At 64.0% G+C, this 56,174-nt stretch carries 54 protein-coding genes and 1 pseudogene (2 of these 55 cut by a window edge); 33 read left to right on the top strand and 22 right to left on the bottom strand.

Features of this window, described 5'->3' with window-relative positions:
- Positions 1-766, top strand: the 3' portion of a protein-coding gene (locus IVB12_RS07010; RefSeq protein WP_247297076.1) for a DUF3971 domain-containing protein. Its footprint begins 3,035 nt before the window's first position; only the last 766 of its 3,801 coding nucleotides appear in the window; its start codon lies beyond the left edge, outside the window; it ends in the stop codon at positions 764-766.
- Between the two features lie 67 nt (positions 767-833).
- Here IVB12_RS07010 and IVB12_RS07005 read toward each other — a convergent pair whose 3' ends face one another.
- From IVB12_RS07005 to tyrS, 4 genes are all read right to left on the bottom strand, one after another.
- The gene (locus IVB12_RS07005; RefSeq protein ID WP_247297074.1) at positions 834-2,528 is read right to left on the bottom strand and encodes a methyl-accepting chemotaxis protein; all 1,695 of its coding nucleotides are present in this window, start codon (positions 2,526-2,528) and stop codon (positions 834-836) included.
- Between the two features lie 347 nt (positions 2,529-2,875).
- On the bottom strand, positions 2,876-3,313 hold the full coding sequence (locus IVB12_RS07000; protein WP_247297072.1) for a DoxX family protein: 438 nt from the start codon (positions 3,311-3,313) through the stop codon (positions 2,876-2,878).
- A gap of 218 nt (positions 3,314-3,531) precedes the next feature.
- The gene (locus tag IVB12_RS06995; protein ID WP_247297061.1) at positions 3,532-4,788 is read right to left on the bottom strand and encodes an MFS transporter; all 1,257 of its coding nucleotides are present in this window, start codon (positions 4,786-4,788) and stop codon (positions 3,532-3,534) included.
- Positions 4,789-4,845: 57 nt separating this feature from the next.
- Entirely contained in the window at positions 4,846-6,099 is a 1,254-nt protein-coding gene (gene tyrS, locus IVB12_RS06990) for a tyrosine--tRNA ligase (RefSeq protein ID WP_247297059.1), read from the bottom strand.
- Between the two features lie 164 nt (positions 6,100-6,263).
- Here tyrS and IVB12_RS06985 point away from each other — a divergent pair, with 164 nt between their 5' ends.
- The 3 genes from IVB12_RS06985 (at position 6,264) to IVB12_RS06975 (ending at position 8,476) form a co-directional block, all read left to right on the top strand.
- Positions 6,264-7,367 (top strand): anhydro-N-acetylmuramic acid kinase, encoded by a 1,104-nt coding sequence (locus tag IVB12_RS06985; RefSeq protein WP_247297057.1) that lies wholly within the window; start codon positions 6,264-6,266, stop codon positions 7,365-7,367.
- Positions 7,368-7,464: 97 nt separating this feature from the next.
- On the top strand, positions 7,465-8,142 hold the full coding sequence (locus IVB12_RS06980) for a glutathione S-transferase family protein (RefSeq protein ID WP_247297050.1): 678 nt from the start codon (positions 7,465-7,467) through the stop codon (positions 8,140-8,142).
- Positions 8,143-8,152: 10 nt separating this feature from the next.
- Positions 8,153-8,476: a multidrug efflux SMR transporter gene (locus tag IVB12_RS06975; protein ID WP_247297048.1), complete on the top strand. Its 324-nt coding sequence runs from the start codon at positions 8,153-8,155 to the stop codon at positions 8,474-8,476.
- 14 nt (positions 8,477-8,490) lie between these two features.
- On the opposite strand, the gene IVB12_RS06970 is transcribed toward IVB12_RS06975, so the two are convergent.
- Positions 8,491-8,781, bottom strand: a complete 291-nt coding sequence (locus tag IVB12_RS06970; RefSeq protein ID WP_247297046.1) for a DUF1330 domain-containing protein — start codon at positions 8,779-8,781, stop codon at positions 8,491-8,493.
- Positions 8,782-8,845: 64 nt separating this feature from the next.
- Entirely contained in the window at positions 8,846-9,493 is a 648-nt protein-coding gene (locus IVB12_RS06965; RefSeq protein ID WP_014495555.1) for an alpha/beta hydrolase, read from the bottom strand.
- Between the two features lie 339 nt (positions 9,494-9,832).
- Here IVB12_RS06965 and IVB12_RS06960 point away from each other — a divergent pair, with 339 nt between their 5' ends.
- The 8 genes from IVB12_RS06960 to IVB12_RS06925 all read left to right on the top strand — a co-directional run bounded on the left by IVB12_RS06960 (position 9,833) and on the right by IVB12_RS06925 (position 17,378).
- On the top strand, positions 9,833-10,969 hold the full coding sequence (locus IVB12_RS06960; RefSeq protein WP_247297044.1) for a cysteine desulfurase family protein: 1,137 nt from the start codon (positions 9,833-9,835) through the stop codon (positions 10,967-10,969).
- A 122-nt stretch (positions 10,970-11,091) separates the two neighbouring features.
- Positions 11,092-12,588, top strand: a complete 1,497-nt coding sequence (gene sufB, locus IVB12_RS06955) for a Fe-S cluster assembly protein SufB (RefSeq protein ID WP_247297042.1) — start codon at positions 11,092-11,094, stop codon at positions 12,586-12,588.
- A gap of 62 nt (positions 12,589-12,650) precedes the next feature.
- The gene (gene sufC, locus IVB12_RS06950) at positions 12,651-13,403 is read left to right on the top strand and encodes a Fe-S cluster assembly ATPase SufC (protein WP_247297040.1); all 753 of its coding nucleotides are present in this window, start codon (positions 12,651-12,653) and stop codon (positions 13,401-13,403) included.
- A gap of 11 nt (positions 13,404-13,414) precedes the next feature.
- On the top strand, positions 13,415-14,719 hold the full coding sequence (sufD, locus tag IVB12_RS06945; RefSeq protein WP_247297039.1) for a Fe-S cluster assembly protein SufD: 1,305 nt from the start codon (positions 13,415-13,417) through the stop codon (positions 14,717-14,719).
- A complete protein-coding gene (locus IVB12_RS06940) occupies positions 14,716-15,963 on the top strand; it encodes a cysteine desulfurase (RefSeq protein WP_247297030.1) in 1,248 nt (415 codons plus the stop codon). The genes sufD and IVB12_RS06940 overlap by 4 nt, the downstream gene beginning before the upstream one ends.
- Entirely contained in the window at positions 15,960-16,331 is a 372-nt protein-coding gene (locus IVB12_RS06935; protein ID WP_063683732.1) for an SUF system Fe-S cluster assembly protein, read from the top strand. Before IVB12_RS06940 ends, IVB12_RS06935 begins: the two co-directional genes overlap by 4 nt.
- 49 nt (positions 16,332-16,380) lie before the next feature.
- Complete coding sequence (locus IVB12_RS06930; protein WP_247297029.1) at positions 16,381-16,791, top strand: iron-sulfur cluster assembly accessory protein; 411 nt, start codon at positions 16,381-16,383, stop codon at positions 16,789-16,791.
- A gap of 137 nt (positions 16,792-16,928) precedes the next feature.
- Positions 16,929-17,378: a TfoX/Sxy family protein gene (locus IVB12_RS06925; protein WP_247297027.1), complete on the top strand. Its 450-nt coding sequence runs from the start codon at positions 16,929-16,931 to the stop codon at positions 17,376-17,378.
- A gap of 56 nt (positions 17,379-17,434) precedes the next feature.
- On the opposite strand, the gene IVB12_RS06920 is transcribed toward IVB12_RS06925, so the two are convergent.
- The 3 genes and pseudogenes from IVB12_RS06920 to IVB12_RS06910 form a co-directional block, all read right to left on the bottom strand.
- Positions 17,435-18,502, bottom strand: a complete 1,068-nt coding sequence (locus tag IVB12_RS06920) for a GGDEF domain-containing protein (protein WP_247297026.1) — start codon at positions 18,500-18,502, stop codon at positions 17,435-17,437.
- 167 nt (positions 18,503-18,669) lie between these two features.
- Positions 18,670-20,199 (bottom strand): DEAD/DEAH box helicase, encoded by a 1,530-nt coding sequence (locus IVB12_RS06915; RefSeq protein ID WP_247297023.1) that lies wholly within the window; start codon positions 20,197-20,199, stop codon positions 18,670-18,672.
- A gap of 297 nt (positions 20,200-20,496) precedes the next feature.
- Positions 20,497-21,503, bottom strand: a pseudogene (locus IVB12_RS06910) (helix-turn-helix domain-containing protein).
- A gap of 214 nt (positions 21,504-21,717) precedes the next feature.
- Between IVB12_RS06910 and IVB12_RS06905 the strand changes: the two are divergent.
- On the top strand, positions 21,718-23,232 hold the full coding sequence (locus IVB12_RS06905) for a caspase family protein (RefSeq protein WP_247297021.1): 1,515 nt from the start codon (positions 21,718-21,720) through the stop codon (positions 23,230-23,232).
- A 358-nt stretch (positions 23,233-23,590) separates the two neighbouring features.
- On the opposite strand, the gene IVB12_RS06900 is transcribed toward IVB12_RS06905, so the two are convergent.
- Positions 23,591-23,875: a hypothetical protein gene (locus tag IVB12_RS06900; protein WP_247297005.1), complete on the bottom strand. Its 285-nt coding sequence runs from the start codon at positions 23,873-23,875 to the stop codon at positions 23,591-23,593.
- Here IVB12_RS06900 and IVB12_RS06895 point away from each other — a divergent pair.
- Positions 23,874-25,121: an FAD-dependent oxidoreductase gene (locus tag IVB12_RS06895; protein ID WP_247296987.1), complete on the top strand. Its 1,248-nt coding sequence runs from the start codon at positions 23,874-23,876 to the stop codon at positions 25,119-25,121. The genes IVB12_RS06900 and IVB12_RS06895 overlap by 2 nt on opposite strands.
- 181 nt (positions 25,122-25,302) lie before the next feature.
- Positions 25,303-26,067: an outer membrane beta-barrel protein gene (locus IVB12_RS06890; protein WP_247296985.1), complete on the top strand. Its 765-nt coding sequence runs from the start codon at positions 25,303-25,305 to the stop codon at positions 26,065-26,067.
- 113 nt (positions 26,068-26,180) lie between these two features.
- Here IVB12_RS06890 and IVB12_RS06885 read toward each other — a convergent pair whose 3' ends face one another.
- From IVB12_RS06885 to parE, 4 genes are all read right to left on the bottom strand, one after another.
- On the bottom strand, positions 26,181-26,951 hold the full coding sequence (locus IVB12_RS06885; protein ID WP_247296975.1) for a glucose 1-dehydrogenase: 771 nt from the start codon (positions 26,949-26,951) through the stop codon (positions 26,181-26,183).
- A 32-nt stretch (positions 26,952-26,983) separates the two neighbouring features.
- Positions 26,984-27,169, bottom strand: coding sequence for a hypothetical protein (locus IVB12_RS06880; protein WP_247296973.1), 186 nt, complete (start codon positions 27,167-27,169; stop codon positions 26,984-26,986).
- A gap of 224 nt (positions 27,170-27,393) precedes the next feature.
- A complete protein-coding gene (locus tag IVB12_RS06875; protein WP_247296963.1) occupies positions 27,394-28,224 on the bottom strand; it encodes a porin family protein in 831 nt (276 codons plus the stop codon).
- Between the two features lie 446 nt (positions 28,225-28,670).
- On the bottom strand, positions 28,671-30,719 hold the full coding sequence (gene parE, locus IVB12_RS06870) for a DNA topoisomerase IV subunit B (RefSeq protein ID WP_247296959.1): 2,049 nt from the start codon (positions 30,717-30,719) through the stop codon (positions 28,671-28,673).
- Positions 30,720-30,989: 270 nt separating this feature from the next.
- Here parE and IVB12_RS06865 point away from each other — a divergent pair, with 270 nt between their 5' ends.
- The 3 genes from IVB12_RS06865 to argC all read left to right on the top strand — a co-directional run bounded on the left by IVB12_RS06865 (position 30,990) and on the right by argC (position 33,391).
- Positions 30,990-31,520: a DedA family protein gene (locus tag IVB12_RS06865; RefSeq protein WP_247277201.1), complete on the top strand. Its 531-nt coding sequence runs from the start codon at positions 30,990-30,992 to the stop codon at positions 31,518-31,520.
- Positions 31,521-31,745: 225 nt separating this feature from the next.
- Complete coding sequence (locus IVB12_RS06860) at positions 31,746-32,411, top strand: FMN-binding negative transcriptional regulator (RefSeq protein ID WP_247296957.1); 666 nt, start codon at positions 31,746-31,748, stop codon at positions 32,409-32,411.
- Complete coding sequence (gene argC / locus IVB12_RS06855) at positions 32,408-33,391, top strand: N-acetyl-gamma-glutamyl-phosphate reductase (RefSeq protein ID WP_247296955.1); 984 nt, start codon at positions 32,408-32,410, stop codon at positions 33,389-33,391. The genes IVB12_RS06860 and argC overlap by 4 nt, the downstream gene beginning before the upstream one ends.
- A 77-nt stretch (positions 33,392-33,468) precedes the next feature.
- Here argC and IVB12_RS06850 read toward each other — a convergent pair whose 3' ends face one another.
- The 3 genes from IVB12_RS06850 to phaC all read right to left on the bottom strand — a co-directional run bounded on the left by IVB12_RS06850 (position 33,469) and on the right by phaC (position 36,188).
- The gene (locus IVB12_RS06850; protein ID WP_247296943.1) at positions 33,469-33,819 is read right to left on the bottom strand and encodes a hypothetical protein; all 351 of its coding nucleotides are present in this window, start codon (positions 33,817-33,819) and stop codon (positions 33,469-33,471) included.
- A gap of 82 nt (positions 33,820-33,901) precedes the next feature.
- Positions 33,902-34,300, bottom strand: coding sequence for an MAPEG family protein (locus tag IVB12_RS06845; protein ID WP_247296942.1), 399 nt, complete (start codon positions 34,298-34,300; stop codon positions 33,902-33,904).
- Between the two features lie 64 nt (positions 34,301-34,364).
- Complete coding sequence (gene phaC / locus IVB12_RS06840; RefSeq protein ID WP_247296940.1) at positions 34,365-36,188, bottom strand: class I poly(R)-hydroxyalkanoic acid synthase; 1,824 nt, start codon at positions 36,186-36,188, stop codon at positions 34,365-34,367.
- Positions 36,189-36,443: 255 nt separating this feature from the next.
- Here phaC and IVB12_RS06835 point away from each other — a divergent pair, with 255 nt between their 5' ends.
- The 5 genes from IVB12_RS06835 (at position 36,444) to IVB12_RS06815 (ending at position 41,472) form a co-directional block, all read left to right on the top strand.
- A complete protein-coding gene (locus tag IVB12_RS06835) occupies positions 36,444-36,719 on the top strand; it encodes a hypothetical protein (RefSeq protein ID WP_247296938.1) in 276 nt (91 codons plus the stop codon).
- Between the two features lie 223 nt (positions 36,720-36,942).
- A complete protein-coding gene (locus tag IVB12_RS06830) occupies positions 36,943-38,163 on the top strand; it encodes an LL-diaminopimelate aminotransferase (RefSeq protein WP_247296936.1) in 1,221 nt (406 codons plus the stop codon).
- Positions 38,164-38,191: 28 nt separating this feature from the next.
- Positions 38,192-39,508, top strand: coding sequence for a homoserine dehydrogenase (locus IVB12_RS06825; protein ID WP_247296934.1), 1,317 nt, complete (start codon positions 38,192-38,194; stop codon positions 39,506-39,508).
- Between the two features lie 81 nt (positions 39,509-39,589).
- The gene (gene glpX / locus IVB12_RS06820) at positions 39,590-40,591 is read left to right on the top strand and encodes a class II fructose-bisphosphatase (RefSeq protein ID WP_247296931.1); all 1,002 of its coding nucleotides are present in this window, start codon (positions 39,590-39,592) and stop codon (positions 40,589-40,591) included.
- 161 nt (positions 40,592-40,752) lie between these two features.
- Positions 40,753-41,472, top strand: a complete 720-nt coding sequence (locus tag IVB12_RS06815) for a haloacid dehalogenase type II (RefSeq protein ID WP_247296929.1) — start codon at positions 40,753-40,755, stop codon at positions 41,470-41,472.
- 72 nt (positions 41,473-41,544) lie between these two features.
- On the opposite strand, the gene IVB12_RS06810 is transcribed toward IVB12_RS06815, so the two are convergent.
- Positions 41,545-42,516 carry an MBL fold metallo-hydrolase gene (locus tag IVB12_RS06810; protein ID WP_247296909.1) on the bottom strand — a complete coding sequence of 324 codons (972 nt, stop codon included), beginning with the start codon at positions 42,514-42,516 and terminating at the stop codon, positions 41,545-41,547.
- A gap of 204 nt (positions 42,517-42,720) precedes the next feature.
- On the bottom strand, positions 42,721-43,386 hold the full coding sequence (locus tag IVB12_RS06805; RefSeq protein WP_247296893.1) for a GntR family transcriptional regulator: 666 nt from the start codon (positions 43,384-43,386) through the stop codon (positions 42,721-42,723).
- Positions 43,387-43,504: 118 nt separating this feature from the next.
- On the opposite strand from IVB12_RS06805, the gene IVB12_RS06800 reads away from it, so the two are divergent.
- From IVB12_RS06800 to IVB12_RS06765, 9 genes are all read left to right on the top strand, one after another.
- The gene (locus tag IVB12_RS06800) at positions 43,505-44,299 is read left to right on the top strand and encodes an enoyl-CoA hydratase/isomerase family protein (RefSeq protein ID WP_247296891.1); all 795 of its coding nucleotides are present in this window, start codon (positions 43,505-43,507) and stop codon (positions 44,297-44,299) included.
- Between the two features lie 9 nt (positions 44,300-44,308).
- Entirely contained in the window at positions 44,309-45,568 is a 1,260-nt protein-coding gene (locus tag IVB12_RS06795) for a CoA transferase (protein WP_247296889.1), read from the top strand.
- Between the two features lie 51 nt (positions 45,569-45,619).
- A complete protein-coding gene (locus IVB12_RS06790; protein ID WP_247296887.1) occupies positions 45,620-46,612 on the top strand; it encodes a tripartite tricarboxylate transporter substrate-binding protein in 993 nt (330 codons plus the stop codon).
- A 199-nt stretch (positions 46,613-46,811) separates the two neighbouring features.
- Positions 46,812-47,294: a tripartite tricarboxylate transporter TctB family protein gene (locus IVB12_RS06785; RefSeq protein WP_247296886.1), complete on the top strand. Its 483-nt coding sequence runs from the start codon at positions 46,812-46,814 to the stop codon at positions 47,292-47,294.
- Between the two features lie 12 nt (positions 47,295-47,306).
- Positions 47,307-48,845, top strand: a complete 1,539-nt coding sequence (locus tag IVB12_RS06780) for a tripartite tricarboxylate transporter permease (protein ID WP_247296863.1) — start codon at positions 47,307-47,309, stop codon at positions 48,843-48,845.
- The gene (locus tag IVB12_RS06775) at positions 48,842-49,846 is read left to right on the top strand and encodes a 4-hydroxythreonine-4-phosphate dehydrogenase PdxA (protein WP_247296861.1); all 1,005 of its coding nucleotides are present in this window, start codon (positions 48,842-48,844) and stop codon (positions 49,844-49,846) included. Before IVB12_RS06780 ends, IVB12_RS06775 begins: the two co-directional genes overlap by 4 nt.
- Positions 49,847-49,975: 129 nt before the next feature.
- The gene (locus IVB12_RS06770) at positions 49,976-50,191 is read left to right on the top strand and encodes a hypothetical protein (RefSeq protein ID WP_247296859.1); all 216 of its coding nucleotides are present in this window, start codon (positions 49,976-49,978) and stop codon (positions 50,189-50,191) included.
- A complete protein-coding gene (locus IVB12_RS38100; protein ID WP_256467095.1) occupies positions 50,185-50,313 on the top strand; it encodes a hypothetical protein in 129 nt (42 codons plus the stop codon). Before IVB12_RS06770 ends, IVB12_RS38100 begins: the two co-directional genes overlap by 7 nt.
- A 3-nt stretch (positions 50,314-50,316) precedes the next feature.
- On the top strand, positions 50,317-51,348 hold the full coding sequence (locus tag IVB12_RS06765) for a glycosyltransferase family 4 protein (protein WP_247296858.1): 1,032 nt from the start codon (positions 50,317-50,319) through the stop codon (positions 51,346-51,348).
- A gap of 35 nt (positions 51,349-51,383) precedes the next feature.
- Here IVB12_RS06765 and IVB12_RS06760 read toward each other — a convergent pair whose 3' ends face one another.
- The 3 genes from IVB12_RS06760 to IVB12_RS06750 all read right to left on the bottom strand — a co-directional run bounded on the left by IVB12_RS06760 (position 51,384) and on the right by IVB12_RS06750 (position 54,068).
- Positions 51,384-51,800 carry a cupin domain-containing protein gene (locus IVB12_RS06760; protein WP_247296857.1) on the bottom strand — a complete coding sequence of 139 codons (417 nt, stop codon included), beginning with the start codon at positions 51,798-51,800 and terminating at the stop codon, positions 51,384-51,386.
- Positions 51,801-51,848: 48 nt separating this feature from the next.
- Positions 51,849-52,592: an SDR family oxidoreductase gene (locus IVB12_RS06755; RefSeq protein ID WP_247296856.1), complete on the bottom strand. Its 744-nt coding sequence runs from the start codon at positions 52,590-52,592 to the stop codon at positions 51,849-51,851.
- Positions 52,593-52,988: 396 nt separating this feature from the next.
- Entirely contained in the window at positions 52,989-54,068 is a 1,080-nt protein-coding gene (locus IVB12_RS06750) for a methyl-accepting chemotaxis protein (RefSeq protein WP_247296854.1), read from the bottom strand.
- Between the two features lie 274 nt (positions 54,069-54,342).
- Here IVB12_RS06750 and recJ point away from each other — a divergent pair, with 274 nt between their 5' ends.
- On the top strand, positions 54,343-56,174 hold the 5' portion of the coding sequence (recJ, locus tag IVB12_RS06745) for a single-stranded-DNA-specific exonuclease RecJ (protein ID WP_247296852.1). Its footprint extends 10 nt past the window's final position; only the first 1,832 of its 1,842 coding nucleotides appear in the window; its start codon is at positions 54,343-54,345; its stop codon lies off the right edge, out of view.

Genomic DNA, 56,174 nt, shown 5'->3' with positions numbered 1-56,174 from the left:
CGGCGCCGTCAAAGCCTTGACGTTGAGTGGCAAGATCGGCCGTGATACGCCGGTGGCGGCCGATTTGCGCGGTGGCCGCGCGCAGGGCAGCCGTGAAGTGATCTATCTCCAGACCAACGATGCCGGCGCGCTGCTGCGCTTCACCGACACCTATACCAAGGCGGTCGGCGGCCAGATGGTGGTGGCGATGGAGCCGCCGACATCCGAGCCGAACACCTCGCGCGAGGGTCTCATCAACGTGCGCGACTTCACCGTGAAGGGCGAGGCGCAGCTCGAGCGCGTTGCTGCCGGCGCGCCCAACGGCACCGGCAACGGCGTCTCCTTCAGCGCGCTCCGCGCCGAGTTCACCCGTCAGAATGGCGCGCTCACGATCCGTGACGGCGTCGTCAAGGGACCGATGATCGGCGCCACCATCGAGGGCTCGATCGACTATCCCGGCAACCAGGTGTGCATGAGCGGCACCTTCGTGCCGATGTATGGCGTCAACAACATCTTCGGCCAGATCCCGTTGTTCGGCATCTTCCTCGGCGGCGGCAACAACGAGGGGCTGATCGGCGTGACTTACGAGGTCGTCGGCACCCCGGCCGCGCCCGTGATGCGCGTCAATCCGATCTCGGCGATGGCGCCGGGCCTGTTCCGCAAGATCTTCGAGTTCAACACCGGCAAGCAGAACTCGCCATTCGAGGAATTCCAGTCGCAATCGAACGACGGGTCGACCGGATCGACGCGGCAGCTGTCGAGCGGTTGCAGCCTGGCGCGGCGATAGAAGCGGGACTCAAGAGTCCGCCACGCCCGCGCCTGTCCCGGGCATGACGCATGTGGGGGTCGGAAACTTACGCCGCGCGCACGCCAGCCAGGAACGTCCCGACCTCGCCGGAGAGCTGTTCGGCCTGCTTGGAGAGGCTCGAGGCGGCCGCGAGCACCATGCCGGCAGCGTTGCCGGTCTCGTTCGCAGCCGTGCTAACGGCGCTGATATTGGTCGTGACCTCCTGGGTCGCTTCTGCGGTCTGCGACACGCTGCGGGCGATCTCGGCGGTGGCGGCACCTTGCTCCTCGATGGCCGCGCCGATCGAGGTCGCAATGCGACTGACCTCCTCGATGGTGGCGGTGATGCCGCCGATTGCGTCCACCGCTTCTTTGGTCGCGCCCTGGATCTGGGCGATCTTGTCGCCGATCTCGCGGGTGGCTTCCGCGGTCTGGCTCGCGAGCGACTTTACCTCGGAGGCGACCACGGCAAAGCCACGACCGGCTTCGCCTGCGCGTGCAGCCTCGATAGTGGCGTTAAGCGCGAGCAAATTGGTCTGTGCCGCGATGCTGGAGATCAGCTCGGCGACGTGCTCGATCTGCTGGGCACCATCGGACAGCGCGCGCACGATCGTGTCGGTGCGGCGCGCACTGTCCACCGCGCGTCCGGTGACTTCGGCGGACTGCGCGACCTGACGGCTGATCTCGGTGATGGAAGTGGAGAGCTCTTCGGCGGCGGCCGCGACGGTCTGGACGCGCTGGCTGGCCTCGGTGGCGGCCGAGCCGACCACAGCGGCGCGGCGGTTGGTGCCTTCGGCGGTGGAGGACATCGACTTGGCGGTCGCCTCGAGTTCGCCGGAGCCCGAAGCCATCAGCCCGACCAGCTGGCCGACGGACGCATCGAAGCGGTCGGCAAGCGCGATCAAGGCATCGCGTTTCTCCTGCTCGCTACGGGCCTTGGTGGCGACCTGCTCGGCCTCCAGGTTACGTGCGGTCAGCGCGGTTTGCCGGAGCACTTCGAGCGTCTCGGCCATGCGGCCGATCTCGTCGCCGCGGCCGGTCTCTTCGACCGCCTTGTCGATAGTGCCTTCCGAAATCTGCTGCATGCGGGTCTTCTGGCGGTCCAGCGCGGCGAGCACGTCGCGGGCGATCAGCCAGGACAGCATCGCCATCAGCAGCATCAGGCCGATGCCGATGGCGGCGAGCTCCAGCGTCAGCGCGCGCACGTCGGCGTCGATGTCGTCGACGTAGAGTCCGTAGCTGATGGTCACGTTCCAGGGCGCGAATCTGCGCGCGAACACGGTCTTGCGGACCGGCTCGGTCTGGCCGGGGCGGGGATAGAGATAGGAGGTCACGCCACCCTGCGCGGTGTCGGTGCCGGCCCTGATGATGGCGTCGGCAATCAACACGCCGTTGGAATCCTTGGCGCCAGTGATCTTGCCTTCGAGCTGCTGATTGGCGCCGTTCACGACCAGAGAGGTGTCCTGATTGTAGACCACCGGGTAGCCCTGGCCGCCGTTGAAGCTCATGCGGCGGCCGCGTTGGTGGAACAAGCTCTTGGCCTCGGCTTGCGTGAGCTTGCCGGCTGTCACCTCGTCCTGGAGCGATTGCGCGTAATTATGGAGGAGCTCCACCGCCGTCCGCATCTGCTGGACACGGTCCTCCATCATGCGGCTCTTGCTCAGCACGGCCGATACCCCGATGATGGCCGTGACCGTGAGCGCCGCGAGGCAGACCATGCTGGCAAGCTTGGTGCGGATCTTCAGATGACTGAGCAGTTGCATCACGGTCTCTACGGAATGGTTGTTATTGCTTGCGTCGGTAGCATGAAGTTCTTACCAATCATGAACGGACGCGGGCAACGCGCTGCCATGCATGCGGCGTTCGCAGTCGCCATGCGCAAACGTGCCGCGCCTGCGCATGGCGCATCTAATCGCGGGAAGAATTGATGCTGGATTTTGGTTGTGGCCGAGGCTTGTCGGGACAGCGATGAGTCGATTCGTTCACCGCATCATCATGTCCGTGCTGCTCGTGGCGGCTCTCGTTCTCATCTGGAACGTGCTGGGCGCGCGTTGAGCCGGCACCGGCAAATGCGCCGGTACCCTGTCTTTCCTTCGAATCCGCGAGCGCGTCAGCGCCGGGCGTAGGCGCCGCCGGTCGAATCGCTTTCCTTGCCCATCGCCGCATCGACGCTGACCGAGCCGCCGCCGGCTGCCGAGAGGTAGAGGCAGGCGAAGCAGAACAGGATCGCGGCGGTGCCGCCGTTGAGCAGCGGCAGGAACACCGGCGTTTCGCCCTTGAACATGTGGCCCATGAAGTAGGCGAAGGCCATCTCACCCGAGAGAATGAAAGCCGAGAGGCGGGTGAACAGGCCGAGCATCAGGAGCGCACCGAGCACCAGCTCGATCGCGCCTGCCGTCCAGATCAGCGGCGGGATGTTGGCGAAGTAAGGAAGCACCGGAAACTTGAAGATCTTCGCAACGCCGTACTGGAACAGCAAGAGGCCGGTGATGAAGCGAAACAGGCTCAGGAGAACCGGTTGAAAGCGAGTGAGATAGGGAAAGTTCATTGGTTTGTGCCCTCCATCCAATGCGCGACTTGGACCGTATTCGATTCCGCCTCGCAAGCCATCAGGATCAATTCCGCGCTGACATTTTCGTCATGTCGGACAAAACACCGCAGGCTCCGCTCTCAGTCGCGCGCGATCCGCATTTTTTCTGGTGTTGGCGTCGTGCCCATCCGTAATTTTCCGGTGACGCAAACGAACTCAAGTTACCCCTGGGAAACCTACCGTCGCAAGGCAGGCACGACTAGGAACGGAATCATCCCGAGCACCACACTCGCAAGTGCGAAGGCGAGCAGCGCGTTGTAGCCGTGGGTCGCGTCATGGATCAGGCCGCCGCTCCAGGAGCCGAATGCCGAGCCGAGGCCACTGCCGATCGAGATGGTGCCATAGATGGTGCCCACCCGTTTTCCCTGGAAGATTTTCATCGCAGTTGCGGTGATCAGCGGCCCGCGCGAGCCCATCATGCTGCCGAAGCAGACGACGAAACCGGTGAGCAGGATGATGTTCGGATAATACTGCAGGAGCCAGAGCAGGAAGATGCCGAGCATCGAGATCGCGTAGCTCAGCAGCACCGACGGCCGGCGCCCGATCAGCCCGTCGAGCGCGGAGACCCCCAACATCCCGAACACCAGCACGACGCCGGAGAAGCCCCAGGCAGTCGCGGCCTGGAGTGGCGGGAAGCCGGCATCGATCAGATAAGCCACGATCTGCGCCGCGATCGCGTACATGCCGACCGCGGTGAAGAAGAAGGTCGAGAACAGCGCCCAGAAGGCGTGATGGCGCATGGCGCCAACAAGCGTCCAGCCGTTGTCAACGAAATCCGGATCGGTCTTCTTGGTGACCTGCGGCGAGCCGGCAGCGAACAGCGGCCACGGCAGCAGCATGAGCGGCACCAGCAGGCCCAGCGCAGCGAAGCCGAACAGCTGATAGGTCTCGCGCCAGCCGATGTGATCGATCAGGAGCTGCGAGGCCGGCAGCAGCGCCAGCACGCCGCCGCCCATTGCCGAATAGACCACGGCCATCGCGGTCGGCAGCCGCGGCCCGAACCAGCGGCCGAGCAGAATCGAATTCGGCACATTGCCGATGAAGGCGACCCCGATCCCGACACACAGTCCGATCGAGAGCTGGAACTGCCAGAGCGCTTTCGCATGGCCCGCAATCAGGAAGGCCGAGCCGAGCAGGAACAGTCCGAGCGCGTAGACGGCGCGGGGACCGGAATGGTCGAACAGCCGCCCGACCAGAGGCGCGGTCAGTCCGCTGACGAGCCAGGTCAGCGAATAGATCGAGACGACCTGCGCGCGATCCCAGCCAAAGCTTTCGGAGATGGGCTTGAGGAAGACGGTGAAGCTCTCGCTGAGGCCGCGGCCAAGGACAGCCAGCGCGAAACACAGCGCGAGCACGACGAGCGCGGTCCGCACGGCACCCCTCGGCGCAGCCGCTGCGCGGTCCCCGGTCTGCCTGGGCGTGTTCTGGTCCATTGCCGCTCAAGGAGCGCGCTTCGCCGCGCCCTGACAAGCAGCGAAAAGCTCATACGCCTATGCAGGCTTGATGAGGACGTGCTTCTTCTTGCCGAACGACAGCTTGATCACGCCTTCCGGCGTCAGGTTGGCCACCGAGAGTGCCATCTTCTCGTCGGTGACGGGGGCGTCGTTGATGCGCAGTCCGCCCCCTTTGATCTGGCGGCGCGCTTCGCCGTTTGAGGCAACCAAGCCCGCCCGAACGAAGGCGTTGAGCACGCCGAGACCATCGTCGAGCTCGCCACGCGGAATTTCCACCGTCGGCAGGCTTTCGGCGAGCGCACCTTCCTCAAAGGTGCGGCGCGCGGTCTCTGCCGCCTCGTTCGCGGCATCGCGGCCGTGCAGCAGCGCGGTCGCCTCGGTGGCGAGCACCTTCTTGGCCTCGTTGATCTCCGCGCCGCCGAGCGCCTCGAGCTTCTTGATCTCGCTCATCGGCAGCGTCGTGAACAGTTTCAGGAATTTGCCGACGTCGGCATCCTCGGTGTTGCGCCAGTACTGCCAGAAATCATACGGCGAGAACTGGTCGGCGTTGAGCCAGACCGCGCCTTGCGCGGTCTTGCCCATCTTGGCGCCGGACGCGGTCGTCAGCAGCGGCGTCGTCAGCGCGAACAACTGGTGCGTGCCCATGCGGCGGCCGAGATCGACGCCCATGATGATGTTGCCCCACTGGTCCGAGCCGCCCATCTGGAGGCGGCAACCGGTGCGTTTGGCGAGCTCGACGAAGTCGTAGGCCTGGCAGACCATGTAGTTGAACTCGATGAAGCTCATCTCCTGCTCGCGCTCGAGGCGCAGGCGCACGGAGTCCATGGTCAGCATGCGGTTGACCGAGAAATGCCGGCCGACGTCGCGCAGCATCTCGATCCAGTTCAGCTTGGTCAACCACTCGGCGTTGTCGAGCATGACAGCGTCGCTCTTGCCCTCGCCATAACGCAGCACCCTGGCGAACACGCCGCGGATCGAGGCCTTGTTGGCCTCGATCTCGGCGACCGTGCGCATCGCGCGCGTCTCGTCCTTGCCGGAGGGGTCGCCGACCATGGTGGTGCCGCCGCCCATCAGCGTGATCGGCTTGTTGCCGGATTGCTGCAGCCAGTGCAGCATCATCATGGTCAGATAGTTGCCGATATGCAGCGAGGGGGCGGTGCAATCGTAGCCGACATAGGCGGTCGCCTCGCCCCTGGCGGCGAGCGCGTCCAGCCCCTCGAAATCGGAGCACTGGTGGATGAACCCACGTTCCTGCAGGGTATTGAGGAAATCCGATTTGAATGCAGTCATTTGTCGGCGTGCCTGACAATTCTTGGTTTACTGTTTTGGGAGCAATTTAAGAGTCTTGCGTGGGAACTCGATTGGCACCCGCCACTTGGCGCAGTGGCATTATAAGATGTGTCCCTCTGGCACAAGATCGGCATGCCGGGGCGGGCCTTTGAGGACGCTGGTCCATGATGTTGACGGCACTCGGTCTGATGAGCGGCACCTCGCTGGACGGGGTGGATGTCGCGCTGATCGAAACCGACGGAAAGCAGGTCAAGGCGTTCGGACCGACCGGCTACCGGCCCTACGGTCCGGCCGAGCGCAACCTGCTGCGCCAAGCGCTCTCCGAGGCCGTGCACCTACGGCAACGTGATGCCCGGCCTGGGATCCTGACCGAGGCTGAGCGCGCAGTGACGCAGGCCCATGCCGAGGCGGTCGCCGCTTTCGTCGCGCAGAACCGGATGAGGCCGGAGGACATCGACATCGTCGGCTTCCACGGCCAGACCGTGCTGCACCGGCCCGAAAAGCGGCTGACGGTGCAGATCGGCGACGGGCCGGCGCTGGCCAAGGCGATTCACATCCCGGTCATGTATGATTTCCGCGCCGCCGACGTCGAGGCCGGCGGGCAGGGCGCGCCGTTCGTGCCGGTCTATCATCGGGCGCTCGCCCATTCGCTGGAGCGCGAGGGCCCGATCGCGGTGATCAATATCGGCGGCGTCTCCAACATCACCTATATCGACGGCAGCGACACGCTGATCGCCTGCGACACTGGCCCCGGCAATGCGCTGCTCGACGACTTCATGTACCGCACCATGAACCAGGCGTTCGACGCGGAGGGAAAGTTCGCCGCGCTTGGCAAGGCTGATGAGGCCTGGATCGCGCGGGCACTGGCGCTGCCGTTCTTCGCAGCGCCGCCGCCAAAGTCGCTCGACCGCAACGACTTTGCCGCGCTGAAGCTCGGCGACATGCCACCGGCCGACGGCGCCGCGACGCTGACCGCGTTCACTGCGGCGGCGATCGCCCGCATCATCCCGCTGCTGCCGCGACGGCCGCGCAGCTGGATTGTCTGCGGCGGCGGGGCCCGCAACCTCACCATGCTGCGGATGCTCCGCGAGCGGGTGGGCTCGGCCACGGTCGAGGCCGCGGAGACGCTCGGCTGGGCCGCCGACGCCATCGAGGCGCAGGCCTTCGGTTTCCTTGCCGCGCGCGGCCTCAAGGGCCTGCCGTTATCCTATCCGGCAACGACGGGCGTGCCGATGCCGATGACGGGTGGGGTGATTGCACAGCCTTGAAGATCACAGGGAGTTGACGCAGGTGCATTGATCTTGACATGTGCATGCAAGTGCATCTATCTAGATGCAGTTGCATCTAACTGTCGGGATCGCCATTATGACCGCTCCGCTCAAACTGATCAGCCATAAGCTGTGCCCCTATGTGCAGCGCGCCGTGATCGCGCTCAAGGAGAAGGGCGTGCCGTTCGAGCGGATCGATATCGATCTCGCTGACAAGCCGGACTGGTTCTTGAAATTGTCGCCGCTCGGCAAGGTGCCGGTGCTGATGGTTGCGACAGACAAGGGCGAGGTTGCGTTGTTTGAGAGCAACGTGATCTGCGAGTACATCGAAGACACGCAACGCGGTGCGAAGCTGCATCCGGCGGATGCGCTGAAACGTGCCGAGCATCGCGCTTGGATGGAGTTCGGCTCAGCGATCCTCGGCGACCTCTGGGGGCTGGAGACGACGACCGATCCGGCGACATTCGAGAGCAAGCGCCAGGCGCTCGCGGCCAAATTCGCGCGCGTGGAAGCCGCGCTTGTTGCAGGGCCGTATTTCGCGGGCGACGCGTTCAGCCTCGTGGATGCAGTGTTTGCCCCGATCTTCCGCTATTTCGACGTGTTCGATGAATTGATTGAGCTCGGAATCTTCAACGATCTGCCCAAGGTCCGCGCGTGGCGGGCCGAGCTCGCGAAGCGTCCGAGCGTGCGCTCTGCGGTCGGCGCGGATTATCCGCAATTGCTGCGGGCCTTCCTGGTGCGCCACGACGCGCATCTCTTGAAGCTCGCGGCCTGAGGCTACGCCGATGTCGCAGTCCACGGCCTGGCTCATGCTCGTGATCGCCGGCGCGCTTGATGTCGGCTGGGCGATCGCGATGAAATATGCGGAAGGATATACGCGCGCTGGCTGGAGCATCGCCTCGCTCGTGCTGCTCGTCGCCTTCGTCTTCCTGCTCGGGCGTGCCTTGAAGATGCTCGAGGTCGGCGTTGCCTATTCGGTGTGGACCGGCATTGGCGCGGCCGGCACGTTCCTGATGGGCGTCGTGCTGTTCGGCGAGACCTTGAGCGCGGTGAAGCTTGCGGGCATCGCACTCGTGCTGACGGGGATCGTTGCCCTCAAGCTGGCGTAGTCAGCCCATAGTGATCAGGTGCAACCGTCGGCAAGCAGCAGCCTGCTTGTCGTCGTTGCGTGCCGCACCCTGAAGAGATCCTGAATGTCGGGATCGTCGAGGAACGCTTTCGCCTTCTCGCGCTCAGCAAATTCGATGATGACGAGGCGCTCGGGCGCCCAGTCGCCTTCGATCGTGGTCGGCTCGACGCCGCGCACGATGTACCGCCCTGAAAGCTTGGCAATAAATGCCGGGATTTCAGCGACGTAAGTCTTGAAGCCGGCGTGGTCGTTCACTGATAGATCAAGAACCAGATACGCCTTCATCGCTCGAAATCCCCAGCGTTGACGGTCCGCAGCCATGCCACGAACACGTCTACGCCGGAAGGCCTCAGCGCACGTTGGCGAGGCGCATGTCGAGATAGGCGGTGATGGTTTCCATCAGCGGCTCGAGCTTGGCATCGAAGAAGTGATTGGCGCCGGGAATGACCTGCTGGTCGATCACGATGCCCTTCTGCGTCTTCAGCTTCTCGACCAGGGTGTTGACATCCTTAGGAGGCACTACGGCATCCTTTTCGCCGTGCACGATCAGGCCCGAGGACGGGCAGGGCGCAAGGAATGAGAAGTCGTAGAGGTTGGCCGGCGGCGCGATCGAGATGAAGCCTTCGACCTCCGGGCGGCGCATCAGCAACTGCATGCCGATCCAGGCGCCGAAGGAGAAGCCCGCGACCCAGCAGGCGCGCGCCTCGGGATTGATGGTCTGCGCCCAATCGAGCGCTGCCGCCGCATCCGACAATTCGCCGGTGCCATGGTCGAACGAGCCCTGACTGCGGCCGACGCCGCGGAAATTGAAGCGCAGCACGGAGAAGCCGCGATGCGCGAAAGCGTAGTAGCACTGGTACACGATCTGATGGTTCATCGTGCCGTGGAACTGCGGATGCGGATGCAGGATCATCGCGATCGGCGCGTTCTTCTGCTTGGCCGGGTGGTAGCGGCCTTCGAGACGGCCAGCGGGGCCGGTAAATATGACTTCGGGCATCGATGATCTCTTGATTGATTTCCTGGAGACGACCTCGGCAATCAACCGATTGTGGCCTCACCGGCAGATGCCGACGAAAGCGCGAATGAAGGGCGAGGAGGCGCGCGTAGCGGTGATGCGCTGACGGCGCGCGGTGACTTGACGATGCGCGTTCTAACATAGGCTGAGGGTCAAAAAGCAAGCATCTTGAACATCAGCCAACGGGTTCAAGACGTTAGCGCGTCATGGTCGCGTCAACTGTGGCCGCACATTCGAAATCATTGGTTGCCAAGGGCGTGCCCGCGGCCCATGTCGAGATCGCGCAAACGCCGTCTGCGATGTGAGGTAATATATTACTTAATGCCGACCCGCGTCTATCTCGATTGGAACGCGACGACGCCGCTCCGCGCTGAGGCTCGGACAGCGATGCTGGCTGCATACGATCTGATCGGCAATCCATCCTCGGTTCATGCCGAGGGGCGGGAGGCACGACGGCTGATCGAGGAGGCGCGTGCCGCGCTGGCCTTGGCGATCGGCGCCCAGCCGCGCAACGTCGTCTTCACATCCGCTGGAACCGAGGCCAATGCGCTGGCGCTGTCGCCCGGCCTGCGGGCGCCGGCGGGCGGACCCGTTGAGCGACTGCTGGTCTCCGCGGTCGAGCATGCCTCGGTGCTTGCGGGCGGCCGGTTCCCGGCCGATAGGACCCGACAGCTTCGGGTAACGCGCTCCGGTGTCGTCGATCTCGACGATCTGCGGGCCCGGCTCGACGCTGGCCCGCCGACGCTGGTCTCCATCATGGCCGCGAACAACGAGACCGGCGCTCTTCAGCCTGTCGCTGAGGCTGCGCGGATCGTTCATGAGGCCGGCGGTCTCCTGCATGTCGATGGGATCCAGGCGCTTGGTAAAATTCGGTTCGATATCAAGGCTGTGGGTGCAGACCTTGCAACCTTCTCTGCGCACAAGGTCGGTGGCCCTAAGGGCGTTGGCGCGCTGGTCATGGCGGAAGGGCTCGCCGGTCTGGCGCCGGTCCTGCGGGGGGGCGGGCAGGAGCTCAACCGCCGGGCGGGCACCGAGAATGTCGCGGGGATCGCCGGCTTTGGCGCGGCGGTCAAACGGGCGCTTCAGACTCTGCCGGAGGATCTGAAGCGAATAGCAAGCCTCAGAGATCATTTGGAAAATGGGCTTCGCGCGGCCGGGGCGACAATCTTCGCCGACGATGTGGAGCGGTTGCCAAATACCGTACTTTTCACCGCGCCAGGGCTGAAGGCCGAGACTGCTGTGATCGGCTTCGACCTTGCAGGCGTCGCCGTGTCGTCCGGTTCGGCCTGCTCATCGGGAAGGGTCCAGCCTTCCCATGTGCTCTCGGCCATGGGGTACGATCCCATCGTGGCCCAAGGAGCGGTGCGCCTCAGTCTTGGCTGGTCCACGGAACTGGAAGAGATCAATAGGGCGTTGGAGGCTTGGCGAAAGCTCGGTAATAACCTACTTAAGAGCTAGGCGACGAAACACAGCTTGAACGATTCTAGGCGCGTGCTTTCCGCCAAAGAACATCGTAATAAACGTAATACTCGTCCGAGTTTGATCCACCGCGGTCCTTGAAACCGCGAGCGGAGGATGGAATGCCAGCCGTACAAGAGACGGTCGAGCGCGTGAAGCGTATCGACGTCGACCAATATCGTTATGGGTTTGAGACCCTGATCGACTCCGAGAAAGCCCCAAAAGGGCTATCGGAAGAGACCGTAGAGTTCATCTCGCAGAAAAAGAATGAGCCCGCCTGGATGCTCCAGTGGCGGCTGGAAGCCTATCGGCGCTGGCTGACCATGACCGAGCCGAGCTGGGCGCGGGTCGACTATCCCAAGATCGACTTCCAGGACCTCTATTACTACGCGGCGCCGAAGCCGAAGAAGACGGTCAGCTCGCTCGACGAGATCGATCCGGAGATCCTGAAGACCTACGAAAAGCTCGGCATTCCCCTGCGGGAAGTCGCCATGCTCGAAGGCGTCGAGCCGAAGGCGGGCGAGGAAGATCCGGCCCGCCGCAAGATCGCGGTCGACGCGGTCTTCGATTCGGTGTCGGTTGCGACCACGTTCAAGGCGGAGCTGAAGAAGGCCGGCGTGATCTTCATGCCGATCTCGGAGGCGATCCGCGAGCATCCCGAGCTGGTGCAGAAGTATCTCGGCACCGTGGTGCCGACCTCGGACAATTTCTACGCGACGCTGAACTCGGCGGTGTTCTCGGACGGCTCGTTCGTCTACGTGCCGCCCGGCGTGCGCTGCCCGATGGAGCTGTCGACCTATTTCCGCATCAACGAGCGCAACACGGGTCAGTTCGAGCGCACGCTGATCATCGCGGACAAGGGCTCCTACGTCTCCTATCTCGAGGGCTGCACTGCGCCGCAGCGCGACGAGAACCAGCTGCACGCGGCCGTGGTCGAGCTCGTCGCGCTCGACGACGCCGAGATCAAATACTCGACGGTGCAGAACTGGTATCCGGGCAATTCGGAAGGCAAGGGCGGCATCTACAATTTCGTCACCAAGCGTGGCGACTGTCGCGGTGCCAATTCAAAGATCTCCTGGACCCAGGTCGAAACGGGGTCGGCGATCACCTGGAAATATCCGAGCTGCATCCTGCGCGGCGACAATTCGCGGGGCGAGTTCTACTCGATCGCGATCTCGAACGGCTTCCAGCAGGTCGATTCGGGCACCAAGATGATCCACCTCGGCAAGAACACGTCGAGCCGCATCATCTCCAAGGGCATCGCCGCCGGCAAATCGCAGAACACCTATCGTGGGCTCGTCACCGCGCACCGCAAAGCCACCGGCGCGCGCAACTTTACCGCCTGCGATTCCCTGCTGATCGGCGACAAATGCGGCGCGCACACCGTGCCGTATATCGAGGCGAAAAACTCCTCGGCGACGTTCGAGCACGAGGCGACGACGTCGAAGATCTCCGAGGACGTGCTGTTCTACTGCATCCAGCGCGGTCTCTCGCAGGAAGAGGCGGTTGGCCTCGTGGTCAACGGCTTCGTCAAGGATGTGCTTCAGCAACTGCCGATGGAGTTCGCGGTGGAAGCGCAGAAGCTGATCTCGATCTCGCTTGAAGGGTCGGTCGGTTAACACCGACCCTCGCGGTGCGCTTAGGCGCTCCATGCCTCATTTGAATAGACTGGACACCAACAATGCCTTTGCTTGAAGTGAAAGACCTGAAGGTTCGTGTCGAGGAGCGTGAGATCCTGCACGGGCTGACGCTGACCGTGAACGAGGGCGAGGTGCACGCGATCATGGGGCCGAACGGCTCCGGCAAGTCGACGCTCTCCCATGTCATCGCCGGCAAGCCCGGCTATGAGGTCACCGACGGCCAGATCCTGTTCAGGGGCGAGGATCTCCTGGAGATGGATCCCGACGAGCGCGCCGCCAAAGGCGTGTTCCTGGCGTTCCAGTATCCGGTCGAAATTCCCGGTGTTACCACCATGAATTTCCTCCGTACCGCACTCAATGCCCAGCGCAAGGCTCGCGGCGAGAGCGAACTGATGGTGCCGGACTTTTTGAAGAAGGTCCGCGAGGTCTCGAAGGCGCTGAACATCCCGCAGGACATGCTTAAGCGCGGCGTCAATGTCGGCTTCTCCGGCGGCGAGAAGAAGCGCAACGAGGTGCTCCAGATGGCGCTGTTCGAGCCCAGCCTGTGCATCCTCGACGAGATGGATTCCGGCCTCGACATCGACGCGCTGCGCATCGCGGCCGACGGCGTCAACGCGCTGCGCTCGCCGAAGCGTGCCATGGTCGTCATCACCCACTATCAGCGGCTGCTGAACTACATCGTGCCCGACGTCGTGCACGTGATGTCGAAGGGCCGCGTCGTGAAGAGCGGCGGCAAGGAGCTGGCACTGGAGCTGGAAGCGTCCGGCTATGCCCAGTTCGAGGACGCCGCGTAAGGAATTTTGCAATGAACGTTGCTGTGGCAAAGACCGGAAAGGGCCGCGCGGTGAGCGATCTCTTCGCCAGCGTCGAAGGCCGCTTGCCGGGTCCGCCTGCTGTGATCGCGGCGCGTCGCGAAGCCTTCGAGAGCTATGAGCGGCTCGGCTTGCCGCACCGCCGGCTCGAGGAATGGAAATACACGGATCTGCGCGCGCTGGTCGGCGAGGTGCTGCCGCTGGCGGCCAGCCCCGACGCGGCCGCGCTGAAGCGCGCCGCCGACGCGGTGAAGGCGCATGCCATCGCGGGCGCCCGCAAGCTGGTGCTGGTTGACGGCGTGTTCGCGGCCGATCTGTCCGACGTGAAGGCGCTCGGCTCCGAGACGAGCCTCAAGACCCTGCGGGAGATGCTGGAGACCGATGTCGGTATCCTCAACACGGCGTCCACCGATGCCGTCATCGCGCTGAACGCCGCCTTGGCAACCGACGGCGTCGTGCTGTCGATCGCTGACGGTGCGCGGCTGTCCGCGCCGATCCAGATCATCCACATCGCAACCGCGGCTTCCGCCTCGAGCTTCACCCGTTCGCAGGTTGCGATCGGGAAGGGCGCTCGCGCCACCATCGTCGAAAGCTTCGTTGCGGCAGGTAGCAAGGCCTACCAGGTCAACGATGCCGTGCTGGTGACGGTTGGCGACGACGCCGATGTTGCACACATTCGCCTGATGGACGATGCGCCTGACGCGGTGAACGTCACCTCGCAATTCGTGACGGTGGGCGCCAATGTGAAGTTGAACTTCTTCAACATGACCAGCGGCGCGGCGGTCAGCCGCTTGCAGGGCTTCATCACGCTGGCGGGCGAGGGTAGCGAGCTCTCCGTCAACGGCGTCAATCTTTTGAAGAAGACCGAGCATGGTGACACCACACTGGTCGTCGACCACGCCGTGCCGAACTGCGTCAGCCGCGAGACTTTTCGCGCCGTGATCGACGATCGCGCTCATTCGGTATTCCAGGGACGCATCATCGTTCGTCCCGATGCGCAGAAGACCGACGGCAAGATGATGACGCGCGCGCTGCTGCTCTCGGACGAGGCGGAAGCCGACAACAAGCCCGAACTGGAAATCTTTGCCGATGACGTCTCCTGCGGCCACGGCGCCACTGCCGGCGCGCTGGACGACAGCCTCTTGTTCTATCTGAAGGCGCGCGGCCTGCCGGAGAAGCAGGCCCAGGCGCTGCTGATCCAGGCCTTCGTGGGCGAGGCGATCGAGCAGATCGCCGACGACGGCTTGCGCGAGCACGTGATCGGCATCGCCGAGCGCTGGCTGGAGCGCCGGTCATGAGCACGCATCCGGCGGTCAAGAACGGCGCCTACGACGTTGCGCGCGTGCGCCAGGATTTTCCCGCGCTCGCCATGCAGATCTACGGCAAGCCGCTGGTCTATCTCGACAACGCCGCCTCGGCGCAGAAGCCCGGTGCCGTGCTCGACCGCATGACGCAAGCCTATACGAGCGAATACGCCAACGTGCATCGCGGCCTGCATTACCTCGCCAATGCGGCGACGGAGGCTTATGAGGGCGCGCGGGCAAAAGTCGCGCAATTCGTCAATGCCCGCCGCACAGAAGAAATCATCTTCACCCGCAACGTCACCGAGGCCATCAACCTCGTGGCGTCGTCCTGGGGCGAGCCGAACATCAAGCAGGGCGACGAAATCGTCCTCTCGATCATGGAGCACCATTCCAACATCGTGCCCTGGCATTTCCTCAGGGAGCGCCATGGCGCGGTGATCAAATGGGCGCCCGTCGATGACGAAGGCAATTTCCTGATCGACGAGTTCGAGAAGCTGCTGACGCCGAAGACTAAGCTTGTCGCCATCACCCAGATGTCGAACGCCCTCGGAACCTTCGTTCCGATAAAAGAGGTCGTGCGACTGGCCCACGATCGCGGCATTGCCGTGCTGGTCGACGGTGCGCAGGGCGCGGTGCATCTGCCCGTCGACGTGCAGGATCTCGACTGCGATTTCTACGCGTTCACCGGCCACAAGATTTATGGCCCGACCGGTATTGGGGCGCTCTATGCCAAGCATGAGCACCTTGTCGCGATGCGTCCGTTCAACGGTGGCGGCGAGATGATCCGCGAGGTTGCGAAGGACTGGGTCACCTATGGCGACCCGCCGCACAAGTTCGAAGCTGGCACCCCGCCCATCGTCGAAGCGATCGGCCTCGGTGCCGCCATCGACTATGTTAATTCGATCGGCAAGGAGCGCATCGCCGCGCACGAGCGCGATCTCGTCACCTACGCCCAGGACCGGCTCCGCGAGATCAACTCGCTGCGGCTGATCGGTACTGCGCGCGGCAAGGGGCCGGTGATCTCCTTCGAGCTCAAGGGCGCGCATGCCCACGACGTCGCCACCGTGATCGACCGTCAGGGCATCGCAGTGCGCGCCGGCACCCATTGCGTGATGCCGCTTTTAGAGCGGTTCAACGTCACCGCCACCTGCCGGGCGTCGTTCGGCATGTATAATACGCGGGAAGAAGTCGATCATCTGGCACAAGCGCTTCTGAAGGCGCGGGATTTGTTCGCATGAGTGACACGGCCGAAATCAAAGCCAATCCGATGGAGACCCATTCGGCGCTGCCGCCGGAGGAGACCGAGCGTTTGACCACCGAGATCATCGCGGGCCTCAAGACCGTATTTGATCCGGAAATCCCGGCCGACATCTACGAGCTCGGCCTGATCTACAAGGTCGAGATCAAGGACGACCGTTCGGTCGACGTGCAGATGACGCTGACGACACCGAACTGCCCGGCTGCCGGCGAGCTGCCGACTATGGTCGAGAACGCGGTGGCCAGCGTTCCCGGCGTCGGCGTGGTCGACGTGAAGGTCGTCTGGGAGCCGCCGTGGTCGCCCGAGCGCATGAGCGACGAGGCGCGCCTCGTGCTCAATATGTGGTGACGGTCTCAGCTCGCATTGAATTCGCTTCGCAACGGACCACATAGATAACATGACCCAGATCTCGTCAGGCTCGACACCAGCTTCGACACCAAAGCCCCGGCGGCCGCGCCCGCAGGTGATGCGGCTGACGGATGCCGCGGCGCAGCGGATCACGGAGCTGACCCAGCGCGCGGACTCCGAGATCGTCGGCCTACGCGTCGGCGTGAAGAACGGCGGCTGCGCCGGCCAGTCCTACACGGTCGAATACGCCCACGAGATCCGGCCGACTGACGAGGTCGTCGAGGACAAGGGCGTCAAGATATTGGTCGACCCCAAGGCCGTGCTGTTCCTGCTCGGCACCGAGATGGACTACAAGGCCGACAAAATGCAGGCCCAGTTCGTCTTCAACAACCCCAACCAGGTCTCCGCCTGCGGCTGCGGCGAGTCGGTCGAGCTGCGGCCGGCGAAGATCGACGGATAAGCCCGACTTTCGCTATTGTCCTGCCGGCCAAGCCCGGGACCCATGCCCAGAGGAAGTGGTTGTCGCGCGCGCTGGCAGTTGCCAGTCTTTGCCAAACGCAATCCTGTGGTTGACCACATTGGGGAGGCAGCTTGGGCATGGACCGCGAATTCCTGATCGACCTGTTCGCCGATTTCGGCCCCGTCACGATCCGCAAAATGTTTTCCGGCTACGGCATCTCCGCCGACGGCATCAACTTCGCGCTGTCCTTACGCGCCGGGCTGTTCTTCCGCGCGGACGAGATGACGATCCCGAATTTCGAGGCGGAAGGCTCAAAGCCGTTCCGATACTCGACCCGTGCCAAGACAGTCACAGTGAACTCCTACTGGCAGTTGCCCGCGCGCTTGTTCGACGATTCCGAGGAGCTGGCAGAATGGGCGAGGGCAGCGCTGGCTGCTGCCCAGCGCGCCAAGGTCAAGAAGCGGCCGAACGCGAGGAAGGTCAGCAAACCTGCCAAGGCGCCCGCCGGAAAGCCCGGCCAGAAAACTTCGTCAAAAAGACCGCTCAAGAAAGTTGCGGTGCGCAAGCGTGCCGAGCGAAAGGCGTAACTCTCGGGGGGACGTGCGCCAAGAGGCGCGCTCCGGAATGACAGCGAGGGTTCGGCTTACGCCACCCGGTTGTGCGTCTCGACCGCGTATTCCGGATCGACTTCACAAATCACGCGGTTGCGGCCGTTGCGCTTGGCGGCGTAAAGGCAGGCATCCGCGCGTTCGATCAGGGCGTCGGTGTCGTCGCCCTGCTTGAGCATGGAGACGCCCACGGAAATGGTGACGCGGCCGAGAATCTCGCCGGTCGATTTCTTCTTCAGTTCCTTCGCCATCACCGCGCGGCGGATGTGATCGGCCACCGTGAGCGCCTGGCGCAGCGCCGTGTTGGGCAGCACGACCGCGAATTCTTCGCCGCCATAGCGCGCGGTGATGTCCTGGCCCTTGATGGTCTGCTTCAGCGACAAGCCGACAAGGCGCAGCACCTGGTCGCCGGTGAGGTGGCCATAGGAATCGTTGAACGACTTGAAATGATCGATATCGAACAGCAGCAGCGACAGCGGCTCCCCGGAGGCGAGCGCGCTCTGCACCGCCATGCCGATCATTTGATCGAAATATTTGCGGTTGCCGAGGCCGGTGAGCGGATCGGTGAGGCTCTCGGCGCGGATCGCCTCCAAGCTCTGCTGGAGATTGCTGATCTCGTTCCTCGATAGTGTCAGGCGCCCTTCCAGCGCCTTGTTGGCCTCGCGCATCTCGCTGGTCGAACGCAGCAGCGTCTCGACGATCGCCTTGATCTGGTCGCGGCCCTTGGCCGACGACAGTTTCTCGGTCGCACCCGACAGGCTGGCGTCGTAGGCGCCGCTCATTCCGAGCGCATCGCCGAGAACCTTCATCACGTCGTCAATCTCGCCGATGACGCGCGCGCCCACCTTATCGATGCGGTCGGTGGTCTTGATATGGGATAGATAGGTCTCGTAGATCTGCTCGAGATCGGCTTCGGTCAGCTTGCCGTTGCGCGCCAGCGTCTCGTTGATGATCTTATTGAGCGGTGCGTTGTAGCCGGTGGCGTAGACGTACCAGATCTCGTAATTGCGCGGAATTGCCGTCTGCCGAAGCGATCGAATCTGGCCGAGCGCCACTTCGGCGAACGCCATCGTGCGTTCGTGTTCGTCGAGAACCTTGACCACGGAACATACCCCGCAGCGGTCGGTGCGCTCTCGACCGCAGCAATGCTTAAATTATGTTCGTAGGCTAACGGACGATCGTGAACGCCCCGTAAATATACGTTCGCCAATGCATCCGAAAAAGGTGTGGGCGTTTTTCCTCAACCGAAACCACAAGCGCGCGTCGCGCTTCAGGCTCCGGCGGGGGAGCGAACCGGCCGCAGCAGAAATGCCGGCAGATGCGAGTGATCGCCCGGTTCGGCGTCGGCCTCCCGCTGCCGGCGCGGTTCGGGACGGCCGATCGAGGGTACATGCGACGGATTGGCCTGCTGGCGCGCGCCGTGACGCGGCTCAGATGACGGCCGTGCTTCGCGGGGAGGCCGCGCTTGGCGTGCAGGCCTCGGCTCGCGAGCGGGCCGGGCTTCGGCCGCGGGGCTTGCATCGACCGAAGGCCTTGCCTCGGAGGGCTGCGGCGCGTCGCCACGCGGCTCGTGGCCGCGACGCGGCTTGCCCCGCCCGCCACGGGAGCGCTCGCGGTCCCGTCCGCGAGACTCGCGCGGGCGCTCGCTGTGTTCGGTCGTGCTCCCGTGCACCTCGAAGTCGCCCTCGGCGCGCGGAATGCTCTGGCCGATCAGCTTCTCGATCGCCGCCATCGACTTCTGGTCGAGCGGTGTCACGATCGAGATCGCCGTGCCGGTGCGGCCGGCGCGGCCGGTGCGGCCGATGCGATGGACGTAGTCGTCAGCGTGGTGGGGGACGTCGAAATTGAAGACATGGCTGACCTCGGGAATGTCGAGGCCGCGAGCGGCGACGTCGGAGGCGACCAAGAGCGGCAACTCACCCTTGCGGAACTGTTCGAGCGCGGCCGTGCGGGCCGATTGGTCCATGTCGCCGTGCAGGGCGCCGACGCTGAAGCCGTGCTTCTGAAGCGATTTGTGAACGACGGCGACCTCGCGCTTGCGATTGCAGAAGATGATCGCGTTCTTGAGATCCTTGGCCTCGCGCAGCAGGCGGCGGAGCAGCTCGCGCTTCTCGTGCGCCTCGCGCCCGGCGGGCACCTGGGCCTGCGTGACCGTTACGGCTGTCGTGGCGGGTTTGGAGACCTCGACCTTCTGCGGATTATGCAGGAAGGCCTCGGTGATGCGCCGGATCTCCGGCGGCATGGTCGCGGTGAAGAACAGGGTCTGCCGCGTAAACGGGACGAGCTTGCAGATGCGCTCGATGTCGGGGATGAAGCCCATGTCCAGCATGCGGTCGGCTTCGTCGATGACGAGCAGCTCGACGCCGGTGAGCAGGAGGCCACCGCGCTCGGTATGGTCGAGCAGGCGGCCCGGCGTTGCGATCAGCACGTCGACGCCGCGCGTCAGCTTGGCATCCTGATCGCCGAACGAGACGCCGCCAATCAGAAGCGCGACGTTGAGTTTCTGGCCCGCGCCGTAACGGTCGAAGTTTTCCTTCACTTGCGCCGCGAGTTCGCGGGTCGGCTCGAGGATCAGCGTGCGCGGCATGCGCGCCCGGGCTCGACCCTTTTCGAGGATGGTGAGCATCGGCAGCACGAAGGCCGCGGTCTTGCCGGTGCCGGTCTGGGCGATGCCGAGCACGTCCTTGCGTGCGAGGACGTGGGGGATCGCCTGTTCCTGGATGGGAGTGGGGGTGGTGTAACCGGTGGCCGCCACTGCGGCGAGGACTTTTTCGGATAGTCCGAGATTGGTGAAGGACATTGAGCCTCTGGTCGAAACCGCCGTTCGGAATCGAGGGTAAAAAGGCTGTCGCGTTCCACCCCGAAACGGCGCGCTCTCAAAGAAGCTGGGGGTGCTGACTCACGCGAACAAAGCGCCAGGCTCGAGAATCGATCTTCGATTTGAGCCGCGTCGCCCCGGAACATAGGCAGGAATCCGCCAAAGTCAATGGAGCGGGCGCGGGAAGACCCTAAAAAAGCTGAGGTTTTTGCCCAAATAGCGGGCGCGGCTGCGGTTTTCCGGCCAAGCGGCGGACTGACCAGAGCCGGCAAACGGCGGCTAATGCCCCGCCCGAACCTGGGCCCGGAAGTCGCCTGGGGCCATGCCATAGGCAGCGTTAAAGACTCGGTAGTAGGTCGCCAAGCTCTCGAGCCGCAGGCGGCCGCGATGTCGGCAATCAGCCGCTCCGGAGCCTCGCGGATCAGGCGGCGGCTCTGTTTCAGCCGCTCTTCGGTGATCGTCTGCGAGAAGCTCTTCTCCGCCGTCTCGAACAGCATGTGCAGGTGTCGCACGGAAATGCCGAGCCAGTCGGCCACCATCGTCGGCGCGAGATTGGGGTCTTGCAGGTGACGCGCGATCAGGCGCCGGGCCTGCGACAGACGGGCGGTCCGCAGCGCGGCCTGCCCGCGGCGGCTGCCGGGCCGCACGATGCCGCGCTCGATCAGCGCCAGGTGGGCCAGAGCCTGAACAAGGGAGGCCTGAACAAGGGAGGCCTGAACAAGGGAGGCCTGCACCGGGGAGGCGGCATCGAAGCAGCCGTCATTGCCGGCGACATCGTCGAGATCGGCAAAGCAGGTGCCGAGCAGGGGCGCCAGGGTGGGATCGTCAAACGTCCGCGGCGCAAGCTCGCGCATGCGTTTGTCCTGAACCGGAATGTTGCTCACCGGGATCTTCAGGATTCGCAAATGGAAGCCGCCTGCGCCCAGCGGCGCGGTACGATAGGGCAGGTCGATATGGCTGGTGGCAAAGCTGCCGTTTGCGATCGCAAAGTCGCTGCCGCGCATGCCGCCAAACCAACCGCCGCTGCCGAGCTGCTGGTAGACGCAGATGGCATCGCCCGGTGCGGAGGCGATGTCGGATGCGCTACGCTCAACCGTGTAGGCGGACGCCTTCAGCTCGATGAGGCTGGCGCCGCCAAGCTGGCGCAGCGAGAACTCGCCGAAGAAATCGGCGCGGCGTTCGCGCTCGAGCTCGGCGGTGACGCCGAACAGACCCTTGGCGCGCACCTCGCGCCAATAGTCGAAGCGGTCATGCGGCTCGACCTCGTCAGTGCACCAGCGATACACGATAGCCCCTCGCTTCCAATGGGATTACCCAGGAACACTGCAAAGGAAGAGCAGATTCCAGCGGGATCTGCCATAGGACCGATGATGGAATTGGGGGCCGAGGCCCTTGAACCCTCGAGACGGCTGGACCGACTATCCCATCAACGGCTGGGTTTCCCATGGACGATCTTTCGAGGGGGCCGGCGGAGGGCCGTCCTGCAACGGGAATATTCCAATGACGCGTCGGCTTTTCAGAACTCTGGCGGCACTCGGCCTCGCGGCGGGCCTCAGCGGATTCGCGCTTCCCGCGCATGCCGAGAAGCGCGTCGCGCTCGTCATTGGCAACAACGACTACAGGAACGTGCCGAAGCTGCTCAAGGCCGTCAACGACGCACGCACCATGGGCGACACGCTGAAGCAACTCGGCTTCTCGGTGATGGTCGCCGAGAATCAGAACCGGCAGCAATTCTCCGAGACGTTGCTCGCCTTCGACAAGGCGATCGAGCCCGGCGATACCGCGTTCTTCTTCTATGCCGGCCACGGTTTCGAGATCGCGGGCCAGAACTATTTGCTGCCGACCGACGTTCCGGCGGCAACGGAAGGGCAGGAAGAACTCGTGCGCGACGCCTCCATCCTGGCCGACCGCATCGTCGAGCGCCTTCAGAACAAGAGGGCGCGGACCTCCATTTTGGTGTTCGACGCCTGCCGCAACAATCCGTTCGAGCGCAAAGGAACCCGCGCCGTCGCCGGTGGCGGCGGGCTCGCGCCGATGACGCAACTGCCGGAAGGCGTGTTTTCGGTGTTTTCGGCAGGACCCCGCCAGACCGCGCTGGATCGCCTCTCCAACGACGACGCCAACCCCAATTCAGTGTTCACGCGCACCTTCGCCAGGGAGCTGCTCAAGCCCGGCGAGAACCTCGTGCAGGTGGCGCAGCGCACCCGCCGTGCCGTCAGTGAGATGGCCGATACCGTGAAGCACAAGCAGGTGCCGGTCTATTTCGATCAGATGGTCGACGACGTCTTCCTTAGCGGCCTCGCCAAGGATGCCGCCGCGCGCGCGGACGATCCGCCGCCGCAGAAGCTCGCCGCGCTGCCGCCCGTATCGGCGCCGCACCTGCCGAAGGAGGAGACCACCAACGCGCCGATCGCGAGCTTCTCGCGGCACAATGGCGGCTGGAGCGTGGTGTTCTCCTTCGCCGATCCGACGCTCGGCGTCTCCTGGCGCATGGCCGGCAAGGGCGATTTCCGCGAAACCGGCTTCATCGACACCCTCGATCCGCGCACGCGCAAGCGGATGCCGAACCCGTCGGTCGAATTGCCGCCGGATGCGCAAGCCGGCACCATCGAGGTCCGCTATGTCGATCAGTCCGGCGAGATGCAGGGGCCGTTCCCGATCAGATTCGATCCCGAGGCCGCGCTGATCCGCGACCAGCGCAAGATCCTCGACATGACCGCGACAAGCTGGCTGTCATTCCGCGAGTTCAATGGACTGCTGGTCTACTACACGCACCTCGTGTCCTACCGCTGCGCCATTCGCGAGGTGCGCATCGGTATCGACACCGCCGTGCCGAACCAGGTGCTGAAGATGCCTCCTTGCGACATGCGCGATCCCAGCGCGATCAGCGCCGGCATGCCGCTCTACATGAAGCTCGCCCCGGCGACGCAGTCCGTCTCGGTTGAGCTGACCTACCGCGACGGCAGCGTGTCGGAGATCAAGAGCTTTCGCAGCGCGAACCGCAGCAATAATTGAGCGTCTTCGTCGGCTGCGACGGGAGAGGAACAACTCCTGCTGACCTGGATTGTCAGTCAAACCAGGGAGACGATCCATGATCCGCAGATCCATCTTTGTAACGATCGCTTGCGTTGCACTTTCGACGGCGGCCTTTGCCCAAGCGGGCGGTGGTGCGGCGGGCGGCGCCGGTGGCGCCAGCGCCGGATCGGGGGCCAGCTCAGGTGCAGGGGTAGGCACGTCAAGCAGCGCCAACTCCGGGCCATCGGCTCCCTCAGGGATGGGGACGCATGGCACCACCACGGGGGCCAACGTCAACACCAATACCGGCCCGGTCAACCCCAACGTTCAGTCCCCAACCGCAAATGGTAAGACGCCGTCAGCAGCACAAGCCGAGCGGAACATGGGTGTCGGTCATGCGACCAATGGGTTGCCGATCGGCAGTCCAGGCACCGGTACCAGCAACGAGGACCAGAAATAGGTCCATCCCGTTTTCACCCAAGGCCCGCGCTCTGCGGGCCTTTTTTATTTGACGCTTGTTTGCTGCAGCAAAGCGGTCGCGGTGAGCTTGCGCCTGCAAATTGAGACTGCACTCGGCCTGGATCGCGTTAGTATCATCAGGCATATCTTCATCGATACTCACATCGCGGATCGCGGCTGCCATGACATCCGACCAACAACCAAACCGGACCATGAAGGTCCGCTGCTGCATCGTCGGCGGCGGGCCAGCGGGCATGATGCTCGGCTATCTCCTGGGCCGCGCCGGCATCGACGTCGTGGTACTGGAGAAGCATGCGGATTTCTTCCGCGATTTCCGCGGCGACACCGTGCATCCCTCGACGCTTCAAGTGATGGACGAACTCGGCCTGATCGACGGCTTCCTGAAGCTGCCGCATCAGCGCTTGCAGAAGATGGATGGCCTGTTCGGTGGCACGCCAGTGCGCATCGCCGATCTCAGCCGGCTCCACACCAAGTACCCCTTCTTGGCTTTCATGCCGCAATGGGACTTCCTGAATTTCCTGCGCGAGGCCGGCCGGCGCTTTACCTCGCTCAAGGTGATGATGAGCACGGAGGCGGTCGATCTGATCCGCCGCGGCGAGACGGTCACAGGCGTGCGGGCGAGGACGCCTGAGGGCATCATCGACATCGAGGCGGATCTCACCATTGCCTGCGACGGACGGCATTCGACGGTGCGCGAGCGCGCCGGCCTTGACGTCGAGGAGATCGGCGCGCCGATGGACGTGCTGTGGTTCCGCGCCGGTCGCAGACCCGACGAGACGGAGAATGTGTTCGCGCGCGTCGAGCCCGGCAAGATGATGATCACCTTCGATCGCGGCGACTATTGGCAATGCGCCTACGTCATCGCCAAGGGGCAATTTGATGCGGTGAAGGCGAGGGGATTGCCGGCGCTGCTCGACGACGTCGTGCGCATGGCGCCGATCCTGAAAAGCGGCATCGCGGATGTGAAGAGCTTCGACGACATTAAGCTGCTCACGGTCGCGATCAACCGCCTGACGCGCTGGACGCGGCCCGGCCTGCTTCTTATCGGCGACGCCGCGCACGCGATGTCGCCGATCGGCGGCGTCGGCGTCAATCTCGCCGTGCAGGACGCGGTCGCAACCGCAAACCTGCTGGCGGATAAGCTGCAGCACGGTTGTCCCTCGGAGAACGAGCTCGATGCGGTGCGACGCCGGCGCGAGTTCCCGGTGAAGATGACGCAGCGAATGCAGGTCGTCGTGCAGAACAACATCATCAGCGGCGCCTTGCTGGGCAGTGACCGGCCGTTGAAGGTGCCGCTGATCGTGCGCCTCATCACTGCGCTGCCCTGGCTTCAGGGCATTCCGGCGCGCCTGCTTGCGCTCGGCGTTCGGCCCGAGCACGTGCAGTCAAAGGCGGCGCCGCCATCGTAGCGCAAGACCTGGGTAGGGATAACGCTGCATTAAATGACGCACGGTACGTTGCACGCCTGCAACATCGCAAATGGATTCATGGCGCAGCGTGTGCTCATCCGCCACATTAACCGTCTTGATTTCAGTTTTAGTAAGGGCCGTCTGAGAGCGTGCGCCCCATCAAAGGGACACGGGGTCTACCATGCGTAACAAATTGATTGCCGCCTTCGCCTGCACGACCGCTCTGGTTTCGACCGGGGCAGCTCCCGCCGCCGATCTGGGTGCGCGCTACACGAAGGCGCCCGCCTATGTCGAGCCGCTGTTCAACTGGACCGGTTTCTATGTCGGCGGCCACATCGGTGGCGCGTGGACCAACGAGCAGTTCATCAACAACGGGACCGGCGCGCCGTTCGGCGATCTTTCGCCGGGCGAAGGCTTCCGCCAGCGCAAGTCGGGCATCATGGGCGGCGCCCAGATCGGCTACAACTGGCAGGCCAACAATTACGTGTTCGGCATGGAAGGCACGGTCTCCGGCCTCGACAACAAGGGCACGGTCGTAAACAACGTGTTTGGCGCTGCGGACGACGTGTTCTCCTGGCGTACCAACGTGCTCGCGACCATCGTCGGCCGCGCTGGCTTTGCCGTGCAGAACAATCTCTTCTACATCAAGGGTGGCTATGCCGGCGCGAACAACCGTCTGTCGGTCAGCGACACCGTCGGTGTGTCGGGCTCGGGCGGACAGACCCACTGGGCCAACGGCTGGACCGTCGGCGCCGGCTGGGAATACGGCGTCACCCGCAACTGGATCGTTGGCCTCGAATACAACTACGCGGCCTTCGGCAGCCAGACTTATCAGCTCGGCGGCACCTCGGGCAACTACACCTTCGATGCCAAGCCGCGCGACATCCAGTGGGCCGTCGTGCGCGCGAGCTACAAGTTCGACGCCCCGACCATCGCCCGTTACTGAGCACGTCGACGCAACGCGACCAACGATCAAAAAAAAGCGCGGCCTAAATTCAAAGCCCCGGCATGGTCCGGGGCTTCTTTTTTGCGTCGGTGGATGCGGGCAGGACCCCCGCCTCAGGCCATCACCGAGAAGCCGCCGTCGACCGGGATCGCGGTGCCGGTGACGAAGTTCGAGGCGGGCGATGCGAGGAACACGGCGATGCCGGCGAAGTCGTCGATGTCGCCCCAACGTCCTGCAGGCGTGCGCGCCAGCACGCGCTCGTGCAGCCCTGAGACCTGCTGTCGTGCGCCGCGGGTGAGGTCGGTGTCGATCCAGCCCGGCAGGATGGCGTTGACCTGGATGTTGTCGGGCGCCCACGCATTGGCGCAGGCGCGTGTGTACTGCACGATGCCGCCTTTGCTCGCCGCATAGGCGGTCGCGAAGCTCGCGCCGAAGATCGACATCATCGAGCCGATATTGATCACCTTGCCGTTGCCGGACGCCTTCAAGGCTGGATAGGCCAGCTTCGAGCAGACGAAGGCGCTGGTGAGGTTGGTGTCGATCACCTTGTTCCACTCGTCGAGCTCGAGTTCGTGCGGGGGCTTGCGGATGCTCATGCCGGCATTGTTGATGAGGATGTCGATCCGGCCGAGCTCGCTGACGACACGGTCGACCATGGCCGCGACGGCGGCCTTGTCGGTCACGTCGGTGGTGATCGCGACCGCCTTCACGCCGCGCCGTCTGAGATCGGCCACGGCTGCGGCGGACTTGGTTTCATTGCGTCCCACCACGGCGATGTCGGCTCCGGCGTCGGCAAGGCCGCGGGCCATGCCAAGCCCGATGCCGCCATTGCCTCCTGTTACGACAGCGACCTTGCCGCGAAGGTCGAATCGGCTGGATGTCATGCTCTCACTACCTTTTCTTGTCCTGGTTTGTTCTATTGGCTGCTCTGCCAGATCAGCACCAGCCCGAAGCCGGCCATGGCTGCGCCATAGCCAGCCCATTGCAGCTGGTCGACCATGAAGCTCGATCGCGGCCAGGCAAGCGTGCCCGTGCCTTGTCCGATCCAGAGCAGCCCGACGGCAGTTGCAAACAGGCCTGCGACCAGCAGAAATCTGCGCATGCGGTCCTCCCATCAGTCCGCTTCTGTCGCGACGCGGCATGAACGATTGCCGCGCATCCGCGAAAACTTGGACGCAGACTAGCCGTAGCTTCGGCTCGGATACAATGGGCCGCGATTGAGACGCGGGGCGCCGGCTCATGCAGGAACGTCATTGACGGTGAGGAGATCACAACGAAAAAGCCCCGGACGATGCCGGGGCTTTGACGTTTGGTCTTGAGACCAGATCAGTACTTCGCGACGACCGGGCCGCTCCAGTTGAAGCGATAGACCAGCGAGGTGCTGATGGTCTGGACCCAGGGCTTGAAGGTGGCGGCCGTGCCAAACGGCGCAACAACACCGCAACCGGCAACAGTACAGGTCTCAGGCAAGCTGATCCGATCGTAGAAGGCGGACCGATATTCGGTCTTCATGAACCAACCAGGGGCGCTGATCCCGAAGATGTTGAGGTTGTTCTCAACACCGCCGCCCACGAACCAGCCGTCACGCCGGAAAGACGACGTATTCAGGACGGTCGGGCCTCCACCGGCAGCCAGTGTGGACAGGCTGGTGCCAGACCATTCCGATCCGGAATAACCAGCGTTCACGTAGGACAGAACGTTCGGGGCAACCAAATAACCGAGCCTGACGCCAGCGGCGTAGCTGGTCCGGAGCTTTTCGCGTCCTTCAACGAAATTGAAGGGATCGCTGAGGGAACCACGAATGTCACCAAATTGACCATCGGCGAAGACGCCCGCCACCCAGCTCGGGGTGAACTGCCAGTCATAACCAAGACCGACCGTTCCGAACCAGCCGCTACCGCCCAAACGCTGATCGCGGGTCAGCGCAGTGCCTGCCGCACCAAAGGCGCCGAACGGCCCGACAACACCAGTGCTCTGAACGTTGCTGTCCGCGTTCCAGAGCCCGCCGCCGGCACCGCCGAAGATGTAGAAGCCGGTCCAGTTGGCGACCGGCGCGGGCGCCGGAGCCTTCACATACGGACGGGCCCCAAGGTCGGCCGCCGAGGCCGAACCGGTCAAAGCCGCAACCGCGGTCAGAGCAAGCAAAATCTTCTTCATTTCCAAATCCCCAACCTTGGTTCGCTTAGCAGGTGCGAGCGCCGTTCCGTTCAAATTCGATGGTTGGACTATAGACGGATTCTGCTGAAATGCTGTTGCTGAGCGGACACAGATAACTGAAAACGATCCGGTGTTGTACGCAGGACACAGAGACGCCGGAGTGATGTCACCCGTCCTAAAAGTGAAGGCGTACAGTTACTTACGCGATGACTTCCATTACACGCTAAAGGTGAAGGTCGTCGCGAAGATCACCATGTTCGACGGAGAGGGAGAAAGTTGCCTCAGCCGCCGGCGAAAAAGCGAAAATCAAATCGCCCCCGATTCTTATCTCTGCGGTGCGGTCTGGGACGAGTCGGAGCCGGAATTCGGCTGGACTGTTCATCTCTCGCCATCGCGAAGCGATGAGCAGATGGAAACCGCAAGCGTCTGGCCCGCTGCTTCCCGCTCTAGACGTCCAGCAGCTCTTCGCTGGCAAATTCGGCCTTGTCCGATATGAACGCGAAACGTGCCTCTGCCTTGGTGCCCATCAGGCGCTCCACCGAATCCGCCGTGGTGTCGCGATCGTCGGCGAGCAGCACCACCTTGAGCAGCGTCCGCTTGGCCGGATCCATGGTGGTTTCCTTGAGCTGCGCCGGCATCATCTCACCGAGGCCCTTGAAGCGGTTCACCTCGACCTTGGCGTTGGCATTGAACGCGCTCTTGATCAGCTCTTCCTTGTGCTTGTCATCGCGCGCGTAGACCGATTTGGTGCCGTGGGTCAGCTTGTAGAGTGGCGGCACCGCGAGGAAGAGGTGCCCTTCGTCGATCAGCCGCGGCATCTGCCGGTAGAAGAAAGTGATCAGCAGCGAAGCGATATGCGCGCCGTCGACGTCGGCGTCGGTCATGATGATGATGCGCTGATAGCGCAGATCCTCTTCGCGATAATGCGCAAGCGTGCCGCAGCCGATCGCCTGCACGAGATCGGAGAGCTGGGCATTCGCCGTCAGCTTGTCCTTGCCTGCGGAGGCGACGTTGAGGATCTTGCCGCGCAGGGGCAGCACGGCCTGGGTGTTGCGGTCGCGCGCCTGCTTGGCGCTGCCGCCGGCCGAGTCGCCCTCGACGATGAAGAGCTCGGAGCCCTCGGTGCCGGCGTTGATGCAGTCGGCGAGCTTGCCTGGCAGGCGCAGCTTCTTGCCCGCGGTCTTTCGCGCGGTCTCCTTCTCCTGGCGGCGGCGCAGCCGCTCCTCGGCGCGATCGATCACGAAATCGAGCAGCCGGTTGGCCATGTTCGGATTGCCCGAGAGCCAATGGTCGAACGGATCCTTGATCGCCTGCTCGACAATGCGCTGTGCTTCCGCGGTGGCGAGGCGGTCCTTGGTCTGGCCCTGGAATTCGGGCTCGCGCACGAACACCGACAGCATCACGGCCGCGCCCACCATGACGTCCTCGGAGGTGATGGACGCGGCGCGCTTGCCCTGTCCGACGCGTTCGGCGTGATCCTTCAGGCCGCGCAGCAGCGCGCTGCGCAAACCCGATTCATGCGTGCCGCCATCGGGTGTCGGCACGGTGTTGGTGTAGGAGGAGAGAAAGCCGTCGGCATCCGCAGTCCACGCCACCGCCCATTCGCAGGCGCCATGAGCACCGTTGCGGCCGGACTTGCCGGAGAAGATGTCGGGATGCACCAGCGTGTCGGCGTGAATCGCCGCGGCAAGATAATCCTTGAGACCGCCGGGGAAGTGGAACGTCGCCTCCGCCGGCACGTCATCGACGCCCTTGAGCAGCTCGGGCGCGCAGTTCCAGCGGATCTCGACTCCGCCGAACAAATACGCCTTCGAGCGCGTCATCTTGAAAAGGCGCTGCGGCTTGAACGCGGCCTTGGCGCCGAAGATGTCGGTGTCGGGCTTGAAGCGCACGCGCGTGCCCCGGCGGTTGTTGACCCTGCCGAGATCCTCGAGCTTGCCCTTGGGGTGCCCGCGCTCGAACGTCATGCGGTAGAGCTTCTGGCTGCGCGCGACCTCGACCTCGAGACGCGAGGAGAGGGCGTTCACCACGGAGATGCCGACGCCGTGCAGACCGCCCGAGGTCTCGTAGACCTTGGAGTCGAACTTGCCGCCCGAATGCAGCGTGCACATGATGACTTCGAGCGCCGACTTCTTCGGGAACTTCGGATGTGGATCGATCGGGATGCCGCGGCCGTTGTCGGTGACGGTCAGGAATCCGTCGGCGCTCAGATCCACCTCGATGAAGGTCGCATGCCCGGCCAGCGCCTCGTCCATGGAATTGTCGATGACTTCGGCGAAGAGGTGATGCAGGGCCTTCTCATCGGTGCCGCCGATATACATGCCGGGTCGGCGCCGCACCGGTTCCAAACCCTCGAGCACCTCGATGTCGGCCGCCGTATAGTCGGCTTCCCCGCCGCTGCCGCGCGGGGCCGTCTTGGCGGCGGGCGCGCGAGACTTTGGCTCGTCGGCGCCGAACAGGTCGTCTTTCGTTTTGGTTTTCAATTGCTTGGACATATATCTTGATACGCTTTGAAGGCCGCATGGGCGGCGAATCGGTTAGGCCGACTATGCCACTTCTGACTTGGAAAGGTTACCGCTGGGCGGGCCGGGCCGTGTGGTTGAGAGCCAATCCCGGCGATTTTACGCCGTCGGCCCGCCAATTCCCGGCAATTTGACGTCCCGCCCGCCTTGGGCCGGGCTTTGTGACTTGATGTCACACAAGCCCTTGGCTTACCAGTCCTTTTCATCGAGCACCTTGAGGCAGGGCGGGAAGGCTAATCTGGAATGGAGCAGTTTGCGCACGCCCTGGCCGACTTCGTGCGCGCTCACCAGGCTTGGGCCGCGCCGATCGTGTTCCTGCTCGCCTTCGGGGAGTCGCTTGCCTTCATCTCGCTGCTGGTCCCGGCCTGGGGCGCGCTGGTTGGGATCGGCGCGCTGATCGGGGCGAGCGGCATCAGCTTCTATCCGGTCTGGATCGCCGGCGGTATTGGCGCGGCGCTGGGCGACTGGGTCTCCTACTGGTTCGGCTATCGCTACAAGGAGAGGGTCGCGCAGATGTGGCCGCTTTCGCGCTATCCGGAACTCCTGCCCAAGGGCGAGGCTTTCGTGCGCAGCTGGGGCGTGCCCAGCATCTTCATCGGCCGCTTTTTCGGCCCCTTGCGCGCCTCGGTGCCGCTCGCAGCCGGCATCTTCGAGATGCCGTATTGGAGCTTCCAGGTCGCCAATTTCGTCTCGGCCCTGGTCTGGTCGGCGGCACTGCTGCTGTTCGGCGACGTGATCGCGAAGCTGATGGAATGGATTTGGCGCCTCATCTGATGTCATGAACCTTGACGGGAACCGGATCTGGCCTTATAGCCGCGCGCCATGATCAACGCCGCGACCATTCTGTTCGCCCGTCGCCGCCGCCGCTCTTTTGCGGTTTGGGCGGTCGATCGCGTTTGAGATCATCGTCTTTGCCGCTGGATCCGGTCCGCGGCATTCTCTCTCCTGTCAGCGCGATCTGATCCGGCGGCCCCCAAGGAGGCCCAGCAGGAGACCACGATGTACACGCCAGCCTTTTTCAAGCAGGACCGCGCCGCGAGCCTGAAATTCGCCGAGGAGCGCGGCTTTGGCACCATGTGCGCCTTCGATGGCCACAAGCCGGTGGCTTCCCCGCTGCCGTTCTATCTGACCTACGCCGCTGACGGCACGCCGCAGGCCGCCTTTCATGTCGCCCGTCAAAATCCGCTGCTAAAGCTCGCGGGCGGTGATGCGTCCTGGCTGCTCGCGGTCAACGGCCCCGATGCCTATGTATCGCCGGACTGTTACGTCTCGCCCGACCAGGTGCCGACCTGGCTCTACCAGTCGGTGCATCTCAGCGGGCCGGTACGGCTGCTGTCGGACGACGAGCTGGCGGTGCAGATCGATACGCTCAGCGACAAGTTCGAGAGCTGGCTGCTGCCGAAAAAGCCGTGGACATCAGGCAAAATGACGGCGGGCCGGCTGGAGACGATGAAGAAGGCGATCGTTGGGCTGGTGATGACGGTTGAGGAGGTCGAAGGCAGCTTCAAGCTGAACCAGCACAAATCGGACGCCGACTATACGGCGATCGCCAATGCGCTTGGCACCGGCGACGCCGATGCGAAGCAGATCGCACATTTGATGCGGCAGGCCCGGCCGCAAGCTTTTGCAGACGATATGAACATGCTCGAAGGGAGCGCGCCATGAGCCTCGCTGACACCACCAAAGCCCCGACCCCCGGCGCGGCGAAAAAGCCGGCCACCGTCTTCGTCGACGGCGGCTCCGGCACCACCGGGCTCGGCATCAACGAGCGGCTGAAGCTCCAGGGCGACGTCGCGTTGAAGACCATTGCCGACGACAAGCGCAAGGACCCCGCGGCCAAGAAGGCGCTGATGGAGGAGGTGGATCTCGTCATCCTCTGTCTGCCGGACGACGCCGCCAAGGAGACCGTTGCTCTCGTCGACAGCATGGGCACTTCGGCGCCGAAGGTGCTGGACGCCTCGACCGCTTACCGCGTCGCGCCCGACTGGGCCTATGGCTTTCCCGAGCTCACGCCCGATCAGGCCGGCAAGATCAAGGCCGCGAAAAAGGTCTCCAATCCCGGCTGCTATCCGACCGGCGCGATCGCGCTGCTGCGGCCGATCGTCGATGCCGGCCTACTGCCGCAGGATTATCCCGTCACCGTCAATGCCGTGAGCGGCTATTCCGGCGGCGGCAAGTCGATGATTGCGAGCTTCGAGGATGGCAGCGCGCCGTCCTTCGAGCTGTACGGTCTCGGCTTCGAGCACAAACATCTGCCGGAGATGCAGCTCTACTCGAACCTGACGCGGCGGCCGATCTTCATTCCATCAGTCGGCAATTATCGGCAGGGCATGCTGGTCTCCGTGCCGCTCCAACTCGACACGCTGCCCGGCAAGCCGGGCGGCGCCGACCTGCAAGCGGCGCTCGCCAAGCGCTACACCGGCTCGAAATACGTCAAGGTGATGCCGCTTCAGAACGAGGCGACCAAGGGTGGTCGGCTCGAGCCGGAGGCGCTGAACGAGACCAATATGCTCGAGCTCTACGTCTTCGCCAGCGACAAATATCACCAGGCCTTGCTGGTCGCCCGGCTCGACAATCTCGGCAAGGGCGCCTCGGGTGCAGCCGTGCAGAACATGCGGCTGATGCTGGGATTGCCGGAGGAGTAGGCAGGCTCGGGCCCCGAACGCAGCGCAGCACTTCTTCAGTGATGCCCTGCAGACCCGGGGTCCAGTAGTGCCGTCACTCACTGCAAAACAATATCAGCCGGGAACGGTCGAACGGGGCGACCGGCGCAGACATTGTTGCGGGCCGTCACGGCGTCGCGGCGATATGTCTCGAGGTCGCCGAGCACGCGGTCGGAAATGCCGCAGACGTCCTGATGGTCATAGGCGTAATCGACGACGGCGTTCCAGGCGCGCGAGGCCTGGATGTAGCGGTCGTAGCGGCCGCCCATCAATGCGCGTGTCGTCGGTTTTGAGGCTTCGACCGCCTCGCTGCGCAGGCGTGTCAGTTCGGGGCATTGCGGCTCGGCGCGGGCCTCACGGCACAACCCGGCGAGCGCGATCATTGCGACGACCCGCAAAAGAATACGCATCGGGTTTCCCCGCTTCGGTTGTTCTGCGTGCGAGCATGCCTTTGGAGTGCAACAGCGTCCAGTGACCCCGGACACTGCAGCATCAAAGCACCCCGAAGATCGCCAGCGCCAGTACGGCCTGGGCGAGGAAGCCGACGGTGAACGCGAGCGTGCGGAAGATCGGGATCCCGATGGCGTAGACAATGATATGTGCGACGCGCGACCAGAAATACACCGCGCAGGCGAGCACCGTCCATTTCGTCGAATAGTCGATTGCGTTGAGGATCAGCACCAGCGGCGCGAAGATCACGAGGTTTTCGACCGCGTTGTCGTGCGCGAACATCAGCCGGTTGGCCCATTCGGCTTGCGCCTTGTCGCCGCGCGACGGATTGGCCATGGCGCCGCTGAAGCCGCGAACCTGGCAGCGGTTGATCATGTAGGGAATCCAGAGCACTCCGGTCAGGATCACCGTCAGTGTCAGCCAGAACAGTTCGCGCGTCATGGTCCGGTCCCTTCTGTCGTCGCTGTGGTGAGAGCGAGTCTATACGAAAGCGCGGACGATTCCGCTATGCGCGAACCCTGACATAGCTGCCGGGCGCATCCTCGATCGGCGGGAACATCTCGCTGCCGACCGGACGCGCCGGGACCTCCTCTGGATCCAGCTCGCCGAGCCATTGGCGCCAGTCCGGCCACCATGAGCCCTTGTGCTCCACGGCGCCCTTCATCCACTCGGCGACGCTGACGTCCTTGATGTTGTCGTTGGTCCAGTACTGATACTTGTTCGAGGCCGGCGGATTGACCACGCCAGCGATGTGGCCCGAGCCCGACAGCACATATTTCACCGGGCCGCCGAAGAATTGCGAGCCGTACAGCACCGATTCCGCCGGCGCGATGTGATCCTCGCGGGTGGCGAGATTGTAGACGGGGACCTTGACCTTGGAGAGATCGAGCAGGGTATTGTCGAGCACCATCGTGCCGGTCGAGAGCCGATTCTCCAGATAGCAGTTGCGCAAATAATAGGAATGGTTGGCCTGGGTCATCCGTGTCGCGTCCGAATTCCAGTGCAACAGATCGAACGCACTCGGTTGCTGGCCCTTGAGATAGTTGCTGACGACATAGGACCAGATCAAATCGTTGGAGCGCAGCATGTTGAAGGCCATCGCCATCTTCGAGCCTTCGAGCACGCCGGCCGCCTTCATGTCCTGCTCGAGGGCTGCGATCTGCTCCTCGTCGACGAACACGAGGAGATCGCCGGCATGGGTGAAGTCGACCTGGGCCGCGAAGAACGTCGCCGATGCAACGCGCTGGCGGCGTTTCTCGGCGAGCCAGGCCAGCGTGGTCGCGAGCATCGTGCCGCCGACGCAATAGCCGGCTGTGTGTACCTTCATCTCGCCGGTGATCTTCTCGATCACGTCCATCGCCGCGAGCGGGCCTTCCTTCATGTAGTCTTCCCAGCCCTTGTTGCCGAGCCGCTTGTCGGGGTTGACCCATGAGATCACGAACACGGTGATGCCCTGGTCGACGCACCACTTGATGTAGGATTTCTCCGGCTTGAGATCGAGGATGTAGAACTTGTTGATCCAGGGCGGCACGATCAGGAGCGGAGTGCGTAGCACTTTCTCGGTAGTTGGCGCATACTGGATCAGCTGCATCATCTCGTTCTGGTAAATCACCTTGCCCGGCGTCGTCGCCATGTTGACGCCGACGACGAGATTGTCCGGATTGGACTGGCGGATCTTCAACATGCCTTTGCCGGCCGCGATGTCCTCGGCCAACATCGTCAGGCCGCGCGCGAGGTTATCGCCGGACGTGGCAAGTGTCTCGCGCAGCACCTCCGGATTGGTCAGCACGAAGTTGGACGGCGACAGCGCGTTGGTGACCTGCTGGACGTAGAACTCGGCCTTGCGGCGCGTATGCGGATCGAGCCCTTCGGCAGCGCGCACCAGCTCCTGCGCCCATTTGGTCGTGAGCAGATAGAGCTGCATGACGAAATCGAAGAACTGGTTCGACTTCCATTCGGGATCGGCAAAGCGCTTGTCGCGCGGCGAGGGCGTGATCGCGGGCGGGGCGTCCTGGCCTGCCATGCGGCGGACCGCCGAGCCCCAGAGGTCGAGATAGTCCTTGGCGAGCTTGGTCTGGAGATCGGAGGAGCGGGACGTGTCCGACAGCCAGTATTCGGCGACCGAAGTGAAGGTCCTGACGATCTCGGCAAGCTCGGGCGGCGGGCGATCCTGCACCTCGCCGGTCTCGCGCGGTTTGAGGTAGGCAGCGAGCGCCTTGCCACCGCTCTCCATCGCCCGCGCGACATTCATCGCGAAGGCTTCGGCATCGAACTTCGCCTCGAACGGGGTGCCGCCGGATTTGGGCGTGTCGGTTGTGACGGTACTCATGCGCAGAACAGTAACGATTCATTCTGTATTCGTCACCGCGAAGCTCGCATGTTTGACGTTAGACACTCTCGAAGATGTGTTGCAGCGCGACAAATTTTCTTGGTTCCGTCACAATCGAGCCGCACCGCTCGGCTTGGTAGTGCCGGGTGGTTTTCTCGCTCACACCATTTTGGGCAGCCGTGGTTTGAGCTTGGGGGCGGTCTTGGGTAAGGTTGCCCTGGGGCCGTGCTTCGGGACGAGTAGGGGATTTCCCAAGTGTTGGCGTTATGGGACCTGCAAAAGACGCTGCCGATCTGCGGCGCGCTGTTGATCGCGGCGCTTGCCTTGGGCGGCTGCTCAAGCCAGCTCGCGGATATGACGCCCGCGGATGCGCAGGCGCATGCCAGGGAGCCCGGCAGCTATCTGCCGGTGCATGATCTGCCGCCGGATCGCGATCAGGCGACCATCCCGCCGGAGCAGCGCGCCAAGATCGAGGCCGAGCTTGCCGCGGCGCGCGATCGTCAGGCCTTGGCCGCAAAGGACGCCAAGTGAGCAAGTGAGGCGGTGCAAGGTAATCGCTGGCGCCCCCGTCTTGCCGTGCTAAAAGACCTCAGTTCAGCCAATAGCCAGGGCGAACGACTTCAGTCGCCATCGTCGATGATTGCTCTAAGTATTTGATTTCGAGTAATTTTCGTGAAGGGGCTGGGCGCGTTTCCGAAGGGCCGTCATGGCCTGTCGATTCTGTCCTGACCGGTTGCCCGGAGCCCAGAGAGCCATGGAAGAGTTTTACCGCATCCGCCGCCTGCCGCCTTACGTGTTCGAACAGGTCAACCGGGCCAAGGCGGCCGCGCGGAATGCCGGCGCCGACATCATCGACCTCGGCATGGGCAATCCGGACCTGCCGGCGCCGCCGCACGTGCTCGAGAAGCTCAAGGAGACCCTTGGCAAGCCGCGCACCGACCGCTACTCGGCCTCACGCGGCATTCCGGGGCTGCGCCGGGCCCAAGCTGCCTATTACGCCCGCCGCTTCGGCGTGAAGCTCAATCCCGATACCCAGGTCGTCGCGACGCTCGGCTCCAAGGAAGGTTTTGCCAACGTGGCGCAGGCCATCACCGCGCCGGGCGACGTCATCCTCTGTCCGAACCCGAGCTATCCGATTCACGCCTTCGGCTTTTTGATGGCGGGTGGCGTGATCCGCTCGGTGCCTTCCGAGCCGACGCCGCAATTCTTCGAGGCGGCCGAGCGGGCGATCATCCATTCGATCCCCAAGCCGCTGGCGCTCGTCGTCTGCTACCCCTCGAACCCGACCGCCTATGTCGCAAGCCTCGACTTCTACAAGGACCTCGTCGCGTTCGCGAAGAAGCACGAGATCCTGATCCTGTCCGATCTCGCTTATGCCGAAGTCTATTTCGACGAGAGCAGCCCGCCGCCCTCGGTGCTCCAGGTGCCCGGCGCGATGGACGTCGCCGTCGAGTTCACCTCGATGTCGAAGACCTATTCGATGGCCGGCTGGCGGATGGGCTTTGCAGTCGGCAATGAGCGCGTGATCGCGGCGCTCGCCCGCGTCAAATCCTATCTCGATTACGGCGCGTTCACGCCGGTCCAGGTCGCGGCGACCGCCGCATTGAACGGCCCGGACGATTGCATCAAGGAGATGCGCGACACTTACCGCAAGCGCCGCGACGCGCTGGTGGAATCGTTCGGCCGCGCCGGCTGGGAGATTCCGCCGCCGGAGGCCTCGATGTTCGCCTGGGTGCCGCTGCCGGAGGCCTTCCGCAGCATCGGCAGCATGCAGTTCGCGACCCTGATGGTGGAGAAATCCGGCGTCGCGGTCTCGCCCGGCGTCGGCTTTGGCGAGCATGGTGAAGGATATGTCCGCATCGCCATGGTGGAAAACGAGCAACGGATCAGGCAGGCCGCGCGCGGCGTGCGCCGTTTCCTTGAAAGCGGCGTCGAAACGTTGCACAACGTGGTTCCGCTCGCCAATCGGCGCTAGTTCTCTTCTGCAGGTTTTCTGAACTATCATGGTCGCACCCCTGAAAGTGGGCATAGCGGGGCTCGGCACCGTGGGTGCCGAAGTCGTCCGTTTGATCGAAACGCAAGCGCGCGTGCTGACGGGACGCAGCGGCCGCGGCATCCGCGTCGTTGCGGTCACCGCGCGCTCGAAGGCGAAGAAGCGCGGCGTCGATTTGCGCGGCGTCGAATGGGCGAGGGATCCAATGGCGCTTGCCACCCATGCCGAGGTCGATTGCTTCGTCGAGCTGATGGGCGGCGCCGGCGATCCCGCGCTGTCGGCCGTGGAAGCCGCGCTCAATGCCGGCAAGTCGGTTGTCACCGCCAACAAGGCGCTGCTCGCCAAGCATGGCCTCAAGCTCGCCAAGGCGGCTGAGAAGCACGGCGGCGCGCTGAATTTCGAGGCAGCGGTCGGCGCCGCGATCCCTGTCATCAAGACGTTGCGCGAGGGACTTGCTGGAACCGGCGTCAACCGCGTCTATGGCATCCTCAACGGCACCTGCAATTACATCCTGACCCGGATGGAGCAGGAGGGCCTGTCCTTTGCCGAATGCCTGAAGGACGCGCAGCGGCTCGGCTATGCCGAGGCCAATCCGTCCTTCGACGTCGACGGCCACGACACCGCGCAAAAACTCGCCATTCTGGCCAGCCTGGCCTTCGGCACGAAAGTTGCTCAAAGCGCGGTGTATGTCGAAGGCATCTCATCCATCGCACCGGAAGATCTGCGCGCGGCGGCCGATCTCGGTTACCGCGTCAAGCTGCTCGGCGTTGCGGTTCGCACCGCCACGGGCATCGAGCAGCGCGTGCATCCGACCATGGTGCCAAAATCCTCCTCGATCGCGCAGGTGATGGGTGTCACCAATGCGGTCACGATCGATGGCGAGGGGATTCCGCCGATCACGCTGGTCGGCCCCGGCGCAGGCGGCGCCGCGACCGCCTCCGCGGTGGTCGCCGACATCGCCGACGTTGCGCGCGGCATTCGTGCCAATCCGTTCGGACGGCCAATTTCGCACTTGCGCGACACCAAGAAGGCGCCGATGGAGCGGCATGAGGGCGGTTATTACATCCGCCTGCTCGCCCGCGATTTTCCCGGTACTGCGGCTGCGATCGCCACGCGGCTCGCAGAACAGAAGATTTCGATCGAATCGATCGTGCAGCGTCATCCCAATGGCGGCGCTGCTCCCAGCGACGGCAAGGCGGTCCCCGTGCCGGTCATCCTGATCACTTATGCGACGCATGAGGACGCCGTGCGCCGCGCGCTCGCCGCAGTCCAGCGCGACAAGGTGATCAGCGGACGGCCGCAGGTGATCCGGATCGAGAAGAACTGACACGGTTCGAACGAACTGTGGGTGTTACGAGTTGATGCGGACGGAGATGTCCGTCCAAAACCGTTTCGAAGGAGTGAGCCGATGTCGACCCATATTTCAGTCCCGCCGCAAGCGTTGCTCGAGCGCATCCTCACGCTGGAGATCGTGCGGGTGACGGAGCGGGCGGCGGTGTCCTCGGCGCGGCTGCGCGGGCACGGCAACGAGAAGCAGGCTGACCAGGCTGCCGTCGACGCCATGCGCCGCGAGCTCAACAAGCTGCCGATCGAGGGCACTATCGTGATCGGTGAAGGCGAACGTGACGAGGCACCGATGCTCTTCATCGGCGAGAAGGTCGGCATGAATGCCGGTCCTCAGGTCGATATCGCGGTCGATCCGCTCGAAGGCACCACGCTGTGCGCCAAGAACATGCCGGGCTCGATCGCCACGATGGCGATGGCCGACGGCGGCACGCTGCTGCATGCCCCCGACGTCTACATGCAGAAGCTCGCGATCGGACCCGGCTACGACAAGGGCGTCGTCGATCTCGATGCCTCGCCGGCTGACAACGTCCGCCGCCTCGCCAAGGCCAAGGGCGTCAAGCCTGATGGCATCACCGTTCTCGTGCTCGATCGTCCGCGCCATGCCGACATCATTGCGAGCGTGCGTTCGACCGGCGCCGCCGTGCGCCTGATCACCGACGGCGACGTCGCCGGCGTGATCCATTGCGCCGACCCCGACAATACCGGCGTTGACATGTATCTCGGCACCGGCGGTGCGCCGGAAGGCGTGCTCGCCGCGGTGGCGCTGCGCTGCATCGGCGGTCAGATGCAGTGCCGCCTCATCCTCGACTCCGAGGAGAAGCGCGCGCGCGCCGCCAAGATGGGCGTCAACGATCCCAAGATGATCTACGGCATCGAGGACATGGCGCGCGGCGACTGCCTGTTTGCCGCCACCGGCGTCACCACGGGCTCGCTGCTCTCGGGCGTCAAATTCCGCAAGGACGGCGTGATCGAGACCGAGACGGTGGTGATGCGCTCCGTCACCGGCACCGTGCGCTACATCAAGGCCGAGCACCGCGAGCTGGCCAAGTTCCATCTGGATTGATCCAGGCAACACCACTGTCGTCATTCCGGGGCGACGGGACCGCGCAACGCGCGGCCCGGAGAGCCCGGAATCCATCGGGCGACAGTCTCCGACGCGCAATGATCCGGGTTCGATGCTGCGCATCGCCCCGGAATGACGATAAGAAAAAGAGGGGAAGCGCCATGTCCGATCTCTCCGCCGTCAAAGCCCTTGTTTTCGACGTGTTCGGGACCGTGGTGGACTGGCGCACCAGCCTGATCACCGACTTCATGTGGTGGAGCAAGCAGCGCGGCATCAGCGCTGATTGGACCGCGCTCGTGGATGGCTGGCGCGGCATGTACATGGCCTCGATGGACGACGTGCGCAAACATCCCGAGCGCGGCTACGTCATGCTCGACGATCTGCACCGCCGCTCGCTGGAAAAGCTGGTCGATCAATTCTCGATCAAGGGCCTCACCGAAGCCGATCTCGACTATCTCACCAAAGGCTGGCACCGCCTGCATCCCTGGCCCGACAGCGTCGGCGGCCTGACCCGGCTGAAGACCAAATTCGTGATCGCGCCGCTGTCGAACGGCAATGTCGCGCTGCTCACCAACATGGCGAAGTTTGCAGGGCTGCCGTGGGACCTCATCATGTCCGCCGAACTGTTCGAGCACTACAAGCCCGATCCCGAGACCTATCTCGGCGCCGCGCGCCTGCTCTGCCTCAAGCCCGAAGAGGTAATGATGGTCGCGGCCCACAACGGCGATCTTGCGGCCGCGCAGAAGAACGGATTGAAGACCGCGTTCGTGGCGCGGCCGACCGAGTACGGACCGTTGCAGAAGGTCGACTTCGAGGCGACCGGCAATTGGGACATCGTCGCAAAGGATTTTGGCGGGATCGCCGACAAGCTCGGGTGCTAGCGACGTCCTTGATAGCTTGTCTGCGGCAACGCCGGTCCGGGCAGCGCGCGCCGCCCGGACCTGATTTCGAAACTACAAGGTCATCTTCATCGGCTCCGGATAGTAGTGGAAGCCTTCGCCTGTCTTGGCGACATGGCCGTAGCCGGGCCAGGCGAAGTGATAGGACATCACCGGGATCTTGTTTGCCGCAAGCATCGTCAGCAGCTTGACGCGCGAGTCTGCCGCCTGCTTCGGGTCGGTGTCGTAGGAGAACTCCATCCTCGGCCGCTCCAGCAGCAGCACCGAATGGTGCGAGAGATCGCCGAGGAAGGCGAACGATTTGCCCGCCGAGGAGACCATGAAGATGGTGTGTCCGACGGTGTGACCGGGCGCCGCGATCGCCTGCACGCCCGGCAAAAATTCCTGGCCGTCCTTGAAGAACACGATGCGGTCGCGGACCGGCAGCAGGTTCTTGCGGGCGTGGAGGACGAAGTCCTTGGCTGGGCTGCCGAGCTTGCCTTCATCGGTCCAGAAGTCGAAATCGGTCTGGGAGATGTAGACCTGCGCGTTCGGAAACAACGGTTTGCCGCCCTCGTCCACGATGCCCCCGATGTGGTCGATGTGGGCGTGCGAGCACACCACGGCGTCGATGTCCTCCGGCTTGATTCCGGCCTCGGTCATGCTCTTCTGCTGCCGTCCTGTGCTGGCGCCGAACATCTTTGAGCTGCCCATGCCGGTATCGAACAGGATGAGCTTGTCGCCGGTGTTCACGATCGGCGAGTTCTGCTCGAGCACGACATTGTCCGGCGACAGGAAATTGTCGGCCAGCATCTTCTTGACCTCTTTCTTGGGAACGCCGGTGAAGGTCCCCGAGGGATCGCCGAGCGGCAGCGGCCCATCGGATACGACGGTCACCTCGGCATCGCCGAGAATGAAGCGGTGCCAGTAGGGCGTCTGGGTGCCGAGCTTGGGTGCCCGCGCCATCGCGCTGCTGCCGAGCAGCGCGCTGGCGCCAAGGCCGGCCCCGAGTGCGAGAAGGGATCGACGTGAGACATCGATTGTCATGCGTTTTCTCCGCTTTTTTGACCTGCGCGATTGTTGGCGCGGTGTGACCGGCCCCGGTCCGCGATGAGGCCGGAGGTCGGCGGAAGGCATGCTGCGCCGGTTGCGATGAGCTAGCAAGTGGAATTGGTTCGCGGACGCATACCGGGCAGGGACACGGCGTGCGGAGGCACGTTCCGCAAAAACAAAGCACCGCGGAATTGCGCCTTACGCAATTCTCAGCGTGAGGTCATTGCCGTCCGTTTCGGCAAAGCCGGCCTGTAAGACCTCTTCGCGCTTATGGCGCAGATGCGCACGCAGGATGTGGGCGAGGCCGGCACCGTCACGGCGCTGGAGCGCATTGAGGATTGCCTCGTGCTCCCTAACGGCGAGCGCCCAGCGCTGCGGCGTCATCGGCGTGACGTAGCGCGCGCGGCGGATGCGCGCTGTCACCGAGGTGTAAAGGCTCGCGAGCACCGGGTTTCCCGCCGCGTTGACGATGGCTTCGTGAATTGCGCGGTTGCCGCGATAGTACTGGATCAGGTCACCCTCGCGATAATGCTGCACCATGTCCGCATGCGCGGTGGCGATCGCGTCGATCTCGGCGTCCGTGATGCGCTCGCAGGCAAGCTCGCCGGCAAGGGCTTCGAGGCCCTGGCAGACCTCGAACAGGTCGCGCATGTCCTGGTCGGTCAGCTTCGCCGCGCGCGAGCCGCGATGCGGCAGCAACTGCACGAGGCCTTCGGCGGCCAGCACCTTGAGCGCCTCGCGCAGCGGCGTGCGCGAGATTTCGAGCCGCTCGCACAGCTCGCGCTCCGGAATGCGCGCCCCTGGCGGGATTTCACCGTCGAGCAGGATGGCGCGAATGCGGCCGACGACTTCTTCGTGAAGCATGGTCCTGAAACTCTATTTGCATGCAAAAATGGACATACAGACAAAAATTAGCAAGTTCCAGCTTGAAAATTCCAAATTTTGCATTCAAAACTGTAAAAAACAGAAAGGGTGTGGGGAAATGGACCTGCAAGTGGAGGCAGAAGACCTCGTTTTCGAGCGCCAGGACGGCATCGGGCGGATCACCTTTAACCGGCCGCAGGCCCGCAACGCCTTCACGTTTGCCATGTACGAGCGGCTCGCTGCGATTTGCGAGGAGGCCGACCGCGACCCTGCGATCAAGGTGCTGGTGCTGCGCGGGGCTGGCGACAAGGCGTTCGCCTCGGGCACCGACATCAACCAGTTCCGCGAATTCAAGACGCCGCAGGACGCCATCGATTACGAGAACCGCATCGATCGCGTGCTCACAACGCTGGAGCAGTGCCGTGTGCCGACGATCGCGGCGATCAACGGGTTCTGTACCGGAGGCGGGGCGGGCATCGCCGCGGCCTGCGACCTGCGCATCGGCACCAAGAGCGCCAAGATCGGTTTCCCCATCGCCCGCACGCTCGGCAATTGCCTGTCGATGTCCAATGTCAGCCGTCTCGCCGCGCTCATCGGCGCCGCGCGCGTCAAGGATCTGATCTTCACCGCGCGCCTGGTCGATGCCACCGAGGCCGCGAGCATCGGGCTGCTCGGCGAGGTCGTGGACGATCTTGCCGCGCTCGATCGGCGCACTGGCGAGGTCGCTCGGCTGCTCGCCAGCCATGCGCCGCTGACGCTGAATGCGACCAAGCAGGCGGTGACCCGCCTGCAAAGACGGCTGACGCGGGACGAGGGCGAAGACCTCATCCTGATGTGCTACACGAGCCAGGATTTTCGCGAAGGGCTCGACGCTTTCCTCAACAAGCGCGCGCCGCAATGGCGCGGCCAATAGGACGGGCCAATGCAGAGCGATCGATCGCAATCCACCTCCCGCCGTTCGGGACCGCTCGCCGGTCTCAAGGTCATCGATCTCACCCATGTCATGGCCGGGCCGACCTGCACCTTGATGCTCGCGGACATGGGCGCCGACGTCATCAAGATCGAGAAATGGCCCAACGGCGACGATACCCGCCATTCGGTGCCGCCGAAGATCGGCGATGAGGCGGCCTCGTTCCTGATGATGAACCGCAACAAGCGCGGCATCGTGCTGGATCTGAAGACCGACGGTGGCAAGCAGGTGCTTCGGCGGTTGATCGCGAGCGCCGATGTGCTGGTGGAGAACTTTGCGCCCGGCGCGATGGAGCGCCTCGGTTTTGGTTACGAGGCACTGCACGCGGAATTTCCCGCGCTGATCTACTGCTCGCTGTCGGGCTTCGGCCGCACCGGCCCGTACAAGCACCGCCGCGGCTTCGATCTGGTCGCGCAGGCCATGAGCGGCATCATGAGCTTTACCGGCGAACGCCCCGACGGTCCGCCCGTCAAATGCGGCCCGCCACTGTCGGACATCACCGCCGGTCTGCTGGCGAGCATGGGCATCCTCGCGGCCTATACGCATCGTCTCAAGACCGGCGAAGGACAGTGGGTGGAGACTTCGCTCTATGAAGCGGCCCTGGTGCAGACCTATTGGCAGTCCACCATTGCGCTGGCCGCGGGCACGGCACCGCGCGCGATGGGCTCGGCCCATCCGCTCAATGCGCCCTATCAGGCGTTCGAAGCCTCGGATGGCTGGCTCGTCGTCGGCGGCGCCAACAAGAAGCATTGGCTGTTGATGCTGGAAGCACTCGGCGCCAGCGAGCTCGCCACTGATCCGCGCTTCGTCACCGGCTCCGACCGTATGGCACATCTGAAGGAGCTGGAAGCCGTCTTGAGCGAACGCTTCCGCACCAAATCGCGCGCGCATTGGCTTGCGGCGCTGGACGAGAAAGGCGTGCCGTGCGGCCCCGTGCACGACATGCTGGAAGCCTTGAGTGATCCGCAGACGCTGGCGCGCGAGATGGTTGTCGAGGTCGAGCACTCCACGCTCGGTCCGGTGAAGACGATCGGGCTTCCCATCAAGTTTTCGGAGACGCCAGGCAAAGTTCGGTCAGGCGCGCCGGTCTATGGTGAGCACACAAGTGAGGTGCTGGCCGAGCACGGGTTCGACCAGAAGGAGATCGAAGCGCTCGAAAAAGAAGGCGCAATCGTGCTGGCCTCGGCAAGTCGCGAGGAACGCGTCGCCTGAGCGGACGTCGATAAGACAACAACAAAAGACAAAAATCAGCTGGAGGACATCATGGGTCGGACGTCAACACTTCTGCTCTCCGCGGCCGCGACCGTGCTCGCCGGCACGATGCCGGCGCTCGCCGCCTGGCAACCGCAAAAGCCGATCGAGTTCGTCGCCACGGCCGGGCCGGGTGGCGGCACTGACAATCTCGCGCGCGCGGTGCAGAACATCATCACCAAGTACAAGCTGACAGACCAGCCAATCGTCGTCGTCAACAAGGGCGGCGGCAGCGGCGCCGAAGGCTATGTCTACGGCAAGGCCTCCGCTGGCGATCCGCACAAGGTGATCTTCGGCACCTCCAACGCCTGGCAGCAGCCGCTCGTCTCCAAGGTCGCCTTCAACTACACCGATCTCACCCCGATCGCGGCGATGGCGCAGGATGAGTTCCTGCTCTGGGTCAAGCAGGACGCGCCCTACAAAACCGCGGGTGATTATCTGAAGGCGGCCGCATCGGGCGAATTCAAGATGGGCGGCGCGCAATCCAAGGACACCGACGAGGTGTTGACGCGCATGATCGAGAAGGCTGGCAAGGTCAAGCTGACCTATATCCCGTTCAAGAGCGGCGCCGAGACCGCCGTGCAGCTCGCCGGCGGACATCTCGACTCCCATGTCAACAATCCCAGCGAGAGCCTCGGGCAATGGCGCGGCGGCACGCAGCGCCCGCTCTGCGTTTTTAGCCCGAAACGGCTGCCGCAGGGCCCGAAGGTCACCGCAACCGAAGGCTGGAGCGACGTTCCGACCTGCGTCGAGCAGGGCCTCGACATCAAGCAGTATGAGCAGCCGCGCACGGTGTGGCTGCCCGGCAAGGTCACGCCGGACCAGGCGGCGTTCTATATCGATCTCATGAAGAAGGTGCAGGCGACGCCGGAATGGAAGGACTACATCGAGAAGACCTCGCAGGTCGACACCTTCCTGACCGGCGCCGAGTTCGAAAAATTCATCAAGGACGACCTCGAGCACGTCAAGCAGGTCGCGGGCGAGCAGGGCTGGCTCGTCAAGTGAGGCGGCGGGCAGGTCGTTTGCGGCCATCCTTCGAGACGCCCGCCTGCGGCGGGCCCTCAGGATGAGGTCGCGCGTCGTGGCGAGATATCCGACCCTCATGGTGAGGAGCCCGCCAAAGCGGGCGTCTCGAACCATGCATGCCGAGCTCGTTCGGCAGATCTCACCGCCGTCACATGGGATAGCTCAGAGGTAACGGACCATGATCTCCCGCCGCGCGCTTGAACTTGCGACCGCTACCCTCACCGGGACCTTCGGTGTGGCAGTCGTCATCTCCAGCCTCGACAACGGCATCGGCTGGTCGAGCGCCGGGGTAGACGCCGGCACGTTTCCGTTCCTGACCGGGATCATCGTCGTGATCGGGAGCCTCTACAATCTGGTGCGGGGCGTGCTACCGGCCGCGACACTGGCAAATGTCCCCATCGCCATCACGTCCATCGAGCTGCGCAGGCTCGCCGGCCTGTTCGTGCCGGCTGCGATTTTTGTTGCCGCGATCCCGCTGGCCGGGATGTACGTCGCTTCGGCGTTGTACGTTTTCGCAGTGCTGGCGATCCCCAGGCATCAATCCGTGCCGCGTGCGCTCGCCATGGCGGGGGCGACGGCACTCGCGCTCTACGTCGTGTTCGAGCGCATGTTCCAGGTCAGCCTGCCGCATGGCGCGCTCGCCGCCGCGTTTGGGTTCTGACGGAGAGGTCCGATGGATAATCTCGCAGAGCTCCTGCACGGCTTCACCATCGCGGTCACCGCGCCACATCTGCTGCTCATGGTAATCGGCGTGCTGCTCGGCATTCTCGTCGGCGTGCTGCCGGGGCTGGGCGCGCCAAACGGAGTATCGCTGCTCCTGCCGCTGACCTTCGGCATGCAGCCGGTCTCGGCCATCATCCTGCTCTCCAGCATGTATTGGGGCGCGCTGTTCGGCGGCTCCGTGACCTCGATCCTGTTCAACATTCCCGGCGAGCCGTCGTCGGTCGCGACCACCTTCGACGGCTACCCGATGGCGCGCGACGGCCGGCCAACGACGGCGCTCGCCACGGCCTTCGGTTCGGCGGCGTTCGGCGCGCTGATCGGCGTCATCCTGATCACCTTCCTCGCATCCTGGGTGGCCCAGGTGGCGCTCGCGTTCGGGCCGGCCGAGTATTTTGCGGTCTATTTCTTGGCCTTTGCCAGCTTCGTCGGCATGGGCGGTGCCGCGCCGATCAAGACCGTCGTGGCGCTGGCGATCGGCTTTGCGATCGCCGCCGTCGGCATCGACACGGTGTCCGGCAGCGTGCGCCTCACCATGGGCGTCGACGAACTCGTCAAGGGCGTGAGCTTCGTCGTGGCCGTGATGGGTCTGTTCGGCATCGGCGAGCTCTTGGTTGCCGTCGAAGAGGAGTTTCACGCGCGCGCGGTCTCCTCGAAGATCGACTGGCGTGAGGTGTTCCGCGCGGTCGGCCGCCTGCCGCGGCATGGCATTGCCTTGCTGCGCAGCGCCGCGATCGGATGCTGGATGGGGATTACGCCGGGCGGCCCGACCGCGGCCTCCTTCATGAGCTACGGCATCGCGCGCCGCTTCTCGCGCCGCGGCCGATATTTCGGCACCGGCGAGGTCGAAGGCATCATCTCGCCGGAGACGGCCGACCATGCCGCCGGCACCAGCGCGCTGCTGCCGATGCTCTCGCTAGGCATTCCCGGCTCGGCGACCGCGGCGGTCATGATGGGCGGCCTGATGATCTGGGGTCTCAATCCCGGGCCGATGCTGTTCGTCGACAGTAAGGATTTCGTCTGGGGCCTGATTGCCTCGATGTATGTCGGCAACATCGTCGCCGTCGCGCTGGTGCTGCTCACGGTTCCGGTCTTCGCAGCCTTGATGCGGATTCCCTTTGTGGTGATCGCGCCCCTGATCGTGATCATCTGCGTCGTCGGCGCCTATTCGGTGTCGAACTCCTATCTCGACGTCGTCATGATGCTCGGCTTCGGGATCGTCGGCTATCTCTTCAAGAAGCTGTTCTATCCGCTGGCGCCGCTCGTGCTCGCGATCGTCATCGGCGACAAGGCCGAGGACGCGTTCCGGCAGTCGATGCTGATCTCCAAGGGATCGCTCGGGATCTTCTTTGCAAACAAGCTGGTGACGTGCCTGATCGTTGCCGGCATCGCATTGTTGCTGCTTCCGCTCGTGCTGCAGCTCACGCGGCTCTGGCGCAAACCCGCGCCGTCTACCGATCGGACGACAGCTGAGGAAAAGGTGATCATATGACCGCAAAGCCGCTCATTGCATTGGCAATGGGGGATCCCGCCGGCATCAGCCCGGAGCTGACCGCGAAGCTCGCGGTGCAGGATGACGTCCGCGCCCGCAGCCGGATCGTCATCATCGGTGACCGCCGCATCTTCGACGAAGGCGCGCGGGTTGCCGGCGTCAAGCCGGAGCTGACCATGGTAGAGCAGGGCGCCGACCTTGGCGCGGCGCAGGGCGAGACGCTGTTTGTCGATCTCCGCCACCTCGATCCCAGGGAGGTCGAGCCGAAGGCCGCGACGCTTGCCGGCGGGAACTTCGCCCTGACTAATTACCGGCACGCGCTCGAGCTCGGCCGTGACGGAAGTGTCGATGCCGTCTGCTTTACCCCCTTCAACAAGCAGGCGATGCGCCTTGCCCGCGCCGAATACGACGACGAGATCGCGTTCTCCGCCGAGGTGGTCGGGCTCAAGACCGCGGCAAGTGAGTTCAACGTGCTGGACCGGCTCTGGAACGCGCGGGTCACCTCCCACATCCCACTCAAGGACGTCGCTGCAAAGCTGTCCAGCGAGCGCATCCATCGCGCGCTCAAGCTGACCGATTCCTGTATGCGCAATGCCGGTTTCACGCGGCCCCGCATCGCGGTCGCTGGTCTCAATCCGCATGCCGGCGACGGCGGCAATTTTGGTCGCGAGGAGATCGACATCATCGCGCCCGTGGTCGCGGCCGCCCAGCGCGAGGGCATCGCCGCGGAGGGACCGTTCCCCGCCGACACGGTGTTCCTGCGCGCCAAGGGCGGCGCCTTTGATGCGGTGCTGACGATGTATCACGACCAGGGTCAGATCGCGATGAAGCTGATGGGTTTTGATCGGGGTGTCACCTTGCTCGGTGGTTTCCCGTTCCCGATCTGCACGCCCGCGCACGGCACCGCCTATGATATCGCCGGTCAGGGCATCGCATCGATTGGCGCTAGCCGCGCCGCTGTGCTGCTCGCAGCGGAGATGGCCGCGCCTCGCGCTGCCTGATGCCGCGCGGGGGGAGCCCGCTCATCAAGTTCGAACCCGCAAAGCCCTGCGAGTTTCGGGAAAAAGTGGAAACTTCCTCCGTCGTAACGAGTTGCGGTCCCATGAACGTCTCAATGTGGGAGCTGGAACATGGTCGACCACGATCCGCTACGAACGGCCGTGGATACTGCTTGGTCCGTCTACCGCGCCAGGCATCGTCACGTCGATGCCGCGGATGGTCGTCGCTGTCTGCTCGAGCGTCATCTACAAGGGAGGCGGGAAGCGCGCGAGAGTGGCGGTGATGCCCAGGACCTGACGGCATCTGGCCTTGCCTATCTCGAGCGGCTTCGCGATGACGAATGTTAGCGCTGGTGGAGGAACTGGCCTGCTGCCTGGCGGCCGCGAGTGCAAGGCCGAATTGGACCTTGCTCGCGATTTCGAACCTTCTGGCGGCAGTCATCGTGCTGATCGTGCGCTTGGCAGTTTAGCACATGCGTATCGCTCAGCTCGCTCCGCTGGCCGAAAGCGTTCCTCCGAAGCTCTACGGCGGCACCGAGCGGGTGGTAGCTTGGCTGGTGGATGAGCTGGTGCAGCTCGGCCACGACGTCACGTTGTTTGCGAGCGGCGATTCCCGGACGGCCGGAAGACTCTACCCGGTTTGGTCCCGTGCGTTGCGTCTCGGGCGCAAGGGCGCCGATCCGAGTGCAGCTTGCGCGATGCTGCTGGAAGCGATCGCGAAGCGAGCGAGAGACTTCGACGTGATCCACGCGCATATCGACTGGCTGCATCTGCCGTTGCTCAGTCGCCTGGGCGTGCCGTTCCTGACGACCATGCATGGCCGCCTCGACTTGCCTGGGTTGCCTGACGTGGTTCGGCAATTCCCCGAAGCAGCGCTCGTGTCGATTTCCGACCGCCAGCGCTTGCCGCTTCCAAATGCGAATTGGATTAGAACGATCCAGCACGGGATGCCGTCCGACCTGCTTCGCCCGTGCTACGAGCAGGGATCATACCTTGCATTTCTTGGCCGCCTGACGAAAGACAAGGGTCCGGAGGATGCCATCCGCATCGCGCATCTAACCCGTATGCCACTGCGCATCGCCGCGAAGATCCCGCGCGCCGAGACCGCCTACTTCAAGAAACATGTCGAGCCCCACATTGACGACGAGAAGATCAAGCTTGTCGGCGAAGTCGATGATGACGGAAAACAGCAGTTCCTTGGTCGAGCCGCCGCTCTGTTGTTTCCGATCGATTGGCCGGAGCCCTTCGGGTTGGTCATGATCGAGGCAATGGCCTGCGGAACTCCCGTGATCGCCTACCGCTCAGGCGCCGTCCCTGAGGTCATCGAGCACGGCCTGACTGGTTTCATCGTCGAGAACCAAGAGCAAGCCGTTCAGGCGGTCGGCGAAGTGGGCAAGTTGGATCGAAGGCAGGTGCGCGCACGGTTCGAGGAGCGTTTCTCGGCGCGCCGAATGGCGCGAGAGTACGAAGGCGAGTACAGCAAGCTGGTTGCCGCCGCGACTTGAGAATTCGATCCGGCGTCCCGCCTGCTGCGCCGGCGTTACTTCGCGATAGGTGTCACGAGCTCCTTGTCTGCTGTATCCACGACGAAGACGGCCAGCAGCTTCGCAGGCTCGGAATCGCTGGCATTGGCGCTTATGGCGTGGCGGTCGCCGGGTTTCTCGAAAAAATTCTCTCCCTTGCGATAGACCTTGGCGGGCTCATCATTGACTTGACTGCGGATCGCTCCTTCCAGGATGGTCGCATAGATAAACGCGGAGCGCGGGTGCATGTGCGCGGGTGAGGAGCCTCCCGGACCATATTCGACCAGCACGCCCTTCATGCTCTTGCCGGGGACGTTGGGCAGGGCCTGATCGAACACCACCGTTACTTTGGCTAATGCTGCTGCCGTCTCGGCTGCATGGGCCGTCAGGAAAGACGCGACGTAAACCGCCGTTGCCATCAGCAATCTGCGCATGGGATTCCCTTCAATGTCATTTCCGTCGTGATTGAGGCTAACGGAGCTTCAGAGGCTCGCGAGCCATGTTGCGAGCGGTGTCTTCCCGAGCCGCGCCTCGCCGAGCGGATTCAGCGATGTGTCGTCAATGAGAGCGCCGTAATAAGGCGCCTTTGGGTCTCCCACCACAGGTCGGCCATCGCCAGACGCCTTCAGGCGCCGCGCGATGAATTCATTGAAGGGGGCCTTCTCGGGTCCAGCAATGTCGATCGTGCCGTTGAGCGGCCGGCCCGTTGCGATCTCCGCGAGACAATCGACCACATCGTCGGACGCGATCGGTTGAAACTGCGCCGATGGAACGACAATCCTGCCGCCCGTCACAGCCGTTTCGGCAATGGCGCCGAGGAATTCAAAGAACTGTGTGGCGCGCACGATGGAGTAGGCCACCGAAGAGGATTTGATGACGGTCTCCTGGGCGAGCTTGGCACGGAAATAGGAGTTGTCCGGCGACCGCTCGGTGCCGACGATGGAGAGCGCCACATGATGTTTCACGGCCGCTGCGGCCTCTGCCGCGAGGAGATTCTTGCTCGAACGCTGGAAGAAATCGAGCACGGCGGCCGGCTCCCAGGACGGCGCGTTGGCGACGTCGACGACAACATCGGCGCCGGCCAGCACCGCAGCGAGACCTTCCCCGGTCACGGCGTTCACGCCTGATCTGGGCGAGGCTGCCACCGCCTCATGGCCCTGCTGCTTGAGTTTCGCCACCAGTTTAGATCCGATCAATCCGGTCCCGCCGATCACGACGATCTTCATGGCACGTCTCCTCGGTTTCGGAGCGCGAGATGATCAAAGCCAATGCAAACTTGCGCTCTCACGTCGACGAATGTGATCCGAAGCGACTCTCACGACCAATGGCGCGGAGCTCTGGCCTGTAGCGAGCATGGCTTGCCGGAAAATGCTTCGCAAGCCCGGGCGCGATGTCAAAAAAATCCGCTTAGGGATCATTCCCTCGCGCGTAAACACAACCTGGCGATGATCACAGATTGCCAGTGTTTTGCCCGACGTGTCAAAACATTCTGGCGGGAGCCAAAAACCGAAAGGAAGTCCCGCCGAAAAAACAGCAATGAAAGCAAACCTCTGGCTACTGTGCATGGGGTTGTTTTCGCGAGTTTTGATAAAGGCGGGCTACTCGCCCGCTTTGCGGGCGCCTCACGCCCCGCAGATGATCACGCCGTACCAGCCGAGCCCACGATAGGTCTCATAGCCCGGGGTGGCATGGAAGGCGACCAGCGCGCCGGTGCGGTCGTGGTAGAAGCCGGAGCGCTGGCCGTTCAGCGCGATCGAGATGCGCTCGCTGAGGATGCCCTGGCCGTCGGAGGCGGCAATCACGCGAAGGCTCGAATCGACCAGCAGTACGCGGGCCTTGTCGCTGTCGCCGACGCGCACGCCCTTGACGATGGCGCGGGCCTGCGCCTCCCAGTCGAAATGAATGGCAAGCACGCCGATCGGCACCCCGTTGGCCTGGCCGCCGCTGCGGACGCTGGCGCAATAGGTCGCGACCTGGGCGTTGCCGAGCAGCGGCTGGTTCTCGACGTCACCGGCGACATAGTCGTCGCCGCAGCGCAAGGATTGCGCCTCGCGAAACCATTTGGTGTGGGCGACGTTCTGGCCGACGACGCGAAAGCGGTCGGCGCGGCCATTGGCGATGACGTTGCCGTCGAGATCGCAAAGCCAGAGGTCGAGATAGACGGTGTAGGCCCCGAGGATCACGCCGAGGCGCTGCGAGGCGTGGTTTACAGCTGCCGCGGCCGGCGAGGCCGCGCAATCGACCACGGCGGAGTCGGTCGCCCACCAACGCACGTCGCAGGTGCGCTCATAGAGGTTGCGGTCGATCAGCTCGATAGCGTTGAGCGACAGATCGACCATGCGCTCGCCGCGCGAGCGCTGGCTCATGCGGTCGATCGAGGCGACGAGCTCGCCGGTTCGTTTGGTCAGCTGTGTCTCGAGCTCGCGGGCGATGGTCTCGACCTGCTGGCCGACGCCACGCACCTCCTGCGCCACGACCGCAAAGCCAGCGCCCTGCGCGCCGGCCCGCGAGCTCTCGATCAGGGCGTTCAGCGCCAGCATCTTCATCTGATTGGTGATTTGCTGGATCGCCTTGGTCTTGTCGACCGCGATCTGATTGACCTCGGCAGTCAGGCGGTTGATCAGCGCGGAGATGTCGGAATCATCATCAGCGGGTTCGGTGGCGGTGATCGGCTTGGCTTTCAGACCCAGCGCAGCAGACATCGGGGAGCTTCCCTTGGCAATGAGGTCTGACCTGCAATTGAACCCGGAACAAAGATACAGATCGAATGGAAAGCTTTTTCGAGGATTCCACCTAACGCCCGCTTAATTTGCGGTTCCCTGGAATGCCCAAATGATAGTCAGTTCCGCGCAGCAAAAAAAGCAATCCACCGCTTTGTGCGGCGCAGGCATTGCACATCCAGAGCGATTCCGGGCCAATCGTCCCTGCCGACCAATCTGCTGCCACCCGTCCGGGCTCCTCAATCAATCAACATTCATGACGCCGCCCGCAACTGCCTTGCCTGTCGAAGCGCCCCAGGCGTTCCTGGGGGTGACGCGCTCGCTCACCGACAAGCTCTGGCGTGACCGGCTCGACGCGCGCGGCGCGGCCAAGGCGCTTGCGATCGTGCAACGTTACCAATTGCCGGAACTGCTGGCGCGGGTGCTGGCCGGCCGCGGCGTCGACATCGACACCGTGCCGGACTTCCTCGATCCGACCATCCGAAAACTGCTGCCGGACCCGTTCACGGTGACGGAGATGGAAGCTGCCGCCCAGCGGATCGCGGATGCCGCGGGGAAGGGCGAAAGGGTCGCGATCTTCGGCGATTACGACGTCGACGGCGCCACTTCGGCGGCGCTGCTGGCCTGGCATCTGCGCCATTGCGGGCTCGATCCGCTGATCCACATTCCGGACCGGATCTTTGAGGGATACGGCCCCAACACCGAAGCGGTGCGCGCGCTGGCAGCAAAGGGCGCCACGCTGCTCGTCACCGTCGATTGTGGCACCACCAGTATCGAGCCGCTGGCCGAGGCGAAGCGCCTCGGCATGTCCGTTGTCGTGATCGACCATCACCAATGCGGCCTCGATCTCCCCGAGGTCGATGCGCTGGTCAATCCGAACCGCCCCGACGATCTCTCGGGCCTCGGACATCTCGCCGCCGTTGGCCTCGTGCTGGTGACGCTGGTCGCCGTCAATCGCGAGCTGCGCCAGCGCGGTTTCTGGGGCGCCGAGATGCCCGAGCCCGATCTGCTCGGCATGCTGCATCACGTCGCACTCGGCACCGTCGCCGACGTTGCGCCGCTGATCGGCCTTAACCGCGCCTTCGTCGCAAAAGGGCTGATCGCGATGCGGCGGCGCGACCATGTCGGTCATACCGCGCTGATGGACGTGGCGCGGCTCAATGGTCCGCCGGAGGCCTGGCATCTCGGCTTCATGCTGGGGCCGCGCGTCAATGCCGGCGGTCGGATCGGTCGGGCCGATCTCGGCGTGCGCCTTTTGCTCGAAGGTGACAGCGTCGAGGCCGCACGCATCGCGGCCGAGCTCGACCGCCTCAACAGTGAGCGCCGAATCATCGAGCAGGCGGCCGAAGCGCAGGCGGAAGCCGAGGCGCTTGCCTCGATCGGCCTGGAAGACAAGCTCGGCGTCATCGTCACGGCCTCCGAAGGCTGGCATCCCGGGGTCGTCGGCCTCGTCGCATCACGCCTGAAGGAGAAGTTTTCCCGGCCTGCTTTTGCCATCGCGCTCGAGCCTGGCGGCATCGGCACCGGCTCGGGCCGCTCGATCGCCGGCGTCGATCTCGGCAAGGCGGTGCGGCAAGCGGTTACTGACGGCATTCTGCTCAAGGGCGGCGGCCACGCGATGGCTGCGGGCGTCACGCTGCGCAAGGAGAAGCTCGCCGAATTCCGCGCCTATCTGGAGAACGCGCTGGCGCGCGACGTCGCGGAGGCGCGGCACGTCAACGAGCTCTATGTCGACGGCGCAGTCACCGCGCGCGCAGTGACGCCGGAGCTTGCGACCACTCTCAATCGCGCCGGCCCGTTCGGCAGCGGCAATCCGGAAGTCGTGCTGGCGCTGCCGGCGCATCAGCTCGTCTATGCCGATGAGGTCGGCCAGGCGCACTTGAGGCTGCGCTTCAAGTCCGGTGACGGCGCCATCGTCAACGGCATCGCGTTCCGTTCGGTCGGCCAGAAGCTCGGCAATGCGCTGCTCGCCAACCGCGGTCAGCAATTGCATGTCGCGGGATCATTGTCGGTCGATCGCTACCAGGGCGTCGAGCGTGTGCAATTCCGCGTTGTCGACGTCGCGCTACCGGACCAGGGGCCATCCGT

The sequence above is a fragment of the Bradyrhizobium sp. 179 genome (assembly GCF_023073535.1).
GTDB lineage: Bacteria > Pseudomonadota > Alphaproteobacteria > Rhizobiales > Xanthobacteraceae > Bradyrhizobium.
Note: the sequence above shows the minus strand (reverse complement) of the source record. Positions and strands in the feature narration are given on the sequence as shown.

Bases quoted from the DNA above. Each gene is read 5' to 3' on its own strand.
- IVB12_RS06960 (WP_247297044.1), top strand. From the start codon at position 9,833: ATGCCGACCCGCGTCTATCTCGATTGGAACGCGACGACGCCGCTCCGC.
- tyrS (WP_247297059.1), bottom strand. From the start codon at position 6,099: ATGACTGCATTCAAATCGGATTTCCTCAATACCCTGCAGGAACGTGGG.
- IVB12_RS06985 (WP_247297057.1), top strand. From the start codon at position 6,264: ATGATGTTGACGGCACTCGGTCTGATGAGCGGCACCTCGCTGGACGGG.
- IVB12_RS06935 (WP_063683732.1), top strand. From the start codon at position 15,960: ATGAGTGACACGGCCGAAATCAAAGCCAATCCGATGGAGACCCATTCG.
- IVB12_RS06995 (WP_247297061.1), bottom strand. From the start codon at position 4,788: ATGGACCAGAACACGCCCAGGCAGACCGGGGACCGCGCAGCGGCTGCG.
- IVB12_RS06805 (WP_247296893.1), bottom strand. From the start codon at position 43,386: ATGCTTCACGAAGAAGTCGTCGGCCGCATTCGCGCCATCCTGCTCGAC.
- IVB12_RS06980 (WP_247297050.1), top strand. From the start codon at position 7,465: ATGACCGCTCCGCTCAAACTGATCAGCCATAAGCTGTGCCCCTATGTG.
- IVB12_RS06775 (WP_247296861.1), top strand. From the start codon at position 48,842: ATGACCGCAAAGCCGCTCATTGCATTGGCAATGGGGGATCCCGCCGGC.
- IVB12_RS06895 (WP_247296987.1), top strand. From the start codon at position 23,874: ATGACATCCGACCAACAACCAAACCGGACCATGAAGGTCCGCTGCTGC.
- sufC (WP_247297040.1), top strand. From the start codon at position 12,651: ATGCCTTTGCTTGAAGTGAAAGACCTGAAGGTTCGTGTCGAGGAGCGT.
- IVB12_RS06890 (WP_247296985.1), top strand. From the start codon at position 25,303: ATGCGTAACAAATTGATTGCCGCCTTCGCCTGCACGACCGCTCTGGTT.
- sufB (WP_247297042.1), top strand. From the start codon at position 11,092: ATGCCAGCCGTACAAGAGACGGTCGAGCGCGTGAAGCGTATCGACGTC.
- phaC (WP_247296940.1), bottom strand. From the start codon at position 36,188: ATGAGTACCGTCACAACCGACACGCCCAAATCCGGCGGCACCCCGTTC.
- IVB12_RS07000 (WP_247297072.1), bottom strand. From the start codon at position 3,313: ATGAACTTTCCCTATCTCACTCGCTTTCAACCGGTTCTCCTGAGCCTG.
- IVB12_RS06780 (WP_247296863.1), top strand. From the start codon at position 47,307: ATGGATAATCTCGCAGAGCTCCTGCACGGCTTCACCATCGCGGTCACC.
- IVB12_RS06965 (WP_014495555.1), bottom strand. From the start codon at position 9,493: ATGCCCGAAGTCATATTTACCGGCCCCGCTGGCCGTCTCGAAGGCCGC.
- IVB12_RS06915 (WP_247297023.1), bottom strand. From the start codon at position 20,199: ATGTCCTTCACCAATCTCGGACTATCCGAAAAAGTCCTCGCCGCAGTG.
- IVB12_RS06940 (WP_247297030.1), top strand. From the start codon at position 14,716: ATGAGCACGCATCCGGCGGTCAAGAACGGCGCCTACGACGTTGCGCGC.
- glpX (WP_247296931.1), top strand. From the start codon at position 39,590: ATGTCGACCCATATTTCAGTCCCGCCGCAAGCGTTGCTCGAGCGCATC.
- IVB12_RS06800 (WP_247296891.1), top strand. From the start codon at position 43,505: ATGGACCTGCAAGTGGAGGCAGAAGACCTCGTTTTCGAGCGCCAGGAC.
- IVB12_RS06830 (WP_247296936.1), top strand. From the start codon at position 36,943: ATGGAAGAGTTTTACCGCATCCGCCGCCTGCCGCCTTACGTGTTCGAA.
- IVB12_RS06930 (WP_247297029.1), top strand. From the start codon at position 16,381: ATGACCCAGATCTCGTCAGGCTCGACACCAGCTTCGACACCAAAGCCC.
- IVB12_RS06845 (WP_247296942.1), bottom strand. From the start codon at position 34,300: ATGACGCGCGAACTGTTCTGGCTGACACTGACGGTGATCCTGACCGGA.
- IVB12_RS07005 (WP_247297074.1), bottom strand. From the start codon at position 2,528: ATGCAACTGCTCAGTCATCTGAAGATCCGCACCAAGCTTGCCAGCATG.
- IVB12_RS06760 (WP_247296857.1), bottom strand. From the start codon at position 51,800: ATGCGCAGATTGCTGATGGCAACGGCGGTTTACGTCGCGTCTTTCCTG.
- IVB12_RS06975 (WP_247297048.1), top strand. From the start codon at position 8,153: ATGTCGCAGTCCACGGCCTGGCTCATGCTCGTGATCGCCGGCGCGCTT.
- IVB12_RS06810 (WP_247296909.1), bottom strand. From the start codon at position 42,516: ATGACAATCGATGTCTCACGTCGATCCCTTCTCGCACTCGGGGCCGGC.
- IVB12_RS06790 (WP_247296887.1), top strand. From the start codon at position 45,620: ATGGGTCGGACGTCAACACTTCTGCTCTCCGCGGCCGCGACCGTGCTC.
- argC (WP_247296955.1), top strand. From the start codon at position 32,408: ATGAGCCTCGCTGACACCACCAAAGCCCCGACCCCCGGCGCGGCGAAA.
- IVB12_RS06865 (WP_247277201.1), top strand. From the start codon at position 30,990: ATGGAGCAGTTTGCGCACGCCCTGGCCGACTTCGTGCGCGCTCACCAG.
- IVB12_RS06795 (WP_247296889.1), top strand. From the start codon at position 44,309: ATGCAGAGCGATCGATCGCAATCCACCTCCCGCCGTTCGGGACCGCTC.
- IVB12_RS06900 (WP_247297005.1), bottom strand. From the start codon at position 23,875: ATGGCAGCCGCGATCCGCGATGTGAGTATCGATGAAGATATGCCTGAT.
- IVB12_RS06850 (WP_247296943.1), bottom strand. From the start codon at position 33,819: ATGCGTATTCTTTTGCGGGTCGTCGCAATGATCGCGCTCGCCGGGTTG.
- IVB12_RS06880 (WP_247296973.1), bottom strand. From the start codon at position 27,169: ATGCGCAGATTTCTGCTGGTCGCAGGCCTGTTTGCAACTGCCGTCGGG.
- IVB12_RS06765 (WP_247296858.1), top strand. From the start codon at position 50,317: ATGCGTATCGCTCAGCTCGCTCCGCTGGCCGAAAGCGTTCCTCCGAAG.
- IVB12_RS06815 (WP_247296929.1), top strand. From the start codon at position 40,753: ATGTCCGATCTCTCCGCCGTCAAAGCCCTTGTTTTCGACGTGTTCGGG.
- IVB12_RS06875 (WP_247296963.1), bottom strand. From the start codon at position 28,224: ATGAAGAAGATTTTGCTTGCTCTGACCGCGGTTGCGGCTTTGACCGGT.
- IVB12_RS06970 (WP_247297046.1), bottom strand. From the start codon at position 8,781: ATGAAGGCGTATCTGGTTCTTGATCTATCAGTGAACGACCACGCCGGC.
- IVB12_RS06785 (WP_247296886.1), top strand. From the start codon at position 46,812: ATGATCTCCCGCCGCGCGCTTGAACTTGCGACCGCTACCCTCACCGGG.
- IVB12_RS06905 (WP_247297021.1), top strand. From the start codon at position 21,718: ATGACGCGTCGGCTTTTCAGAACTCTGGCGGCACTCGGCCTCGCGGCG.
- sufD (WP_247297039.1), top strand. From the start codon at position 13,415: ATGAACGTTGCTGTGGCAAAGACCGGAAAGGGCCGCGCGGTGAGCGAT.
- IVB12_RS06860 (WP_247296957.1), top strand. From the start codon at position 31,746: ATGTACACGCCAGCCTTTTTCAAGCAGGACCGCGCCGCGAGCCTGAAA.
- IVB12_RS06925 (WP_247297027.1), top strand. From the start codon at position 16,929: ATGGACCGCGAATTCCTGATCGACCTGTTCGCCGATTTCGGCCCCGTC.
- IVB12_RS06885 (WP_247296975.1), bottom strand. From the start codon at position 26,951: ATGACATCCAGCCGATTCGACCTTCGCGGCAAGGTCGCTGTCGTAACA.
- IVB12_RS06755 (WP_247296856.1), bottom strand. From the start codon at position 52,592: ATGAAGATCGTCGTGATCGGCGGGACCGGATTGATCGGATCTAAACTG.
- IVB12_RS38100 (WP_256467095.1), top strand. From the start codon at position 50,185: ATGTTAGCGCTGGTGGAGGAACTGGCCTGCTGCCTGGCGGCCGCGAGT.
- parE (WP_247296959.1), bottom strand. From the start codon at position 30,719: ATGTCCAAGCAATTGAAAACCAAAACGAAAGACGACCTGTTCGGCGCC.
- IVB12_RS06825 (WP_247296934.1), top strand. From the start codon at position 38,192: ATGGTCGCACCCCTGAAAGTGGGCATAGCGGGGCTCGGCACCGTGGGT.
- IVB12_RS06770 (WP_247296859.1), top strand. From the start codon at position 49,976: ATGGTCGACCACGATCCGCTACGAACGGCCGTGGATACTGCTTGGTCC.
- IVB12_RS06750 (WP_247296854.1), bottom strand. From the start codon at position 54,068: ATGTCTGCTGCGCTGGGTCTGAAAGCCAAGCCGATCACCGCCACCGAA.